We start from the raw sequence: 42,475 nt of genomic DNA, 5'->3' as shown, positions 1-42,475 counted from the left end.
TCGTCATCGCCCTCAACGGCTTCGACGGCAGCCAGCCCTACACCCCGGACGAGGTCCGCGAGGCGCTCCAGATCGGACCGGACACCCCGATCATCACCACCGACGCCCGGCACCGGGGCGACGCCAAGAGCGCGCTGATCACCCTCGTCGAGCACGCGCTGATGGCGCGGCTGCGGTAGCGGTCCGTCCCGCCGGGCCGGCGGAACCACGAAGGAAGGGCCCCCGCTCCTCATGGAGCGGGGGCCCTTCCTTCGTGTCGCGGGTGTCGCGGGGGCGTCAGCGCCAGCTGTGCGGGGCGCGGAAGCCGCCCTCGCGCTCCAGGCGGCGCCAGCCGGCGGCGGTGCGGCCGTGGTGGGCGGCGGCGGGCTCGGGCTGGGCGGCGGCGCGGGCGAGCAGGACCGCGGTGATGGCGGCCAGCTCCTCGGGGTCGGCGTGGCCCTTCTCGACGCGGAGAAGGTTGGCTGTGGCAGGCGTGGTCACTTCGGTGGACTCCTTGTGCCGGGTGTTACTGAGGCGGGTTGCCGTGCTTGCGGGACGGCAGGTCGGCGTGCTTGGTGCGGAGCATGGCCAGGGAGCGGACGAGGATCCGGCGGGTGTCGGCGGGGTCGATGACGTCGTCGACGAGGCCGCGCTCGGCCGCGTAGTACGGGTGCATGAGCTCGGCCTTGTACTCCTTGACCATGCGGGCGCGCATGGCCTCGGAGTCCTCGGCCTCGGCGATCTGCTTGCGGAAGATCACGTTGGCGGCGCCCTCGGCGCCCATGACCGCGATTTCGTTGGTGGGCCAGGCGTACGTCAGGTCGGCACCGATGGACTGGGAGTCCATGACGATGTAGGCGCCGCCGTACGCCTTGCGCAGGATCAGCGAGATCCGGGGCACGGTCGCGTTGCAGTACGCGTAGAGCAGCTTCGCGCCGTGGCGGATGATTCCACCGTGCTCCTGGTCGACGCCGGGCAGGAAGCCGGGTACGTCCAGAAGAGTGATGATCGGAATGTTGAAGGCGTCGCACATCTGGACGAAGCGTGCGGCCTTCTCGGAGGCCTCGATGTCGAGGACGCCGGCGAGGGACTGGGGCTGGTTGGCAACGATGCCGACGACCTGGCCGTCGAGGCGGGCCATCGCGCAGATGATGTTGCGCGCCCAGCGCTCGTGGATCTCCAGGAAGTCGCCGTCGTCGACGAGCTCCTCGATGACCTTGTGCATGTCGTACGGGCGGTTGCCGTCGGCGGGCACCAGGTCGAGCAGGACGTCGGAGCGGCGGTCGGCCGGGTCCTCGGAGGCGACGGTCGGCGGGTTCTCGCGGTTGTTCTGCGGGAGCATCGACAGGAGGTAGCGGACCTCGGCGATGCAGGTCTCCTCGTCGTCGTACGCGAAGTGCGCGACGCCCGAGGTCTCGGCGTGCACGTCGGCGCCGCCGAGGCCGTTCTGGGTGATCTCCTCGCCGGTGACCGCCTTGACGACGTCCGGGCCGGTGATGAACATCTGCGAGGTCTCGCGGACCATGAAGACGAAGTCGGTGAGGGCGGGGCTGTAGGCGGCGCCGCCGGCGCACGGGCCGAGCATCACGCTGATCTGCGGGATGACGCCGGACGCCTTGGTGTTGCGCTGGAAGATGCCGCCGTATCCGGCGAGGGCGGAGACGCCCTCCTGGATGCGGGCGCCGGCGCCGTCGTTGAGGGAGACCAGCGGGGCGCCGGCCGCGATGGCCATGTCCATGATCTTGTGGATCTTGGTGGCGTGGGCCTCGCCGAGCGCGCCGCCGAAGATGCGGAAGTCGTGCGCGTAGACGAAGACGGTGCGGTCCTCGACCGTGCCCCAGCCGGTGATGACGCCGTCGGTGTAGGGCTTCTTCGCCTCCAGGCCGAAGCCCTGGGCACGGTGCCGGCGGAGCTGCTCGACCTCGTTGAAGGAACCCGGGTCGAGAAGCAGCTCGATGCGCTCGCGCGCGGTCAGCTTGCCCTTCGCGTGCTGGGCCTCGGTCGCGCGCTCGCTGGGGCCGGCCAGTGCCTGCTCGCGCAGGACGTGGAGCTCGGCGACGCGGCCGCGCGCGTCGGTGGGCTCGCTCGGGATCTCGTCGACAAGGGTCATGTACCGACCCTACGAACTCGACCAAGGAAACTCCTCCGTCGACTCCGTACAGTCTCGCGTGTCGATTCCTGGCGGGGGCGGACAGAAGCGCACGGAGACCAGAGTGACTCCACAGCGGGAGACCCCCTTGCTTTATGGGGTTCCCACAAAAGGCGGGCAGCCGTTCGTGCGAGCCCGGAGCCGCTCCGGGAAACCCCTCCGCATCAGATGTTGAAAGTTGAACGGAATGGGTCTATCGTCGTCCTTGCTGAAAGTTCAACGTTCAACGAAAAGGCTTCCGCGCCCCGTCCCCAAGGAGCACGTCATGGGTATCTTCAGCCGCAGGACCACCGAGCCCGCCACCACCGTCGCCACCCTCCCGGTCGACCCGGCCCTGGCCGCCCTCACCGGCGAGTACACCATCGACGCCGCCCACAGCAGCATCGGCTTCACGGTCCGCCACGCCATGGTGACCAACGTGCGCGGCTCCTTCGGCGAGCACGAGGGCACCCTGAAGCTGAACGGCTCCGACCCGGCCGCCTCCTCCGCGGACATCGAGGTCAAGATCGCCTCCGTCGACACCGGCATCAACGACCGCGACAACCACCTGCGCAGCGGCGACTTCTTCGACGCCGAGCAGTTCCCGCTCATGACCTTCCGCTCCACCGAGGCGGCCCAGCTGGGCGGCGACAAGTACCGCGTCACCGGCGACCTCACCATCAAGGACGTCACCAAGCCGCTCTCCATCGACCTGGAGTTCAACGGCGTGGCCACCGACGTGTACGGCAACGAGCGGGTCGGCTTCGAGGGCTCCGCCGAGATCCTGCGCTCCGAGTGGGGCCTGACCTGGAACGCGGCCCTGGAGACCGGCGGCGTGATGGTCAGCGACAAGGTCAAGCTGAACTTCGACATCTCCGCCATCAAGAACGCCGCCTGACCCCTCCCCCGCGCCTCCCGCGCGGCCCGGACACCCGAGCGCGCCCGCCCTCCGCACCCCGCGGACGGCGGGCGCTCGGCGTTCCCCGGGGCCCCGCCGGGCCGGGACCCCGGCGGCCCCGGCCGGGACGTCAGCCCCGCGCGCGGACGGCCGCGACGACCGCCTCGATCAGCGGGACGTTCTCCGGCGCGCCAGGACCGCCCATGAAGGCGAAGCGGCGGCGGGCGTAGCTGTACGCGAGGCCCGTGGCCGGATCGGCGAAGGACTGGGTGCCGGGGGCGCCGCTGTGCCCGATCACCCGCGGACTCAGCGAGGGGTAGCCGGTGGAGAGCAGGGAGAGGCCGAGACCGAAGGCGTTCTCCCCGCCGGTCACCAGGTCGGTGCCCTTGGAGTGGACGCGGGAGAACTCCGCCAGCGTCTCGTCGGTGAGCAGCGGGGGCCGGCCCTCGAAGGGACCGGCGACCGCCGCGTACAGCCGGGAGAGGCCGCGCGCGGTCCCGACGCCGCCGGCGGAGAGCGGCGCCTTGACGTGGGCGGCGCGGGCGTTGCCGTACGCGACGAGGTCGAGGGGCGGGTCGGACTCCAGCCCGAAGGCGACGGACATCCGGCTGCCGGGGACGACCGGCTCCGCGTCCAGGGCCTCCTGCTGCTCCGGGGTGGGCACCAGCGGCAGGGCGGGCGCGAAGCGGGCTTCCAGCTCCTCGGGCAGGCCGAGGTGGTAGTCGAGGCCGTACGGGACCCGCAGCCGCTCCTCGTAGTGCTCCTGGACCGTGCGGCCGGTGGCCCGCAGGACCACCTCGCCGACCAGGGCGCCAAAGGTGAGGCCGTGGTAGCCGTGGCCGGAATCCGGCTCCCAGTACGGGCGGTGGGCGGCGAGCCGGGCGGCGACCACCCGGTCGTCGATGATCTCGTCGAAGGTGAAGCCGCCCTCGACGCCGATCGAGCCGGAGCGGTGGGCGAGCAGCCCGCGCAGGGTCAGCGCCCCCTTGCCCTCGGCCGCGTACTCCGGCCACCAGGAGGCCACCGTGCGGTCGAGGTCGAGCGCCCCGTCCTGCACCAGGAGGGCGGTGACCAGGGCGGTCACGCCCTTCGCCGAGGAGTAGAGGGCGAGCAGGGAGTCCCCGTCGACGCCGTCGCCGCCCCACAGGTCCACCACCGGGCGGCCCCGGTGGTGGACGACGAGCTGGGCGCCGCCGTCCCGCGCCTCGTCCGCGGCGATCCCCTCGAACACCTCCCGTACCGACTCGAAGCCCGGCTCCACCGTGCCCTGGACGTCGCTCATCGCACTCCCCCTGTGTCGTGTCCGTGATCTCTTGCCGTGCACGGGACCAGAACGGTCGGGGGCGGGGGTTCTCTTCCGGCTCGCGGGGGCGATTTTCCGCCATCTCGCGGTCAGAAGCCACCGCCCCCGCCGCAAGCACCCTGCTCCTCATGGTTCAAAACCACCCGAACCATAAGGAGCCGGACATCCAGGGCGCGTACGGGCTACTCGGCGGGGTCCACCCCGGCGCGCAGCAGGCCGTAGGTGAAGGCGTCCTCGACGGCCTGCCAGGAGGCGGCGATCACGTTCTCGCCGACGCCGACGGTGGACCACTCGCCGTTGCCGTCGCTGGTGGTGACGAGGACGCGGGTGGTGGACTCGGTGCCGTGCCGGCCTTCGAGGATGCGGACCTTGTAGTCGACCAGCTCGAACTTGGCGAGCTGCGGGTAGATCCGCTCCAGGGCGGTGCGCAGTGCCCGGTCCAGGGCGTTGACCGGGCCGTTGCCCTCGGCGGTGGCGAGGATCCGCTCGCCCTTGGCCCACAGCTTGACCGTGGCCTCGTTGGCGTGAGTGCCGTCGGGGCGGTTCTCGGTGATCGCCCGCCAGGACTCGGTGCGGAAGTAGCGGCGGGCCCGGCCCTCGGCCTCGGCGCGCAGCAGCAGCTCGAAGGAGGCGTCGGCGGCCTCGTACGTGTAGCCCTGGAGCTCGCGCTCCTTGACCCGCTCGACGACCCGGGCGACCAGGGCGCGGTCCCCGCCGAGGTCGACGCCCAACTCCTTGCCCTTGAGCTCGATGGAGGCGCGGCCCGCCATGTCGGAGACGAGCATCCGCATGGTGTTGCCGACCCGCTCGGGGTCGATGTGCTGGTAGAGGTCGGGGTCGACCTTGATGGCGGAGGCGTGCAGGCCGGCCTTGTGCGCGAAGGCGGAGACGCCGACGTACGGCTGGTGGGTGGAGGGGGTGAGGTTGACGACCTCGGCGATGGCGTGCGAGATCCGGGTCATCTCGGCGAGGGCGCCGTCGGGCAGCACCTTCTTGCCGTACTTGAGCTCCAGGGCGGCGACGACGGGGAACAGGTTGGCGTTGCCGACCCGCTCGCCGTAGCCGTTGGCGGTGCACTGGACGTGGGTGGCGCCCGCGTCGACGGCGGCGAGGGTGTTGGCGACGGCGCAGCCGGTGTCGTCCTGGGCGTGGACGCCGAGGCGGGCGCCGGTGTCGGCGAGGACGGTGGCGACGACGGCCTGGACCTGGGCGGGGAGCATGCCGCCGTTGGTGTCGCAGAGGACGACGACGTCGGCGCCGGCCTCGTGCGCGGCGCGGACCACGGCCTTGGCGTAGTCGGGGTTGGCCTTGTAGCCGTCGAAGAAGTGCTCGCAGTCGACGAAGACGCGGCGGCCCTGGGCGCGGAGGTGGGCCACGGTGTCGCGGACCATCTCCAGGTTCTCGTCGAGGGTGGTGCGCAGGGCGAGTTCGACGTGCCGGTCGTGGGACTTGGCGACGAGGGTGACGACCGGGGCGCCGGAGTCGAGGAGCGCCTTGACCTGCGGGTCCTCGGCGGCGCTGCCGCCGGCCCGGCGGGTCGCGCCGAAGGCGACGAGCTGGGCGTTCTGGAAGTCGATCTCCTGGCGGGCGCGGGCGAAGAACTCGGTGTCCCGCGGGTTGGCGCCGGGCCAGCCGCCCTCGATGAAGCCGACACCGAACTCGTCGAGGTACCGGGCGATGGTCAGCTTGTCCGCGACGGTGAGGTTGATGCCCTCGCGCTGGGCGCCGTCGCGCAGCGTCGTGTCGAAGACGTGGAAGCTGTCGTCGGCCGGGCCGGCGACCGGACGGGGGCTGGCGCCGTTCTCGCTGGTCATGACTGTGTTGGCTCCTGTCGGATGTGGCTCCGGAAGGTAGGGATCCACTTGCCCCCATTCTCACGCGCCGTCCGTTTCCGGCACGGGTGGGGCCGGAAAAAGAAAAAACCCCTCGCGGGTGCGAGAGGTCTGCGCGCGGGTCTGGGGCACGGTGTCCACCGTCGCGGGGGTCGTGCCGCGGTTCAGTGGTCACTGCGGACCGGCGCGCCGCTGCCGATAATCATCGTGGTAGCAGGCACGCTCGCAGTCTGCCACAGGCCCGGCCGGGCCCGGACCCGGATCTCACGATGCGGAATCCGGGATGAGCGCCTCGTCGAGGAACTCCCGCACCCGCGCGAGGACGTCGGCCCGGTCGGTGCCGGGCAGGCCGACCGCGACGTGCACGCTGAAGCCGTCCAGGAGGGCGCGGGTGCGGGTGGCGAAGCGGTCCGGGTCGACGGGCCGGAACTCGCCGCGCGAGACGCCCTCGGCGAGGAGCGCGGCCAGGTCCCGGTGCCAGGCCATCTCGATGGCGGCCTGGCGGGCGCGGGCGTCCTCGGCGGCGCTCTGCGAACGGTTCCAGACCTCCAGCCAGAGCGTCCAGTGCGGGTCGCGCGGGCCCTCGGGGACGTACACCTCGATGTAGCCGTCGAGCCGCTCGCGGGCGGTGCCGGGCCGGGACAGCAGCGCCCCGCGCGCCGCGCCGAGCCGTCCCTCGCTCCACTCCAGGGTCTGGAGCAGCAGTTCGTCCTTGGTGCCGAAGTAGTAGAGCAGGTGGCCGCTGCTCATCCCGACCTGCCGGCCGAGCCCCGCCATGGTGAGCCCGTCGAGCCCCCGCTCGGCGACGGTGTCCATGGCCGCGGCGAAGACCTCCTCGCGGGGCGGGGCGGCCTGGTTGCGGCGGCGGGGGGCGGGGTTGCTGCGCTGACTCACTCGTACGTTCTACACCGCTGGCTGCTGCTGGGTGATGCAGTGGATGCCGCCGCCGGCGGCGAAGATCGTCCGGGCGTCGACGAGGACGACCTCGCGGTCCGGGAAGAGGCGGCGGAAGAGCGCGGCGGCGGTCTCGTCGCGGGGGTCGTCGAAGGCGCAGAGGATGACGGCGCCGTTGCAGAGGTAGTGGTTGATGTAGGAGTAGTCGACCCAGTCGCCCTCCTCGTCCGTGAGGACGGTGGGGGCGGGCACCTCGACGACCTCCAGGGGGCGGCCCTGGGCGTCGGTGGCGGCGCGCAGCAGTTCGGCGTACTGGCGGGAGCGGGCGTGGTCGGGGTGGCGGGGGTCCTGCTGGCTGTGGACGAGGACGGTGCCGGGGCGGGCGAAGGCGGCGACGATGTCGACGTGCCCCTGGGTGCCGTACAGGCCGTAGTCGCCGGCGAGGCCGTGCGGGAGCCAGATCGCCTTGGTGGTGCCGAGCTTGGCGTGGATCTCGGCCTCGACCTGCTCGCGGGTCCACTCGGGGTTGCGGCCGGAGCCGAGCTGGACGGTGTCGGTGAGCAGGACGGTGCCCTCGCCGTCGACGTGGAGGCCGCCGCCCTCGTTGACCAGGGGGCTGGCGAGGACGGGGACGCCGGCGGTGTCGGCGACGTGCCGGGCGATCTTGGAGTCGTGCTCCCAGCGGGCCCAGTCCTGGGCGCCCCAGCCGTTGAAGACCCAGTCGACGGCGGCGAGCGCGGTGCCGTCGGTGACGAAGGTGGGGCCGATGTCCCTCATCCAGGCGTCGTCGAGTTCGCGCTCGACCAGGTCGACGTCCGGGCCGAGGAGGGCGCGGGCGCCCTCGGCGTCGCCGGGGGCGACGACCACGGTGACGGGCTCGAAGCGGCGGACGGCACGGGCGACCGCGGCCCAGGCGGCGCGGGCGGCGGCGAGTTCGGCCTCGTCGGTGAAGGTGGGATTGGGGCTGGGCCAGGCCATCCAGGTCCGCTCGTGCGGGGTCCATTCGGCGGGCATGCGGTACGTGCTCATGGGGGCGGGTCCTAGAGGAAGTAGAGGCGGTTCAGGGAGACGGAGTCGGCCGCCTCGGAGCGGATCGGGGAGCCGTCGAGGGAGACGAGGCCGGTGCGGTCGTCGACCTGGACGGAGCCGGTCCGGGAGTTGAGGAGGAGGTCGGCGGGGCCGATGCCGCGGGTGCCGCGGACGGCGACGCGGCGGCGCCGGGTGGGCATCCGGTCGGAGCCGAGGTCGACGGCGGCGCGGGCGACGAAGGCGACGGAGAGTTCGGCGGCGGCGGCGCCGTGGGCGCCGAAGAGGGGGCCGAGGACGAGGGGTTCGCAGGTGTCGGTGGCGGCGTTGGGGTCGCCGGTGACGCCCCAGGCGGGGAAGCCGGACTTGAGGACGAGCTGCGGCTTGGCGCCGAAGAACTCGGGGCGCCACAGCACGATGTCGGCCATCTTGCCGACCTCGACGGAGCCGATCTCGTGGGCGAGGCCGTGGGCGACGGCCGGGTTGATGGTGAGCTTGGCGAGGTAGCGCAGCACGCGCGCGTTGTCGTCGTGCTCGCCGTCGCCTTCGAGGGGGCCGCGCTCGGCCTTCATCTTGCCGGCCATGGCGAAGGTGCGGCGCACGGTCTCGCCGGCCCGTCCCATGCCCTGGGCGTCGGAGGAGGTGATGCCGATCGCGCCGAGGTCGTGCAGGACGTCCTCGGCGCCCATGGTGCCGGCCCGGATGCGGTCGCGGGCCATGGCGGCGTCGCCGGGGAGGTCGGTCTTGAGGTCGTGGACCGAGACGATCATCCCGTAGTGCTCGGCGACGGCGTCGCGGCCGAAGGGGAGGGTGGGGTTGGTGGAGGATCCGATGACGTTCGGCACGCCCGCCATCTTCAGGACGTTGGGGACGTGTCCGCCGCCGCAGCCCTCGATGTGGAAGGCGTGGATCGTACGGCCCTCCAGGACGGCGAGGGTGTCCTCGACGGAGAGGCACTCGTTGAGGCCGTCGCTGTGCAGGGCGACCTGCACGTCGTGCTCCTCGGCGACCCGCAGCGCGGTGTCGAGGGCGCGGGTGTGGGCGCCCATGTCCTCGTGGACCTTGAAGCCGGAGGCGCCGCCCTCGGCGAGGGCCTCGACCAGCGGGGCGGGGTCGGAGGAGGAGCCGCGGGCGAGGAAGCCGATGTTGACGGGCCAGGCGTCGAAGGACTCGAAGGCGTGCTTGAGCGCCCAGGGCGAGTTGACGCCGACGCCCCAGACCGGGCCGAACTCCTGGCCGATGACCGTGGTGACGCCGCTGGCCAGCGAGGCTTCCATGATCCGGGGGGAGAGCAGGTGGACGTGGGTGTCGACGGCGCCGGCGGTGGCGATGAGCCCCTCGCCGGAGACGATGGTGGTGCCGGTGCCGGTGACGACGTCGACGCCGTCGAGGGTGTCGGGGTTGCCGGCCCGGCCGATGGCGTGGATCCGGCCCTCGCGGATGCCGACGGAGACCTTGCGGATGCCCTGGACGGCGTCGATGAGCAGCACGTTGCTGATGACGACGTCGCAGGTCTCGCGGACGGCGGCGGCCTTGAGGTGGAGGCCGTCGCGGGCGGTCTTGCCGAAGCCGGCGAGGAACTCCTCGCCGGGCGCCTGGGAGTCGGACTCGACGCGGACGACGAGGCCGGAGTCGCCGAGGACCACCCGGTCGCCGGCCCGGGGGCCGTGCACGGAGGCGTACTCGTAGGGGTCCATCAGTGGTCCTCCTCGGGGGACGCGGCGCCGAGGTAGCCGCAGGCGGCGGCGCGCCGGAGGGCCTCCTCCTTCGCGCCGGGGGCGTCGAGCGGTCCGTCGACGAGGCCGGCGAAGCCGATGGCGACGCGGGCGCCGCCGAGGGGGACGAGGCCGACCTCGGCGGCGCCGCCGGGGTCGAAGCGGAAGGAGGCGCCGGCCGGGATCGCCAGGCGCATGCCGTAGGCGGCGGCGCGGTCGAAGTCGAGGCGGGGGTTGGCCTCGAAGAAGTGGAAGTGGGAGGTGACGCTGACCGGGACGGTCGCGGTGTTCCGTACGGGGAGGGTGAGCGCGGGTTCCCGCTCGGGGTGGCCGGGGCCGGGGCGCAGGGCGCCGGGGGCGCCGGGGCCGAGGCCGCCGCCGCCGATGGGGTCGGTGACGACGGCGAGCCGGGAGCCGTCGTCGAAGACGGCCTCGACGTGCACCTCGGTGACGATGTCGGCGACGCCGGGCAGGACGTCGTCGGGGCCGAGGACGGAGCGGGCCGCCTCGATCGCCTCGGCGAGCCGCCGGCCGTCGCGGGCCGCCTCGCAGACGGTGTCCGCGACGAGGGCGGTGGCCTCGGGGACGTTGAGCCGCAGGCCGCGGGCCCGGCGGGCCCGGGCGAGTTCGGCGGCGCCGAAGAGCAGCAGCCGGTCGCGCTCCGTGGGGGTCAGTCGCACGTCGATGCACCTCCTGTTTGAGCGTCACTCTAAATGCTTTCCCGCCTCCCTCCAAAGAGATCTTTACCCGTGCGGAGAAGGTCACATTGAGCGTCACTCAAACGGCGGCACGACAAAGCGCCCGGGACGGGGTCCGTCCCGGGCGCTCGCAAGGCTTCCTAGCGGGTCACTCGCCGCCGAGCTCGTGCATCCAGCCGTGGGTGTCCTCGGCCCGCCCGGTCTGGATCGCGAGGAGCGCCTCGCGCAGCCGCATGGTGGCCTCGCCGGGCTCGCCGCCCGACTGCTGCCACTCGCCGCGGGCCGACTTGACCGTGCCGACGGGGGTGATGACGGCGGCGGTGCCGCAGGCGAAGACCTCGGTGAGGGTGCCGTTCGCGCTGTCCTCCTGCCACTGGTCGATGGAGACGCGGCCCTCCTCCGCCTCGTAGCCGAGGTCGCGGGCGACCTGGAGCAGCGAGTCGCGGGTGATGCCGGCGAGCAGCGAGCCGGTGAGGGTGGGGGTGACGATCCGGTTCCCGTACACGAAGTACAGGTTCATGCCGCCGAGCTCCTCGACCCACTTGTGCTCGACCGCGTCGAGGTAGGCGACCTGGATGCAGCCCTTCTCGGCGGCCTCGGCCTGGGCGAGCAGGGAGGCGGCGTAGTTGCCGCCGGTCTTGGCGTCGCCGACGCCGCCGGGGACGGCGCGGACGCGGTCCTCGGAGGCCCAGATGGCGACCGGCTTGACGCCCGCCGGGAAGTAGGCGCCGGCCGGGGAGGCGATGACGACGAAGAGGTACTCGTTGGCCGGGCGGACGCCCAGGCCGACCTCGGTCGCGATCATGAACGGGCGCAGGTAGAGGGACTCCTCGCCGCCGTGCGGCGGGACCCACGCCTCGTCCTGGCGGACCAGGGCGTCGCACGCCTCGACGAAGGTCTCGACCGGGAGCTCCGGCATGCCGATGCGGTGCGCCGAGTACTGGAAGCGGCGGGCGTTGGCGTCGGGGCGGAAGGTGGCGACGGTGCCGTCGGGGCGGCGGTACGCCTTCAGGCCCTCGAAGATCTCCTGGGCGTAGTGCAGGACGCTGCTGGCCGGGTCGAGGGAGAGCGGGCCGTACGGCACGAGCTGGCCGTCGTGCCAGCCGCGCCCCTCGGTCCAGCGGATGGTGACCATGTGGTCGGTGAAGTGGCGGCCGAATCCCGGGTTGACCAGGATCGCCTCGCGCTCCGCGGCGGACAGCGGGCTGGAGGAGGGCTTGAGCTCGATCGTGGGCTTCGTCATGAGTGCGTGTCCTTCACCGGTTGTCTGGGTCGGACCGCGCCCACGGCGTGCCCGCATGCCGCGGCCCCACGTTCGATTATCGCCCGGGAGGACCGGTGGACGAAACGGGTGTACGCGACACGGGCCGGGGGCGGTCCGCTGATACGGAGGGTAGGGGGTCCGGCGCCCCGCGGTCGCGTACGACGAAGCGGCCGCCGGGCGTCTGGACGACCCGGCGGCTGCTGTGTGCTGTCAGAGGCGCGCGGGTCAGCTCGCTACTCGCGCGGCGAGCGCGTCGCCGATCTCGTCCGTGGTGCGGACGGAGTCGCCGCGCTCGGTGAGGTCGGCCGCGACGGCCGTCTCGACCCGGGCGGCCTCGGTCTCGTAGCCGAGGTGGCGCAGCAGGAGGGCGACGGAGAGGACGGTGGCCGTGGGGTCGGCCTTGCCCTGGCCCGCGATGTCCGGCGCGGAGCCGTGGACCGGCTCGAACATGGACGGGAACTCCCGGCTCGGGTCGATGTTGCCCGAGGCGGCCACGCCGATGCCGCCGGAGACGGCGGCGGCGAGGTCGGTGAGGATGTCGCCGAAGAGGTTGTCGGTGACAATGACGTCGAAGCGGCCGGGGTCGGTGACGAGGAAGATCGTCGCGGCGTCGACGTGCAGGTAGTCGGTGGTGACCTCGGGGAACTCGGCCGCGACCTTGTGGAAGGTGTCGGTCCAGAGGTGGCCGGCGAAGGTCAGCACGTTGTTCTTGTGGACCAGCGTCAGCTTCTTGCGCGGGCGGGCCTGGGCGCGGGCGAAGGCGTCCCGGACCACGCGCTCGACGCCGAAGGCGGTGTTGACCGAGACCTCGGTCGCGACCTCGTGCACGGTGCCCTTGCGGATGGTGCCGCCGTTGCCCGTGTACGGGCCCTCGGTGCCCTCGCGGACGACGACGAAGTCGATCGCGGGCTGGCCGGCGAGCGGGGTGGCGACGCCGGGGAGCAGCTTCGAGGGCCGCAGGTTGACGTGGTGGTCGAAGGCGAAGCGGAGCTTCAGGAGGAAGCCGCGCTCCAGGACGCCGGACGGGACCGACGGGTCGCCGATGGCGCCCAGCAGGATGGCGTCGTGCTTCTTGAGCGAGTCGAGGTCGGCGTCGGTGAGGGTCTCACCGGTGGCGTGGTAGCGCCGGGCGCCGAAGTCGTACTCCTCGGTCTCCAGCTTCACGTCCTGCGGAAGCACGGCGGCGAGGACCTTGAGGCCCTGGGCCACGACCTCCTGGCCGATGCCGTCGCCGGGGATGACTGCGAGATCGATGCTGTGAGACATGGCGGCACCCTACTTCTTCGTCCCATCGTCTGACACGATCCGTCCACCATGTGGACGAACGGACAGGCGTACGGGCAGGTCAGTGGCCGGTCGATCCGCCGTTGTCACGGCGGTCGAGGGCGCGCTGGAGGGCGGCGGCGGCGTTCTGGCGGGCCTCGTCGCCGGGGCGGGCGGCGGAGCGGCGGACGCGGCGGGCGGGCTGAGCGGCCATGGGGGATCGACTCCTTGGGATCAGTGGTGATCACGAGACGTGCGGAGATCAGTGGTGATCGAAGGTGCCGGAAGGGGCGGGGAGCGCCGCCGCAGGGGTTGCCTGCGCAGGGGCGTCGCGCTCTCGGCCGCCATTCGCTGATGAAGCGAGACGTTCGGCTCCTACAAAGCTAGGGCAGCTCCCCGCATCTGTCTCCACAATTACTCGGACTTCCTACTATCTGAGACGGCCCGCTCCGCAGGGTCGGCGTCCCGCTACGCCTATCTAGGTTGCGTTCCTATCTAGCTGGTGCTGCAATGCACCCATGGCCGCAGACCGCAGATCCAGCTGGCTCAAGGGAGTCCTCGACCTGCTCGTCCTCTCCCGCCTGACCGACGGGGAGAGCTACGGGTACGAGATCGCCAGGGCGCTCGCCGACGCGGGCGTGGGCGAGATCAAGGGCGGGACGCTCTATCCCGTGCTGAACCGGCTGGAGGAGGCCGGCCTGGTGGAGGCCGAGTTCCGCGCCGCCGAGCGCGGGCCGGGCCGCCGCTACTACCGGCTCACCCCCGGGGGACGGACCCGTCTCGCCGAGGAGAGCCGGGCGTGGCGGGAGTTCCACCGCGTCGTCGAGACCGCTTTGTATCCGGGGGGACCCACCACATGAGCACCGACCGCTCCGCCGATCGCTCCACCGACCGCTCCACCGCCTATTTCGCCGAACTGGCCGCCGCCCTCGCCGCCGCCGGAGTCCCGGCGGCCGAGGCGGGGGCCACCGTCGAGGACCTCCGCGCCCACCTCGCCGAGACCGGCGGCACGCCGGAGGAGGAGTTCGGCCCGGCGGCCGGATTCGCCGCCCGGCTCGGCGGCCTCGCCCCCGAGGCGGCCGGCCCCGAGGAGGAGGTCGAGCACTGGACCTGGACGGCGGACCTCTTCAACGACCGGCGGATGCTGGCCGTCCACGGCGACCAGGGCTGGGAGGTGGAGTCCCTCGACCCGCTCGGCCGCTTCGTCTGCCGCCGCACCCCCGGCTCGGCGCTCCGCTGGGAGTACCGCCGCGAGGTGCTCACCGGCGGCCACCGGGAGCGGGTCCTCGCCGCGCTGGAGCCGGAGGGCTGGGAGCTCTGCGGGGAGTGGCTGGTGTACGGCTACCTCAAGCGCCCGTACGCCGCCACGGCCGGGCCGGGAGGCACCGTGACCGCCCCGCCGGCCGCCCCGGACCGGTGGCTGTACCTGAGCCGCCCCGGCAAGGCGGTGCTGGCGGGATGGGCCGTGCTCGTGACCGTCCTGCTGGCCGTCTTCCTCGCCGACGGCATCGGCGCCTCCGGCCTCGCCGTCACCATCGCGATCGCCTCCGCCCTCTCGGCGGTCTGGACCGCCCAGCTGGAGACCACGACCGGCCGCGCGCACCGGGGGCCGGACCCGGAGGCGTAGCCCGGCACACATGGGTACCGCCCCCGACCCCGGCCTGGGGGGACCGGGGAGGGGGGCGGTGTTCGGGGGCCGCCGGAGGGCGGCGGGGGGCGTCAGCCCATGTGCGGGTAGCCGTACTCGGTCGGCGGGACCAGCGTCTCCTTGATGGCGCGGGTCAGCGTCCAGCGCGTCAGGTTCTGCGGGGCGCCGGCCTTGTCGTTGGTGCCGGAGGCACGGCCGCCGCCGAAGGGCTGCTGGCCGACGACGGCGCCGGTCGACTTGTCGTTGATGTAGAAGTTGCCCGCGGCGTAGCGGAGCTTCTCCATCGTGTACGCGGCGGCGGCACGGTCGTTGGAGATGACCGCGCCGGTCAGCGCGTAGTCGGACACCGACTCCATCTGGGTCAGCATCTCGTCGTACTTCTCGTCCTCGTAGACGTACACGGCGAGGATCGGGCCGAAGTACTCGGTCGTGAAGACCTCGTTCTCCGGGTCGGTGCACTCGATGACGGTCGGGCGGACGAAGTAGCCCACCGAGTCGTCGTAGGTGCCGCCGGCGATGATCGTGCAGCTCGGGTCGGAGGAGGCACGGTCGATCGCCGCCTTGTTCTTGGCGAACGAGCGGTCGTCGATGACGGCGCCGATGAAGTTCGACAGGTCGGTGACGTCACCCATGGTGATGCCGTCGACCTCGGCCGCGAACTCCTCCTTGAAGCCGTCGTTCCAGAGGGAGGCCGGGATGTACGCCCGCGAGGACGCGGAGCACTTCTGGCCCTGGAACTCGAAGGAACCGCGGGTCAGGGCCGTCTTGAGGACGGCGCGGTCGGCGCTGGGGTGGGCGACGACGAAGTCCTTGCCGCCGGTCTCGCCGACGATCCGCGGGTAGGAGCGGTACTTCTCGATGTTGGTGCCGACCGTCTTCCACAGGTGCTGGAAGGTCTTGGTCGAGCCGGTGAAGTGGATGCCGGCCAGGTCGGGGTGGTTCAGGGCCACCTCGGAGACGGCGATGCCGTCGCCGGTCACCAGGTTGATGACGCCCTTCGGCAGACCGGCCTCCTCCAGGAGCTCCATGAGGAGCACGGCGGAGTGGGTCTGGGTCGGGGACGGCTTCCAGACCACCACGTTGCCCATGAGGGCGGGGGCGGTGGGCAGGTTGCCCGCGATGGCCGTGAAGTTGAACGGCGTGATCGCGTAGACGAAGCCCTCCAGCGGGCGGTGGTCCAGGCGGTTCCACACGCCGGGCGAGTTCGCCGGCGGCTGCTCGGCGAGGATCTCGCGGGCGTAGGCCACGTTGAAGCGCCAGAAGTCGACGAGCTCGCAGGGGGTGTCGATCTCGGCCTGCTGGGCGGTCTTCGACTGGCCGAGCATGGTGGAGGCGGCCAGCGTCTCGCGCCACGGGCCGGCGAGCAGCTCGGCGGCGCGCAGGATGATCGCCGCGCGGTCGTCGAAGGCCATCGCGCGCCACGCCGGGGCGGCGGCCAGGGCGGCGTCGATCGCGTCCTGGGCGTCGGCCTGGGTGGCACCGCGGAAGGTGCCGATGACGGCCTGGTGGTTGTGGGGCTGGACGACCTTGAACTCGTCGCCGCCGCCCAGGCGCTTGACGCCGCCGATGGTCATCGGCAGCTCGCGCGGGTTGTCGGCGAGCTCCTTGAGCCTGGCCTCCAGCCGGGCGCGCTCGGGCGAACCGGGGGCGTAGCCGTGCACCGGCTCGTTGACGGGAGCGGGGACCTGGGTGACAGCGTCCATGAGTCGCTTAACTCCTTCTTGAGGGGTGTGGGGCTCAGCCCTTGGTGAGGATCGAGCGGACGAAGAAGAGGAGGTTGGCGGGCTTCTCCGCGAGGCGGCGCATGAAGTAGCCGTACCAGTCGGTGCCGTACGCGGTGTAGACGCGCATCCGGTGGCCCTCGGCCGCGAGCCGGTTCTGCTCCTCGCTGCGGATGCCGTACAGCATCTGGAACTCGTACGCGTCCAGCTTGCGGCCGGCGCGGCGGGCGAGCTCCTGGGCGATGGAGATCAGGCGCGGGTCGTGGGACCCGATCATCGGGTAGCCCTCGCCCTCCATCAGGATCTTCATGATCCGGACGTACGCCTTGTCGATCTCGGGCTTGTCCTGGATGGCGACCTCGGCGGGCTCCTTGTAGGCGCCCTTCACGATCCGGACGCGGGAGCCGTTCGCGGCGAGGCGGCGGGCGTCGTCCTCGGTGCGGAAGAGGTACGCCTGGATGACGCAGCCGGTCTGCGGGAAGTCCTTCCGCAGCTCCTCGTGGATGGCGAACATCGAGTCGAGGGTGGTGTGGTCCTCGGCGTCCAGGGTGACCGTGGTGCCGATCTCCGCGGCGGCGGCGACGACCGGGCGCACGTTGGAGAGGGCCAGCTCGTGGCCGCCCTCCCGTCGCCCGCCACCACCCTCAACCGAGAGCCCTCCGGGCTCGCCCCCCTCGATCTTCAGCGACTGGCCGAACATCGACAGCTTGACGGACATCTCGGCGCGCTCGCCGAGGCCCAGCTCCTTGAGGCGGCCGATCAGCTCCAGGTAGGCGTCGCGGGCGGCGTACGACTGCTCGACGGTGGTGATGTCCTCACCGACGACGTCGAGCGTGACCTCCAGGCCGCGGTTGCTCAGGTCCTGGACGATCGGGACGACGTCGTCCACGATCTCACCGGCGATGAAGCGCGCCACGACCTGCTTGGTCCCGGGCGCGGCCGACACGAGACGGCGCATCTTGTCGCTGCGCGACGCGGCGAGGATCACGGGACCCAGCACGGGGCACCTCCAGAGGGCGAGGGTAGAACGGGGCCGTAACCGGACCGAAGCGAACGAACCGGGAACAGCACGGAGAACCACCGTGAAACCTAAGGATCGCTCCGATCGTCCGCCATCTACAGCTGTCACGCATCCGTGACCCCGCCCTCAGACAACTGTCTGAAGGGCCGGCCGGGGGGTGCGAGAATGGGGCCCGTGAAGGGCGATTACCAGGAGCTGGTGGACGAGATCTCGGCGCTGCTGGGCGCCCCCGCGACACTGGAGAACCGCGACTTCGGGCTGATCGCCTTCGGGGCCCACGACAGCGACGACGACGCGGCGATGGACCCGGTCAGGACCCGGTCGATCCTCACCCGGAAGTCCACCCCGGCGGTCCGCGCCTGGTTCGAGGGGTTCGGGATCGCGCGGGCCACCGGCCCGGTCCGCATCCCCGCCGCCCCGGACGCGGGCGTCTTCCGCGACCGGATCTGCCTCCCGGTACGCCATCGGGGTGTCGTCCTCGGCTACGTCTGGCTCCTGGACGCCGAGCCCGGCCCCTCCCACGAGCGGCTGGCCGCCGCCATGGAGGTCGCCGCCCGGATCGGCGACCTGCTCGCCGACGAGGAGCGGGCCGGCACCGACCTCTCCCGCGAACTGCGGACCGTCCTGACGGCCGAACGGGGCTGGCGGTACGACATGGCCGTCGCCGCCCTGCGCACCGCCCTGGGCCCGGACGCGGAGGGCCTGCACACCCTGGTCTGCGTCGCCCCCTGGCCCGACGAGGACGCCCCCTCCCCGCGCGGGGTGCCCGGCGCGGCCGCCCTGTGCGCCCTCCCCTGGCACGCCCCGACCGGCGCCCGCCCTCCCGCCCGGCCCGCCGCCGGGGCCCCGGCGGGACGGCCGGACGGCCCGGCGGGCGATCCCCCGGACGGCCCGGCGGACGCGGGCCGGCGGGCGCTCGCCGTACTGGTGCGGCTGCGGTCCGGCGACAACCTCTCCCCCGCCCTCGCCGCCGCCGAGCGGCTGCGCGGCCCGGCCGCCACCGCCGGCCTCGCCGAGCCCCGGCGGGGCCTGGCCGACCTGGACCTGTCCTGGCGGGAGGCGACCGCCGCCGCCCGCGCCGCCCACGCCCAGCCCCGGCTCGGCCCGCTGGCCCGCTGGGCCGCCCTCGGCCCGTACCGGCTGCTCACCGCCCTGCCCCCGGCCGGACCCGACCCGGCGGTACGGACGCTCCTCGGCCCGGCCCACACGGAACTGGCCCGCACGGCCGAGGCGTTCCTCGACCACGCGGGCCAGGCGGGCCGCACGGCGGCGGCCCTCGGCATCCACCGGCAGACCCTCTACTACCGCCTCTCCCGGGTCGAACAGCTCACCGGCCTCGACCTGGACACGGGCGAGGACCGCCTCCTGCTCCACATGGCCCTGAAGGCGGCCCGGCTCTGACCGTCCCCCGTCACGCGGCCCGCGCGGCGGCCCGCGTGACGGTCAGACGCGGACGGGGAGGTACGCGGCTCCGCGCAGACTCACGAGGCCGTTCCAGCGGACCTCCCCCGCCTGTTTCAGACCGGGGAAGCGGCGGACCAGCCCGGTGATCGCGATCCGCGCCTGAAGACGGGCGAGCATCCCGCCGACGCAGTAGTGGACGCCTCCACCGAAGGAGAGGTGGCGGCGCGCGTCCTCGCGGTCCAGCCGCAGCCGGCCGGCGTCCGGACCCCAGAACCCCTCGTCGCGGTTGGCCCCGGCCAGGCTCGCCAGGACGACCGAACCGGCCGGGATCTCGTGCTCGCCCGCCCGGTGGGGGCGCAGGGTGATGCGCCGGGTGAGGTGCACCGGGGGCTCGTACCGGAGCAGTTCCTCGATCGCGTTCCGGTCGAGGTCGGGCCTGGCCCGCAGGAGGGAGAGCTGGTCGGGATCGCGCAGCAGTGCCAGGACCCCGCCCGAGAGCAGGTTGACGGTCGTCTCGTACCCGGCGACGTAGACCATGGCGACCTGGGCGACCAGTTCGTCGTGGCTGAGCCGGTCGCCGTCGTCCTCGGCGTCGATGAGGGCGGTGAGCAGGTCGTCGCCGCGCTCCCGGTGCTTGCGGGTGATCGCGTCGGAGACGAGCCCGGTCATCTCCGCGTCGGCGGCCGCGCGGTCCTCCTTCGCGCGCGAGCCGCTCCCCGGCTCGCCCAGGCGGACCAGCAGCCCGGTCAGCTCGCGCAGGCGCGCGGTGTCGATCTCCGGCATCCCCAGGATCCGGGTGATCACGGCGAACGGCAGGGGGAAGGCGAGCGTCTCGACCAGGTCGCCGCCTCCGGCGCGCTCCAGGTCGTCCAGCGCCCCGCCGACCAGGTCGCGCACCACCGGTTCGACGCCGCTCATCGCCCGGGGGGTGAACGCCTGGGAGAGGAGCCCGCGTAATCGGGTGTGGTGCGGGGGGTCCTGGTCGATCAGTGCCAGCCCTTTGCGGCGCGGTGCGGGGGCGGGGGCTCCGGAGCTGCGGGCGTTGCCCTTGTCGACGGAGTGCTCCGCGCGCAGCAGTGCCTCCACGTCCTCGTGCCGGGAGAGCATCCAGAAGCCGCCCGGGTGCTCGTGCACCGGCGCGTGGCGCCGCACCTCGGCGTAGTGGGGGTGCGGGTCCTCCATGAACCCGTCGGAGAGCGGATCGAACACGACCGGGCTCCGATGTGTCGCGCTGCTCATGCGAGGTGTCCTCTCGGTGTGCGAAGGGCGGGGGTGGGGTGCGACGGCCGGAACCGTCTGAGGCCGTAGGCCGCCGCGGCGAGCGAGGCGGCGGTCAGGACCGCGCCGACGGCGACGCGCCCGCGCGGGCGCGTGCCGCCGGGCGGGGGCGGGGGCGCGGGGGCCGGGGGCGCGGTGATCGTCCGGGGGTACGGCCGCACGGCCGCCTCGTACCGGCGGCGGCACACCTCCGCGACCCGCGCGCGCCGCTCGGCCGGCAGGGCGGAGAGGCGCTCCAGGAACATCGACTCGTACCGGTCGACCTCGCGGCGCAGCTCGGCGGCGGCCGTGTCGCCGTAGAGCCGCACGAAGGCGGCGTAGACGTTCAGGGTGCCCAGGGCGACGTCCTGTTCGTAGTGCCGGAGGTCGTTCGCGATGTCCGCGAGCACTTCCACCGGCCAGAGCAGGTCCCGGGTCTCGGGGGGCATCGGGCGGCCCCGCAGTGCGAAGGTCATGGCCCGCAGCAGGCGTACGTCGGTGGGCCGCAGCTCGACCAGGGCGAGGAAGTCCCCGCGGGTGAGGGTGCCGCGCGACGTGGTGGCGTTCTCCAGGCGGATGAACCGCTCCGCCTCGTCGACCAGGAAGGCCACGTCCTCGTTCCACGCCCCGACGCGTCGCAGGACCTTCTCGAAGGCCCTCTTGTACGTGTGGAACGCCTCGTAGTCGCTGGTGCGTTCGGCGTCGAGGTCCACCTCCGTGTTGCGTTCCGCCAGCGAGTCGACCCGGTAGACCAGGTACTCGACGGCGAGCAGGACGGGGGTCAGGCGTAAGCGCTGTCCGCGCGGCACCTCGTCCACGACGTAGTACAGCCGCGACACGTAGTCCCGGGTGATGCCCACCGCCTTCCCCAGCGGGGTCGCCGCCAGGCGGGCCAAGCCGTTCATCGAGTTTCCTTTCCTGAGGGTTTCGGGGAGGGGAGGCCGACGCGCCGGGCGACCACAAGGCCGACCGCGAGTCCCAGGAGGACGCCTCCCGCGACATCGGTGGCGTGGTGGGCGTCCGCCGGCACGCGGGAGACGCCGACGGCCGCCACGAGGGCCGAGCCCAGACCGAGGCACGACCACCACGTCCGCGTGCCGGTGCGCGGCACGGCCAGGAGGATCAGGAGGATCAGCGTCGCGGAGGCCGCGTGCCCGGACGGGAAGCCGTGGCCGGGGCCGGGGGCGGAGCCGTCGGCCGGCAACGGCAGGGGCCGTGCCACCAGCGTTCCGAGCGCCGTCTCCACCGCGAACTGCACGCTCAGGCCGCCGAGCGCCCACAGCACGGCGGCGGGCCTGCGGCGGTGCAGCAGCACGCCGAGCGCCGCGATCAGACCCGCCCCCAGCAGGGCCGAGCCGACCGCGTCGGCCGTCCCGCCGGGGCCGTACCAGGAGCCGGCCGACGCCCCGAGGACGCGGCCGGCCTCCGCCCGGAACCAGGCGTCGAACGCTCCGACGGCGTCGTTCCCGGACGCCACCAGCGCGGTCAGCACGGCGAGCGCCCCCGCCGCGACCGCGGCCCCGGCGGGGAGCGGGGCGCTCAGAGCCGGCGCCAGGGCGACATGCCGGCGGCTTTGAGGGAGCGGTGGAGCAGGACGCAGTAGGCGACGTCGAGCAGGAACGTCCAGGCGTACATGACGTTGATGAGCGGCGTCAGCGGGTACGAGCGGTGCCCCAGCGACTTCTTCACGAACTCGGACCAGCTGGTGGGCCAGGTCCGCTGCGGCGAGGTGGTGACGGTGAGGGCCGTGGCGACCCAGGCGCACAGCGTGCCCAGCCATTTGCCGAGGGCGATGTACATCGACTGGCCCGCGGGCGATCCGCGGTCCTCCAGCATCTTGAGGTAGAGGATGGACATCATCAGGTTGATGCCGAAGCCGGTGTACTCCCCGTCGGGGTCCGCCAGGTCGATGAACGCGTGGTAGTTGACCGACAGGGCGGCGGCCACGCACACCCCGAAGAACGGCCGGAAGTAGCGGCCGATGGTGCTGTCGGGGAACTGCGCCGCGCCGTACTTCCACACCTGCCAGGCGATCACCACGTCGACCAGGAAGCCGGCGATGCTCGCGGTGTGGAAGTAGTCGCCCAGCGGGTCCAGGAGGAAGCCGTAGGCGAACTCCCAGGTCAGGTTGGCGAAGAAGGCCGCGAGCGGCACGCCGTAGGTCTGGTCGGCGAATCCCCGGTAGACGATGGCGATATAAGCCACCAGCCATCCCAGGGCGCACAGCAGGCCGAAGAGGACGACGGCGCTGGAGACGCCTTCGGCGGCGTTGGCCTCCTCGTGCCGGTCGGCGGCCGGGGCCGGTAAGGCGTCCCGGAGCGGGGCGCAGCTGAGCGCGAAGGCGTGTTCGAGCCGCTCCCGGTCCGCCGCGCCGACCGCCCGCAGTCCCCGCTCGAACAGCGCCTCGAAGTGGGCGACCTCGTCGCGCAGCCGCTCCTCGGCGGCGTCGCCGTAGGTGTCGACGAAGGCGGCGTAGATGTTGGTGCGTCTGATCGGTCCGGTGGCGGAGGCGTACTGCTCCAGGTCCCACGCGACGTAGGCCAGGCTCTCGGCGGGACGCAGCGCCTCGCGGAGCTCCGCGTCGCCGTCGCGGTCCCAGGGCCGGCCGAGGTCGCGGACGATGCGCAGTTCGCCGGGGGCCAGTTCCACGAGGCGCCGCAGGTGCTCCGGCTTCGCTTCGCCCGCGCGGATCGCGAACTCCAGGTCGGCGAGTTCCGTGACCTCCCGCCGGGCCCGCCCGCCCTCGGGGATGTGCGCGCAGAGTCGGTTCAGGAGCTTCTCGATGCCCGCGTCCCGAAGTTCTGCCAGATATCCGGAAAGATTGCCCCCGACGGGTTCGGGGGCGAGCGCCGCGAGGCGGGCGCGCTTCACCGCGAAGACGAGATACCGCGCCGTCAGCCGGACCGGGGTCGCGCGGAGTTCCCGCTTCAGGGAGGGCCTGAGGACGGGTCCGTACAGGTGCTCGCCGACGGCGGTCTCGGTGCCGCGCCGAATGGGCGGAGCCACTTGGGTGACGGTCGAAGTCAGCAATCGCCTGACGTGCCGGGAAGCGGCCAGTCTCAGATTTCGCATCGTACTCAATCCAGCCTCCTAGAGCCGGTCCCCCGTACAGCGCGTCCGATCCGGAAACACTCAACTGGGTTGCCGGTGTGGTCTGTTCAGGAAGACTTCACCTGAACGGGTGATGAACATGGTGTACCATCGGGAATCCGCACCGTCCAGGCTCGCTCGGAAGACTTGACATACGGCTTCACGTCCAACCGACCATGGGGGACTTGCAGTGGACGTCGATTCGGAACGCGTTCCGTCTTTTTTAGGCCACACGCTGTCGGCGGAAGAGGCCGATGGCTTATGCACCGCGGCCCGGAAAGCCCTGGCCGCGCAGGGGTCTCCCGCGAGACCCGCCTTCTATGAAGGCCTGAAAGAACACATCGACCGAATACCGGAATCGGTTCGTTCGATACTGAATGAGTTCAAGAACTCCCCCTCCCTGTGCGCGCTGCGCCTCTCGGGAGTGCGCGTCGACCCCGACGCGTGCGGGCCCACGCCGCTCTCCTGGCAGGAACCCCTCGACTCCGGGCGCCAGGCGCTGGAGGAGGCGCAACTGGCGCTGCTGGCCGCCGCCCTGGGCGAGGTCTTCGCCTGGCCGACCATCCAGCGCGGCCGGATGGTGCAGAACCTCCTGCCGGTCGAGAGCGACCGGGAGGAGCAGAGCGGCCACGGCTCCGTCGCCCTGGAGTGGCACACCGAGGACGGCTTCCACCCGGACAGGTGCCGCTATCTGGCCCTCCTGGGCATCAGAAACCCCGACCGGGTGCCGACCACGCTGGGCACGGTCGCCGAGGTGCGGCTGACCGATCACCACCGGTCCGTGCTCCACCAGCGCCGCTTCCTCATCCGCCCCGACCTGGAGCACCTGCGCCAACTGGCCCGGATCGCCCCGGACAGCGACATGCTCCGGCGGGCGCGCGCGATGCACGAGGCCCCGGAGCCGGCCGCGCTCCTCTTCGGCGCTCCCGAGTCCCCCTGTCTGCGGATCGACGCGCCGTACACGACCGCGGTGGCCGGCGACGACGAGGCCGCCGAGGCGCTGGCCGCGATCGTCGGCGAGCTCACCCGCGTGCAGCGGGACGTGGTGGTCGGCCAGGGCGACGCGCTGCTCGTGGACAACTACCGCGCCGTGCACGGCCGCCGGGCGTTCCTGCCGCGGTTCGACGGCACGGACCGCTGGCTGAAGCGCGTGAGCGTGGCCGCCGGCCCGCTGCCCACGGCGCCCGGCGCCGGCGCGCGCGTCCTGGCGATCTGAGGAGAACCACCGCCACGCCGCGGTCTTTGCGATTCCCGCACGAAGGACCCGACGGGCCGAACGCGACACATCCGGGTGCCGGATGAAAGCGAAGGCCCCGAAGTCCGCCGTCCGTCTCTGTTTCATCGCCGCGAAGCGGCGCCATCACCGTCCTCAGATCATTCGATGGCCCGTCGGCGCATTCATGGGGAGAGTGAGCATTCGTGTCTTTCACGATGGGCAACACCCAGGAAGAAACCGATTTCCCAGTACCGATGGAAGAGTTTCGTCAAAAGGTCAACGAAAAGCTTCGCTCATCCGTCGACTCGGTGGAGCCGCCCCGGCTCCGCGAGGCCATGGCCTACTCGTTACTGGCCGATGGAAAACGCATAAGGCCGACACTCTGCCTGCTGGCCTACCAGATATTCGACACCGACATATCGGTCGCGCTTCCCACCGCCTGCGGTCTGGAAATGCTGCATACGGCTTCGCTCATCCACGACGACCTGCCGGCCATGGACGACGACGACTTCCGCCGCGGCAGCCCCTCCAACCACCGGGTGTTCGGCGAGGGCATGGCGCTCCTGGCGGGCGACGCCCTGCTCGCCTACGCGCTGGAGTTCATACTCCGGAACTCCGGCTCACTGCGTCCGGAAAGGCTGCTGAGCGTCATGGCCAAGCTGATCGAGGTGGTCGGACCGTCCGGTCTCTCCGGCGGACAGGCGATCGACATCCACTCCCAGGGCCGTGACGACGTCGACCCGCTGACCGTGGAGGAGATGCACCTCAAGAAGACCGGCGCGCTCATCGAGGCGTCGGTGGTCACCGGGGCGATCCTGGGAGGGGCGACGGACGCCGAGACGGAGCGCCTCGCCACGTACGCGAGGAACCTCGGACTCGCCTATCAGATCGTCGACGACATCCTCGACGAGACGTCGAGCTTCGAGGAGTTCGGCAAGGAGGTCGGCCAGGACCGGGCCGCGGGCAAGTGGACGTACCCCCGGCTGGTGGGGGTGGAGCAGGCCCGCGAACGGGTGCGCGGACTGATCGCGCAGGCGGTGACGGAGCTCGACGGCTTCGGTGAACGCGCCGCGATGCTCCGCTGGGCCGCGCACGTCGTCGACGGCCGGGCGGCGGCGTGACCGACCCGGAGGGCTCCCCGGCGGAGCCGCGCACCGCCCCCTCCCCCGCCGCTCCGCCGAATCCCGCCGGGGCGAACATCGCCGCGTCCTGGTACGTCGCGGTCAAGAGCTCCCGCCTGGGCGGAAAGCCGTACCGGATGCGGCTGTTCGGGCGGCAGGTCGTGCTGTGGCGGGACCGGAAGGGGGTGGCCCGGTGCATGAGCGCCCACTGCCCGCACCAGGGAGCCGACCTGGGCCTCGGGGACGTCGTCGGGGGCGAACTGCGCTGCCCCTTCCACCACTGGCGGTTCGGCGGGGACGGGGTCTGCTCCGCGATCCCCGGCCTCTCGCGCGTCCCGACGACGGCCCGGACCCGGTCCTACCCCACCCGCGAGGCGTACGGCTACGTCTGGGTCTGGTATGGCACCGCCGAGCCCCTCTTCGACCTGCCGGAGTTCCCGGCGCTGACCGACAGGCCCCGCCGCTACCTCGGCTTCCGCTACGACGACCCGACCACGGGGACGATCCGCCAGCTCCTGGAGAACGCGGTCGACCACCAGCATTTCAGCGCCCTGCACGGACTGGCGCTGGACGCGGTGGAGTTCCGCGTGCTGACCGGGCAGTCCGAGGCCGCGGACAACGGCCCGCCGCTGACCCGGGACGACGCCTGGTTCGGGGTCCGGTTCTCCGGCCGTCCGTGGCGGCCGCCGCTGCGCCGCTCGCCCCTGGGCTGGCTGACCGGCGTCGTCTCCACCTTCGCGATGGGCCGCCACATGCAGTTGCTGGTCGACGGATGGCCGGGCGGCCAGCGGTTCACGGCGTACGTGGACGGCACCGAGGTCTACAAGGTGATCATGGGCATCGTCCCCGAGGGCGACCGGGTCACGCGCCAGGTCGGCTGGGCGGGGGTGCGCCGCACCGGCCGCTGGTACCGCACCCTCTTCAACTACCTCCTGTTCTGGGTGCAGAACCGCGCCGGAACCTTCCAGGACGTCCCTATCTACGACTCCACCCGCACCGCCCAGCCCACCGTGTACGTGCGCTACGACAACGGGCTGCTCAGGTTCCGCCGCTACTACCAGTCATGGGTCGACCGCGCCGCGGAAGACGGGAGGGCCGGCCGATGAGTCCCGCACCGGTACGGGGGCAGCCGCCCCGCACTCTCGAACCGCCCCGCGGGCTGGCGCGCGGCTGGTACGTGGCCGGGCGTTCCCGCCGGGTCGGGCGGCGTCCCGAGGCCGCCGTGGTGGCCGGGCGGGAGGTGGTGCTCTGGCGCGCGGGAGACGGCACGGCCGTGGTGATGGACCGCTTCTGTCCCCATCAGGGGGCCGCCCTGGAGCTCGGCCGGGTGGTGGACGGCGAGCTGCGGTGCGCGTTCCACCACTGGCGGTTCGACGGCAGGGGGAGCTGCGTGGCCGCCCCCGCCACCCGCCGGGTGCCGCAGGGGGCCTCGGCCCGGGTCCACCCCTCCTGGGAGGGACTCGGCTACGTCTGGACGTGGGTGGGGTCGGCGGAACCCGAGTACCCGCCCCCGCACTTCCCCCACCTGGACGAAGGCGCACCGGCCCACCGGCGCTACCGGTTCGCCTTCGACACCCCGGCGCCGGCGCGCCGGGTGCTGGAGAACGGATTCGACGTCCCCCACTTCCCGGTGGTGCACGGGCTCTCCGACGGTCTGCGGCTCACCTGGGACGCCGGACGGGAACCGCACACCCTCGCGGCGCGCATCACGACGGACTCGATCACCCTGCCGGCTCCGCTGAACCGGCGGCCGGGCGGTCTGGGCCGGCTCTGTCTGCACCTGCGGTCGACCCCCTCCTACCAGGTGCTGACCTTCGAGCTGAACGACCGCCCGGTGGCCCATGAACTGCTCGCCGTGACGCCGGTGTCGCAGGGGCGGACCACCATGCACGGCTGGACCGTCGTGCCGCGGACCGGCGGTCCGCTCGGCTCCTCCCCGGTCTTCTGGGGATACCGGCTCCAGCACTGGTGGGGGACCCGGGCGGACCTGCGGATCTACCGGGACGCCGAGGAGACGGACGGTTCGGTCAACACCGCCGACGACGAGGGAGTACTGCGCTTCCGCCAGTTCCACCGCCGGTGGACGGGACGGGGCGACACATGAACGGCCCCCGTGGAACGGCGCACCGGCTCCGGCGGAGCGGGCGGAAGGAGGCGCGATGAGACGCAGGACATCCGATCGGCTCGCGGCGGTGGCGAGGCCGGTCACCCACCTCGCCGCGGGCTGGTACGTCGCCCTGCCCTCCGAGGAGCTGGGCCGGCGACCCCGGCGGATCACCCTCTTCGGCGGGTCCTACGTGGGCTGGCGCGGCGCCGACGGCCGCGCCCACGTGCACGGCGCGGTCTGCCCGCACGCGGGGGCCGCCCTGCACGGCGGCAAGGTGGTCGACGGCACGCTCGAATGCCCCTTCCACCGCTGGCGGTTCGACGAGTCCGGGGCCTGCGTCTTTGTACCCGGACGGCGGCCTCCGACACGGGCCGCCGTCACCGCGCTGCCCACCCGCGAATGCTCGGGGTACGTGTGGGCGTGGTACGGCGGCGGGACGCCCCGCCACGAACCGCCGGACCTCCCGGACCTCACCTCGCGCCGGATTCCCGGCGTCCGGAGGTTCCGGCTGGCCGACCCGACCCGGGCCACCACCCGGAGGATCCTGGAGAACACCTACGATCCCGACCACCTGGTGGCCCTGCACGGGCTGACGGTGGCCGGGGAGGCCCGGGTCGTGTTCCGGGAACCGGACGGGGGAACGGCCGGCGACGGGGCGGGGGACGGCACACCGGAACCCCGCTGCGACGCGACCCTGACCTGGCCCGCGTACCGGGGCGTGCTCGGCACCGTGTCGAACGCGTTCGGGCTCAACGCGCGCGAGTTCACCCTGCGGACGCGCGGCTGGGCGAGCTGCCAGGAGATCGAGTACTCCGCGGACGGCCGGCGCCTGTACCGCATGGTCCTGGCCGTCACCCCGATCGGGGAGCACCACAGCGTCCAGCACATCAACGCCGTCGTCGATCCCGACGGGGCGGGAGCCGTGGGGTGGCTGCGCGCGCTCGTCCACCGGGCGGAGGTGCGGGTGGCCGCCCGCCAGGACCTGCCGGTCTTCGACACCTTGCTGCCGGGCGACCGGCACGGCATCTACGTGCCCGGTGACGAGGCCGTACGGCGATTCCGACGTTTCTATCAGCAGTGGGTGGAGGCCGCAGAGCATGGCTGAGGATGTCGTGAGCCTGGCCGAGGCCGCGGAACTGCCCGTCGAACGGGTCGGGGGCAAGGCCAGGGGACTGGGCCGACTGGTGGCGGCGGGATTTCCCGTACCGCCGGGGTTCTGCCTTCCGGTGGACGCCTTCACCGCGACGGCGGGCCTGGCGGAAGACGGGGAAGACGGGAAGACCGGGAAAGGCGGGGAGGACGCCGGCGGGTCGGGGCTGCGCCGTGACGCGGTCGCCCGGGTGAAGGCGTACTGGGAAGCCCTGCCCTCCCCGCACGGCGTCGCCGTGCGGTCGTCGGCCACCGACGAGGACGGTGCGGCGGGCAGCGCCGCCGGCCAGTACGAGAGCGTGCTCGGCGTCCGCACCTTCGACGAGCTGCTGGCCGCCGTCGGCCGCTGCCAGCGGTCCCGGCACTCCGCCGCCTCCGCGGTCTACCGGAACCGGATCGGCCTCACCGGGCAGGCGCCCGCGATGGCCGTCGTGGTCCAGGCGATGGTGGCCCCCACCTGGGCCGGGGTGCTGTTCACCGCGGAGGCGCCCGTCGCGGACGACGACCACCTGGTGCTCGTGGAGGCGGTCGAGGGGCTCGGCGATCAGCTCGTGGACGGGACCGTGGAGCCGGACCGGGCGGCGTTCTCCCGGAGGGAACCGCACGCACCCGTGTTCAGCACCGTGTTCGGGGAGCGGATGGGCGGGACGGACGACGACGAGGGGCCCCTCCGTTCCCTGGTGCGCACGGCGCTGGCCGTGGAGCGGGCGCTGGGCGGCCCGCAGGACATCGAATGGGCGCTGGACGCCACCGGGCTGCACCTGCTGCAGGCCCGCCCGATCACCGCGGCCGTCCCGCCGCCGACGCGGTTCGGCGACTGGGCGAGCGAGGTCCCCGGGGCCCGATGGGCCCGGATGAGCATCTGCGACTCGTGGCTGTCCGATCCGCTCTCCCCCCTCTTCGCCACCACGCTCTTCCCCGCGCTCATCGACCGGTGGGCGACGAACTGGGGAGGTCCGCGCGGGCTGCGCGCGCGCAGCCCGCTCATACCCGAGCCCATGCACGGGACCGTGAACGGATTCGCCTATCTGCGCTTCGACTTCCCCCTCTCCCGGTATCCGCTGCGCACCCTGCGCCTCACCGCACGGTGGCTGGCCTTCCACCTCTCGCCGGTGGAGCGGCTCTGGCGGAACGACGTGCTGCCGGCGCTCCGGGCGGGCCTGGAGCACGCGCGGGACGCACCGCTCGACGAGCTCACGTCCGCCGAGGTGCTCCGCCGGGTCCGGGCGGTCGAGGACCTGAGTGCCCGCTACTGGGCGGTGATCGGCGGCCTCGCCTGGCACTGGAACACCACCGAGTGGCTGCTGGGGGCGGTCCTGGCGCGCGGCGGCCGGCGCACGGCCGGACTCACGCCCGGCTCCCTCCTGGTGGGCGAGGACCGGCTCGCCCACCAGGCCGACCGTGCTCTGGAGCGGATCGCCTCGGCCCCCGAGGAGGACGAGGAGCGGCTGCTGCGGGAGTACCTGCACCGCTTCGGCCACCTGGTGTACAGCCTCGATCCGGCCGAACCCACCGCGGCCGACGATCCCTCGATGCTCCGCTCGGTGATCGCCGGCCGCCGCGCCGACGGCGCGCCCGGCTCCCCGGCACCGGGCCCCGGCGGCGCCCCGGCGCCCCGGCTCGGGGGCGGCCCCCTGGGCCCGCTGCGGCGCGGGGTGCACCGGTGGGCGAACCACTGGAGCGGCGTACGGGACGAGGCCCTGCACCACTTCACGCTCGGCTGGCCGTTCATGCGGGCCGGTTACCTCGAACTCGGCCGCCGGCTGGTCCTCGCCGGCCTGCTCGACGCCGACGAGGACGTGTTCTATCTGACCGGGAGGGAGCTGAGCGACTGGGTGAGCGCCGGCGCGGGCGACGCGCGGTGGCGGGAGCTGGTGCGCGAGCGCCGGCTGCGGCGCCGGTGGCAGCGGCGGCTCGATCCGCCCGACGTGGTCCCCGCCGACGCGCGGATCACGCTCTTCGGATCCGACATCACCTCGCTGGCGCTGTTCGGAACCGAGCGGGGGAACGGCGAGGGCGACGGGCTGAGCGGGTCGGCGGTGAGCCCGGGGAGCTACACGGGCCGCGCCCGGGTGATCCACGAGGTCGCGGACGCGGACGCGCTGGAGCCGGGCGAGGTCCTCGTCGTCCGCCAGGTGACCCCGGCGTGGGCGCCGCTGCTGACCCGGGCCGGGGCCGTGGTGGCCGACGTCGGGGGTGCGCTGTCCCACGGCTCGGTGGTGGCGCGCGAGTACGGCATCCCGGCGGTGATGGGCGTGCGGACCGGGACCTCGCGGATCGGGACCGGGGACACGGTGACCGTGGACGGCGACACGGGCACCGTGCGGTCGCGGAGCCGGCCGTGACCTCGACCGGGTCCCCGCCGAAGGACCACCGCACGCGGGACCGGGTGATCCGTGCGCTGTTGTTCGTGGCGGTCGGCGTCAGCCTGACGGTCACCCTGTGGGGCATGGACCTGAGCCGTCTGGGGGCGGCGCTGAAGGCCGCCGACTGGCGCTGGCTGCTCCTGGCGGCGCTGGCCAACACGGCCTCCCAGACGACCCGTGCCATGGGCTGGAACGCGATGCTCACCGCGCCCCGGATCCGGTTCCCCCTCCTGGTGCGGATCGAGTTCGCCGCCCAGGCGGCGGCTGCTGTCAGCCCGGAGGGAATGGGCGAGTTCGTCCGGATCGGCTATCTGCTGCGCGAAGGCGTCACCCGGACGGTGACCGTCACGCTCATGCTGGTCCGCAAGTACTTCTCCAGTCTGGGCCTGGTGCCCTTCCTGGTGTTCGTCTGGCGGCCGGGGAGCGGCGTGCCGGGCTGGGCGGTGACCGTCGCCTGGCTGTACGCGGCCGTGCTGGCGGTGGAGACAGTCCTGGTCGTGCGGGTCTCGCGCGCCCCTGCCGCGCCCGCCCGGGAGGGCCGGCTGCGCAAGGTCGTGTTCGACGCGCGCACGGCGCTCGGGCCGGTGCGGCGTCCGCGCGTCTTCGCGGAGGTGGGGGCTGCCGCTGTCGCCACCCGGGCGCTGGACTTCATCGCGGCGGCGGCCGTCGCCAGGTCCCTGGGCCTCCCCCTGTCGGTGGCGGTCCTGGTGGTGGTCCTGCTGTCCGTCGAGGTCTCCAACGTCCTGCCGACCCTGCCGGGCCAGTTGGGCACCTTCGAGGCGGCCGTGCTGGGCGCCACGGCGGGCACCCTCGGGCAGGCCGAAGGTCTAGCATTTGCCTTGGTCCTCCATGCTCAGCAGGTCCTCCCCCAGATCCCCCTGGGAATGATCGCCATGGCGGATACCTCGATCTTGCGAAACCGATCGAAACGGAACTCATCATGATCGAAATGTGGAACGCCGACACGCCCAAGACGGTGACGCTGCCCTCGGGCCGGACGTTTCGGGGACGCGGCCTCAGAAACGGCCTTCCTGAGGGGCAGACTCCCACGTTATCCGTGTACCTGACGGACCACGAGCCGCCCGCGTCGCCGTGGGAGTCCCTGTGGGTCCCCTGGCGCGACTTCTGGCTCCCCGCCGACCCGGTGGAGGCGATGCGCACGCTCCGCATCGCCTACGACCGGGCCGCGGACGAGCGCGTGGAGATCTGCTGCGGGGGCGGCATCGGCCGGACCGGCACGGGGCTCTCGGCGCTCTGCGTCTTCGAGGGCATGGATCCCAGGGAAGCGGTCACCTGGGTGCGGCGGAACTACCACCCCCGCGCGGTGGAGGTGCCGTGGCAGCGGCGCTTCGTCCGCCAGGTCCACGCCGCCGGCGCGCCCGGTCCCGAGCGGCCTTAGGCCCTGTCCGGCGGATCTCCGCGGGACAGGGCCTAGCCGCCGGCACGCACGGACGGGAACGGGCAAAACGCCCGGCCGGAAGGATCCGGCCGGGCGTTCTTCCTGAGCGGGCTCCCGCCCGTGGCCCCGTACCGCCGGGCGGGTCAGACCAGGTTGACCGAGCGGGCCGAGGCGGCGCCGATCTCCGCGGAGATCTCCGCCAGGACGGCCGCCGGGACGGTGTCGTCGACGGTGAGGACGACGAGGGCCTCGCCGCCCTCCTCGGTGCGGGAGACCTGCATGCCCGCGATGTTCAGACCGGCCTCGCCGAGCAGCTTGCCGACGGTGCCCACGACGCCGGGACGGTCCTCGTAGCGCAGCACGACCATGTGGTCGGCGAGCGCGAGGTCCACGTCGTAGTCGCCGACGGCGACGATCTTCTGGAGGTGCTTGGGACCGGCCAGGGTGCCGGAGACCGACACCTCCTCGCCGCCCGCGAGGGTGCCGCGCACGGTGACCACGTTGCGGTGGTCGGGCGACTCGGAGCTGGTGGTGAGGCGGACCTCGACACCGCGCTCCTGCGCGAACAGCGGGGCGTTCACGTACGACACGGTCTCGTCGACCACGTCCTCGAAGACGCCCTTGAGCGCGGAGAGTTCGAGCACCTTGACGTCGTGCTGGGTGATCTCGCCGTACACCTCGACGTCGAGGCGGGCCGCGACCTCGCCCGCGAGGGCGGTGAAGATCCGGCCGAGCTTCTCGGCGAGCGGCAGACCCGGCTTCACGTCCTCGGCGATGACGCCGCCCTGGACGTTGACCGCGTCCGGCACCAGCTCGCCGGCGAGCGCGAGGCGCACCGACCTGGCGACGGCGATGCCGGCCTTCTCCTGGGCCTCGTCGGTGGAGGCGCCGAGGTGCGGGGTGCAGACGACCTGGTCCAGCTCGAACAGCGGGGAGTCCGTGCAGGGCTCCTTCGCGTACACGTCGAGGCCGGCGCCGGCGACCCGGCCCTCCTTGATGGCGGAGAACAGCGCGGCCTCGTCGACGATCCCGCCGCGGGCGGCGTTGACGATGCGGACGCTCGGCTTGACCTTGCGCAGCGCCTCGTCGCCGATGAGGCCGAGGGTCTCCGGGGTCTTCGGCAGGTGGACGGTGATGAAGTCGGCGACCTCCAGGAGCTCGTCCAGGGCCAGCAGCTTCACCCCCATCTGGGCGGCGCGGGCCGGCTGCACGTAGGGGTCGTACGCGACGATCTTCATGCCGAAGGCGGACATGCGCTGGGCGACGAGGACGCCGATGCGCCCGAGGCCGACGACGCCGAGGGTCTTCTCGCTCAGCTCGACGCCGGTGTACTTCGAGCGCTTCCACTCGCCGTTCTTCAGCGCGGTGTTGGCCTGCGGGATGTTGCGCGCGGTGGCGACCAGCAGACCGCACGCGAGCTCGGCGGCCGTGACGATGTTGGAGGTCGGGGCGTTCACGACCATCACGCCGGCCTTGGTGGCGGCGGAGACGTCCACGTTGTCCAGGCCGACACCGGCGCGGGCGACGACCCGCAGCTTCTTCGCGGCGGCGATGGCCTCCGCGTCGACCTTGGTGGCGGACCGGATGAGGATGGCGTCGACGTCGGCGATCGCGGGGAGCAGTTCGGCGCGGTCGGCGCCGTTGCAGTGCCGGATCTCGAAGTCCGGGCCCAGGGCGTCGACGGTGGCGGGCGACAGCTCTTCAGCGATGAGTACGACAGGTTTCGAGCTCACGTGAGTCCTCACAGTGGCAGTGCGGACGGCCGTCCCGACGGCCGCAGGCGGTGGAGGGGGCTTGCCGCGTGGAAGCGCACGACGCTGTGGGCCAGACGCGATGTTGTTGAGCAGTGTAGTGCCGCGTCGGCGCGTGCCGTACGCCTCGGTGGAAGGATCACCCGTCCGTGGTTGGACGGGGTGTCCAAGGAGGGGACGCGGGGCCGGACGGTGCGTCCGGCCCCGCGCCGGAAGGCTTACGCCTCCTCGTCGTTGACCCAGCTCATGAGCTTGCGCAGCTCCTTGCCGGTGGTCTCCAGGAGGTGCTTCTCGTCCTGGGACTTGTACTCGTTGTACTTCTTCAGACCGCCGTGGTACTCGTCCATCCAGTTCTTGGCGAAGGTGCCGTCCTGGATCTCCGTGAGGACCTTCTTCATCTCCGCCTTGGTGTCGGCGGTGATGACGCGCGGGCCGGTGATGTAGTCGCCCCACTCGGCGGTCTCGGAGACGGACCAGCGCATCTTCTCCAGGCCGCCCTCGTACATGAGGTCGACGATGAGCTTCAGCTCGTGGAGGCACTCGAAGTACGCGATCTCCGGCTGGTAACCGGCCTCGACCAGGGTCTCGAAGCCGGCCTTGACCAGGGCGGAGGCGCCACCGCAGAGGACGGCCTGCTCGCCGAAGAGGTCGGTCTCGGTCTCCTCGGTGAAGGTCGTCTTGATGACGCCGGCGCGGGTGCCGCCGATCGCCTTGGCGTAGGACAGGGCGAGCGCGAAGGCGTTGCCCGTGGCGTCCTGCTCGACCGCGGCGATCGCGGGGACGCCGCGGCCCTCCTCGTACTGGCGGCGGACCAGGTGGCCCGGGCCCTTCGGGGCGACCAGGGCGACGTCGACGCCGGCCGGCGGCTGGATGAAGCCGAAGCGGACGTTGAAGCCGTGGGCGAAGAACAGCGCGTCGCCGTCCTTCAGGTGCGGGGCGATGGACTCCTCGTAGACCTTGGCCTGGATCGGGTCCGGGATCAGGATCATGATGAGGTCGGCCTCGGCGGCGGCCTCGGCGGGGGTGACCACGCGCAGGCCCTGCTCCTCGGCCTTGGCCTTGGACTTGGAACCCTCGTGCAGACCGACGCGGACGTCGACACCCGAGTCGCGCAGCGACAGCGCGTGGGCGTGGCCCTGGCTGCCGTAACCGATCACCGCGACCTTGCGGCCCTGGATGATCGAGAGGTCGGCGTCGTCGTCGTAGAACAGCTCGGCCACTGGGTATCTCCTTGAGGTGCTGGTGTTGCGTCCCACCGTACGGCGGGGTGCGGGAGGAAGGACGGGGGGTCTCGCCAGGCGGACCGCCGGATGGAACCAGCGGTCACCGCCCGGCGCGGCCCGGGGGCGTCACGCGCTGCGGTCGAGTGCCCGCAGGGACCGGTCCGTGATGGACCGGGCGCCACGCCCTATGGCGATGGTGCCCGACTGGACGAGCTCCTTGATGCCGAACTGCTCCAGCATCTTGAGCATGGCGTCCAGCTTGTCGCCCGAACCGGTGGCCTCGATCGTGACCGCCTCGGGCGAGACGTCGACGGTCTTGGCGCGGAAGAGCTTGACGATCTCGACGATCTGGGAGCGGGTCTCGTTGTCGGCGCGGACCTTCACCAGGACGAGCTCGCGCTGGATCGCGGCGCCGGGCTCGAGTTCGACGATCTTCAGGACGTTGACCAGCTTGTTGAGCTGCTTGGTGACCTGCTCCAGGGGCAGGTCCTCGACGCCGACCACGATGGTGATGCGGCTGATGTCGGGGTGCTCGGTGACGCCGACGGCGAGGGAGTCGATGTTGAAGCCGCGGCGGGAGAACAGGGCGGCGATCCGGGCGAGGATGCCGGGCGTGTTCTCGACGAGGACGGAGAGCGTGTGCTTGGTGGACATGTCTGGTCTCTTCCCTTGGTCTCGCTGCGCGCTCAGTCGTCTTCGCCGTCGCCGAAGTCGGGGCGGACGCCCCGCGCGGCCATGACCTCGTCGTTGGAGGTGCCGGCGGCGACCATCGGCCACACCTGGGCGTCCTCGTGGACGATGAAGTCGACGACGACCGGCCGGTCGTTGATGGCGTTGGCCTCGGCGATGACCTTGTCCAGGTCGGCGGGGTCCTCGCAGCGCAGGGCGACGCAGCCCATGGCCTCGGAGAGCTTCACGAAGTCCGGGACGCGGGTGCCCCTGGCCTGCGGGTTGACGTCGTCCGGGCCGGAGTGCAGGACGGTGTTGGAGTAGCGCTGGTTGTAGAACAGCGCCTGCCACTGGCGGACCATGCCGAGGGCGCCGTTGTTGATGATGGCGACCTTGATCGGGATGTTGTTCAGGGCGCAGGTGACCAGTTCCTGGTTGGTCATCTGGAAGCAGCCGTCGCCGTCGATCGCCCAGACCGGGCGGTCCGGCATGCCGGCCTTGGCGCCCATGGCGGCCGGGACGGCGTAGCCCATGGTGCCGGCGCCGCCGGAGTTCAGCCAGGTGGCGGGCTTCTCGTAGTCGATGAAGTGGGCGGCCCACATCTGGTGCTGGCCGACGCCCGCGGTGAAGATCGTGCCCTCGGGGGCGAGCTGCCCGATGCGCTGGATGACCTGCTGCGGCGAGAGGCTGCCGTCCTCCGGCAGGTCGTAGCCGAGCGGGTAGGTCTCGCGCCAGCGGTTCAGGTCGGACCACCAGGCGCTGTAGTCGCCCCGGTGGCCCTCGGTGTGCTCGGCCTGGACGGCCTGGACCAGGTCGGCGATGACCTCGCGGGCGTCGCCGACGATCGGGACGTCGGCGGCGCGGTTCTTGCCGATCTCGGCCGGGTCGATGTCCGCGTGGACGATCTTGGCGTACGGGGCGAAGCTGTCCAGCTTGCCGGTGACGCGGTCGTCGAAGCGGGCGCCGAGGGCGACGATCAGGTCGGCCTTCTGGAGCGCGGTGACGGCCGTGACGGCGCCGTGCATGCCGGGCATGCCGACGTGCTGCGGGTGGCTGTCGGGGAAGGCGCCCAGGGCCATCAGGGTGGTCGTGACGGGGGCGCCGGTCAGCTCGGCGAGGACCTTCAGCTCAGCGGTGGCGCCGGCCTTGATGACGCCGCCGCCGACGTACAGCACCGGGCGCCTGGCGGCGGTGATGAGCTTGGCGGCCTCGCGGATCTGCTTGGCGTGCGGCTTGGTCACCGGGCGGTAGCCGGGCAGGTCGGCCTGCGGCGGCCAGGAGAAGGTGGTCTTCGCCTGGAGGGCGTCCTTGGCGATGTCGACCAGGACCGGGCCGGGGCGGCCGGTGGAGGCGATGTGGAAGGCCTCGGCGATGGTCCGCGCGATGTCCTCGGCCCTGGTGACCAGGAAGTTGTGCTTGGTGATCGGCATGGTGATGCCGACGATGTCCGCCTCCTGGAAGGCGTCGGTGCCGATCGCCTTGGAGGCGACCTGGCCGGTGATCGCGACCAGCGGGACGGAGTCCATGTGGGCGTCGGCGATCGGGGTGACGAGGTTGGTCGCGCCGGGACCCGAGGTCGCCATGCAGACGCCGACCTTGCCGGTGGCCTGCGCGTACCCGGTGGCGGCGTGGCCGGCCCCCTGCTCGTGGCGGACCAGGATGTGGCGGACCTTCTCGCTGTCCATCATCGGGTCGTACGCGGGGAGGATGCAGCCGCCCGGAATGCCGAAGACGGTGTCCGCGCCCACCTCTTCGAGAGAGCGGATGAGGGACTGCGCGCCCGTGACGTGCTCGACGGTGGGGGCGGGCGTCGCGCCGCTGCGGGGCCGCGGCTGCGGATGGTGCCCGGTGGCCTGCTCGGTCATCAGCATCTCTTCTCGAAGCAGAGGGTTTTTGCGAGGTGTTTAAGGGGGTTTTGCGTCGATTTTCGAGAGAACCCGTGCAACAAAAAACCCCTCGTGCCGTGAGGCAAGCGAGGGGAGCGCGTCGGGTGGTTCTCAGCCGGCCTTCATTGGCCCGGCTTCAGCCGACGCGCTGTCCAAGTACGAGAATTCGGGTGCGCATGGCACTGACCCTCTCCTCCCGCCCTCCGCACTGTCAAGTGGGTGGGACGGCCGTCTCATCATGTGAGCGGATCGGGTGACGGTCCCCTGGTCCTTCCGGCCCCTCCGGCGGCGGGCACGGAGACCGTCCCGGGCAGCGGGTACGCGTCCCGGACGAGGGCCCGGCGGAGCCGGTACTCGTCGAGCGGGCCGGTGAAGGCGAGGCCCTGGGCGTGCCCGCAGCCCAGGGCGCGCAGGGCGAGCGCCTGTTCGGGGACGTCGACGCCCTCGGCGACGGTCCGGAGGCCCAGTTCGCCCGCGATGCGGAGCACCCCGCCGGTGATCTTGCGGAGGCGGGCGGACTCGACCACGCCCTCGACGAGGCCCCGGTCCAGTTTCAGCATGTCGACGGGGAGCCGCCGCAGGGCGTGCACCGCCACGTGTCCGCTGCCGAAGCCGTCGAGGGCGATCCGGACGCCGAGGCGGCGGAGCGCCACCAGGCGCTGCTCCAGCTCGTCGAGCGGGATGCGGTGGTCGCTGTCGGCCAGTTCGAGGACGAGCGAGCCGGACGGCAGCCGGTGCCGGGCGAGGAGGGCCTCGACGGAGCCGGGGGGCAGCGAGCGGTCGATCAGGAGGCGGGCCGGGAGCCGGACGGAGACCGGTGCGCGGTGGCCGGTGCCGGCCCGCTCGGCGGCCTGCTCGACGGCTTCCTCCAGGAGCCAGCGGTGCAGGTCGGCGGTGCGCTCGCCGTCGTCGGCGGCCCGCAGGTACTCGGCGGGGGTGAAGAGGATGCCCTGGGCGGAGCGCCAGCGGGCCTGCGCGCTGACGGCGGAGATCCGGCCGGTGGCGAGGTCCACGACGGGCTGGTGCAGGAGGGCGAACTCGCCGTCGTGGAGGGCGCTGCGGAGCCGGGCGGCGAGTTCGGTGCGGCGGGCAATCTCGGCCTGCATCTGGGGGGCGTACAGCTCGACCCGGTTCTTGCCGCCGGCCTTGGCCCGGTACATGGCGAGGTCGGCGTTGCGCAGCAGTTCCCCGGCGCCGGTGCCGGGGTCGGCGAAGGCGACGCCGATGGAGGCGGCGACCCGCACCTCGGTGCCGCCGTCGACGCGGTAGGGGCGGGAGAGGGTGAGCCGGAGCCGGTCGGCGATCTCCCGCACCTGGGTCTCGCGGGCGGCCCGGTCGCGCAGGCCGTCGCCGAGGATGAGGGCGGCGAACTCGTCGCCGCCGAGCCGGGCCGCGGTGTCCCCGGTCCGTACGGCCTCCTGGAGGCGGCGGGCGGCCTGCACGAGGAGGTCGTCGCCGGCCTGGTGGCCCAGCCGGTCGTTGACGGCCTTGAAGCCGTCGAGGTCGATGAAGAGGACGGCGGTGCCGGCGTCGGAGGAGCGGCGGCCGCCGAGGGCCTGGCCGACGCGGCGGGTGAACAGCGCGCGGTTGGGCAGTTCGGTGAGCGGGTCGTGCTCGGCGTTGTGCTGGAGCTGGGCCTGGAGGCGGACCCGTTCGGTCACGTCGCGGCTGTTGAGGATGAGGCCGCCGTGGTGCCGGTTGACGGTGGACTCGACGTTGAGCCAGTCGCCGCCGCCCGAGCGGAAGCGGCACTCGAAGCGGGTGGTGGGCTCCTCGGCGGGCGAGGCGGCGAGGAAGCGGCGGACCTCGTGGACGACGGCGCCGAGGTCCTCGGGGTGGATGAGCGCGGCCAGTTCGGTGCCGGTCAGCTCCTCGGCGTCCCGCCCGTACACCCCGCTGGCGGCGGGGCTCACGTACCGCAGCACGCCGTTCGGCGCGGCGATCATGATGACGTCGCTGGAGCTCTGCACGAGGGACCGGAAGTGGCTCTCCTTCTGGGCCAGTTCGTGGGTGAGGGCGATGTTGTCGATGAGCATGATGCCCTGGCGCACGACGAGGGCGAGGACGACGGCGCAGCAGGTGAGGACGACGACGCGGTCGACCCGGCGGCCCTCGACCACGTTGTACAGGATGCCGAGGGTGCAGACGGCGGCGGCGAGGTACGGGGTGAGGGCGGCGAGCGAGCCGGCGACGGGCCGGCTGTGCGGGGGGTGGGCCCGCGCCGGGGCGGTCTCCGGGAGCCGGCGGACGCCCCAGGGGGCGTAGGCGAGCAGCAGGGAGCCGGCGAACCAGCCGGCGTCGAGCAGCTGGCCGGAGACGTAGTTGGCGCGCAGCAGCGGCGAGGTGAACAGGGCGTCGCACAGCACGGTCAGGGCGAGCGCGGCGATGGCGGTGTTGACGGCCGAGCGGTTGGCCGGGGAGCGCCGGAAGTGCAGCGCGAGCACCATGCTGACGAGCACGATGTCGAGCAGCGGGTACGCCAGCGACAGCGCGGCCTGGGCCACGGACTCGCCCTGGAAGTGGGCGGTGTGGGCGAGGGCGAGGCTCCAGGAGAGCGTGAGCAGCGAGCCGGCGATCAGCCAGGCGTCGAGCCCGAGGCAGACCCAGCCGGCCCGGGTGACGGGCTTCTTGGCGAGGACGAGCAGGCCGACGATGGCGGGCGGGGCGAAGAGTAAGAAGAACAGGTCGGCGGCGGAGGACTCGGGGACCTTGCGGTCGAGCACGACCTCGTACCAGCCCCAGACGCCGTTCCCGGCGGCGGCCATCAGCGAGGAGAAGGCGAAGAGGAGCCAGGCGGGGCGGGTGCCGCGCTCGGTCCTGGCGTAGAGGAAGCAGGAGACGGCGGCGGCGAGCGCGGCGGCGCTCAGTCCGAAGTCGCCCATGAAGAAGGCGAGCCTCGGGGAGCCCCAGCCAAGGGAGGCGCCGGTGGTGTAGCCGGCGCAGACGAGGCCGAGGGCGACCTGCGCGACGAGCGAGGAGGCCCAGCCGCCGCCGGGCCGTTCCGGGGCGGGCGCGGGCCGCTCGGGGCCGGGCGGGCCGGGCTGCCGGGGCGCGCGGGACAGGACGGCGGTCGCGCCGGTCGCGCTCATGCCGGGGCCCCGCCCCTCGCCGTGCCCGAAGCCGCCCGCCTCCCCGTCCGGGCCGCCGAAGGCGTGCGCCAGGGAGGAGCGGGGCGGGGCGGGCAGGGGGGCGTCCCGGCCCTCGACGGAGGTCGGCGTTCCGTCGAGGGCGCGGGGGCCGGGGGCCGGGGGCTCGGGGGCCGGGTCGGGCGGCTGTGGTGGCGGGGCGCAGGTGGGGCAGGGGGCCTGGGCGCGGGGCGGCCCCTCGGCACCGGCGTGCGGCGCCCCGTCCAGGCATTCCGCGCGGTGCGGTGCGGCCTGGTCCGGCACCGAACGCGCGAGTCCGGCAGCGAGGCGCGGGCGTGCCGGCCGCTGGTCCGTCGGTCGTGCTCCACCCGTCACCCCCCTCGGAATCTGATGTCCCGTCACTTCGCTCCCCAGCGTCAGCCCGTACACGACGCAGTCCCCCGATCCCGGACGATACACCAGGACCGTCACTCAGGGACAGGGGCAGACCACTCTGCGTGACTGTCGGGGGTGTGCGCCGGGGTGCGCCGGCGGCCGGGGATCAGGTGACGCGCAGGACGTTGACCAGGTCCTCCCCCGCCGCGAAGCGCGCGACCTGCGCCGCGATCAGCCGCTTCGCCCGCGGCATGAAGGCGGAGGTGGAGCCGCCCACGTGCGGGGTGACGAGGACGCCGGGAGCATGCCACAACGGGTGCCCGGCCGGCAGCGGTTCGGGGTCGGTGACGTCGAGCGCCGCCGTGATCCGTCCGCTCTCCACCTCCTTGAGCAGCGCCTCGGTGTCCACCACCGGGCCCCGGGCGACGTTGACGAGCAGGGCGCCGTCCTTCATCCGGGCGAGGAAGCCCGCGTCGGCCAGGTGCCGGGTCTCGGGGGTGAGCGGGGTGGAGAGGACCACCACGTCCGCCTCGGGCAGGAGGGCGGGCAGGTCGGCGAGCGCGTGCACGGGGCCGCGGGCGGTGGTGCGCGCGGAGCGTGCGACGCGTGCCACCCGCGCGCACTCGAAGGGTGCGAGCCGGTCCTCGATGGCCGCGCCGATCGATCCGTACCCGACGATGAGGACGGACTTGTCGGCGAGCGCCGGATAGAAGCCGTCCCGCCACTCCTCGGCGTCCTGGCCGCGCACGAAGCGCGGGATGCCCCGCAGCGAGGCCAGGATCAGGGCGAGCGTGAGTTCGGCGGTGCTGGCCTCGTGGACGCCCTTGGCGTTGCAGACCGAGACGCCGGGGGCGAGCGCGCCGAGGCCGGGGACGACGTGGTCGATGCCGGCGGAGAGGGTCTGGACGACGCGCAGCGAGGTCATCGCGGCGAGCGGCCGGACCGCGACCGCGGAGCCCTTCATGTACGGGACGACGTAGAAGGCG

The 42,475-nt window shown here is 72.7% G+C and carries 35 protein-coding genes and 1 pseudogene (1 of these 36 cut by a window edge); 13 read left to right on the top strand and 23 right to left on the bottom strand.

What is annotated here, in order from left to right; all coding sequences use genetic code 11:
* Positions 1 to 179, top strand: a pseudogene (locus IE219_RS08605) (ATP-binding protein); the annotation flags it as partial.
* A 97-nt stretch (positions 180 to 276) separates the two neighbouring features.
* On the opposite strand, the gene IE219_RS08600 reads toward IE219_RS08605, so the two are convergent.
* Both IE219_RS08600 and IE219_RS08595 read right to left on the bottom strand, forming a co-directional pair.
* Entirely contained in the window at positions 277 to 480 is a 204-nt protein-coding gene (locus IE219_RS08600) for an acyl-CoA carboxylase subunit epsilon (protein WP_043232729.1), read from the bottom strand.
* A 25-nt stretch (positions 481 to 505) separates the two neighbouring features.
* On the bottom strand, positions 506 to 2,089 hold the full coding sequence (locus IE219_RS08595; RefSeq protein ID WP_189975956.1) for an acyl-CoA carboxylase subunit beta: 1,584 nt from the start codon (positions 2,087 to 2,089) through the stop codon (positions 506 to 508).
* Between the two features lie 304 nt (positions 2,090 to 2,393).
* Between IE219_RS08595 and IE219_RS08590 the strand changes: the two genes are divergently transcribed.
* A complete protein-coding gene (locus IE219_RS08590; RefSeq protein ID WP_189975955.1) occupies positions 2,394 to 3,005 on the top strand; it encodes a YceI family protein in 612 nt (203 codons plus the stop codon).
* Positions 3,006 to 3,135: 130 nt separating this feature from the next.
* On the opposite strand, the gene IE219_RS08585 is transcribed toward IE219_RS08590, so the two are convergent.
* The 9 genes from IE219_RS08585 to IE219_RS32230 all read right to left on the bottom strand — a co-directional run bounded on the left by IE219_RS08585 (position 3,136) and on the right by IE219_RS32230 (position 13,214).
* Complete coding sequence (locus tag IE219_RS08585) at positions 3,136 to 4,287, bottom strand: serine hydrolase domain-containing protein (RefSeq protein WP_189975954.1); 1,152 nt, start codon at positions 4,285 to 4,287, stop codon at positions 3,136 to 3,138.
* 203 nt (positions 4,288 to 4,490) lie between these two features.
* Positions 4,491 to 6,122, bottom strand: a complete 1,632-nt coding sequence (gene cimA / locus IE219_RS08580; RefSeq protein ID WP_189975953.1) for a citramalate synthase — start codon at positions 6,120 to 6,122, stop codon at positions 4,491 to 4,493.
* Between the two features lie 282 nt (positions 6,123 to 6,404).
* The gene (locus IE219_RS08575) at positions 6,405 to 6,956 is read right to left on the bottom strand and encodes a TetR/AcrR family transcriptional regulator (protein ID WP_189975994.1); all 552 of its coding nucleotides are present in this window, start codon (positions 6,954 to 6,956) and stop codon (positions 6,405 to 6,407) included.
* 87 nt (positions 6,957 to 7,043) lie between these two features.
* The gene (locus tag IE219_RS08570) at positions 7,044 to 8,063 is read right to left on the bottom strand and encodes an agmatine deiminase family protein (protein WP_189975952.1); all 1,020 of its coding nucleotides are present in this window, start codon (positions 8,061 to 8,063) and stop codon (positions 7,044 to 7,046) included.
* 11 nt (positions 8,064 to 8,074) lie between these two features.
* Complete coding sequence (locus IE219_RS08565; protein ID WP_189975951.1) at positions 8,075 to 9,757, bottom strand: urease subunit alpha; 1,683 nt, start codon at positions 9,755 to 9,757, stop codon at positions 8,075 to 8,077.
* Positions 9,757 to 10,455, bottom strand: coding sequence for an urease subunit gamma (ureA, locus tag IE219_RS08560; protein ID WP_189975950.1), 699 nt, complete (start codon positions 10,453 to 10,455; stop codon positions 9,757 to 9,759). The genes IE219_RS08565 and ureA overlap by 1 nt, the downstream gene beginning before the upstream one ends.
* 166 nt (positions 10,456 to 10,621) lie before the next feature.
* Positions 10,622 to 11,716 (bottom strand): branched-chain amino acid aminotransferase, encoded by a 1,095-nt coding sequence (locus tag IE219_RS08555; RefSeq protein ID WP_189975949.1) that lies wholly within the window; start codon positions 11,714 to 11,716, stop codon positions 10,622 to 10,624.
* Between the two features lie 246 nt (positions 11,717 to 11,962).
* Positions 11,963 to 13,003 (bottom strand): 3-isopropylmalate dehydrogenase, encoded by a 1,041-nt coding sequence (locus IE219_RS08550; protein ID WP_189975948.1) that lies wholly within the window; start codon positions 13,001 to 13,003, stop codon positions 11,963 to 11,965.
* A gap of 79 nt (positions 13,004 to 13,082) precedes the next feature.
* Positions 13,083 to 13,214: a hypothetical protein gene (locus tag IE219_RS32230; protein ID WP_268256832.1), complete on the bottom strand. Its 132-nt coding sequence runs from the start codon at positions 13,212 to 13,214 to the stop codon at positions 13,083 to 13,085.
* A 304-nt stretch (positions 13,215 to 13,518) separates the two neighbouring features.
* Here IE219_RS32230 and IE219_RS08545 point away from each other — a divergent pair, with 304 nt between their 5' ends.
* Positions 13,519 to 13,860 (top strand): PadR family transcriptional regulator, encoded by a 342-nt coding sequence (locus IE219_RS08545; protein ID WP_189975947.1) that lies wholly within the window; start codon positions 13,519 to 13,521, stop codon positions 13,858 to 13,860.
* Complete coding sequence (locus IE219_RS08540) at positions 13,857 to 14,627, top strand: hypothetical protein (RefSeq protein WP_189975946.1); 771 nt, start codon at positions 13,857 to 13,859, stop codon at positions 14,625 to 14,627. Before IE219_RS08545 ends, IE219_RS08540 begins: the two co-directional genes overlap by 4 nt.
* Positions 14,628 to 14,719: 92 nt before the next feature.
* On the opposite strand, the gene pruA is transcribed toward IE219_RS08540, so the two are convergent.
* Together pruA and IE219_RS08530 are read right to left on the bottom strand one after the other, a co-directional pair.
* On the bottom strand, positions 14,720 to 16,351 hold the full coding sequence (pruA, locus tag IE219_RS08535) for an L-glutamate gamma-semialdehyde dehydrogenase (RefSeq protein WP_189975945.1): 1,632 nt from the start codon (positions 16,349 to 16,351) through the stop codon (positions 14,720 to 14,722).
* Between the two features lie 34 nt (positions 16,352 to 16,385).
* Positions 16,386 to 17,369, bottom strand: a complete 984-nt coding sequence (locus tag IE219_RS08530; RefSeq protein ID WP_189975944.1) for a proline dehydrogenase family protein — start codon at positions 17,367 to 17,369, stop codon at positions 16,386 to 16,388.
* 195 nt (positions 17,370 to 17,564) lie between these two features.
* On the opposite strand from IE219_RS08530, the gene IE219_RS08525 reads away from it, so the two are divergent.
* Positions 17,565 to 18,791 (top strand): PucR family transcriptional regulator, encoded by a 1,227-nt coding sequence (locus IE219_RS08525; protein ID WP_189975943.1) that lies wholly within the window; start codon positions 17,565 to 17,567, stop codon positions 18,789 to 18,791.
* Positions 18,792 to 18,833: 42 nt separating this feature from the next.
* Here the strand turns inward: IE219_RS08525 and IE219_RS08520 are convergent, their stop codons facing one another.
* The 4 genes from IE219_RS08520 to IE219_RS31635 are packed head-to-tail and all read right to left on the bottom strand — an operon-like array spanning position 18,834 to position 23,057.
* Positions 18,834 to 20,033 carry a cytochrome P450 gene (locus tag IE219_RS08520; protein WP_189975942.1) on the bottom strand — a complete coding sequence of 400 codons (1,200 nt, stop codon included), beginning with the start codon at positions 20,031 to 20,033 and terminating at the stop codon, positions 18,834 to 18,836.
* Positions 20,030 to 20,956, bottom strand: a complete 927-nt coding sequence (locus IE219_RS08515; protein WP_189975941.1) for a hypothetical protein — start codon at positions 20,954 to 20,956, stop codon at positions 20,030 to 20,032. The genes IE219_RS08520 and IE219_RS08515 overlap by 4 nt, the downstream gene beginning before the upstream one ends.
* Complete coding sequence (locus IE219_RS08510) at positions 20,953 to 21,543, bottom strand: phosphatase PAP2 family protein (protein WP_189975940.1); 591 nt, start codon at positions 21,541 to 21,543, stop codon at positions 20,953 to 20,955. Before IE219_RS08510 ends, IE219_RS08515 begins: the two co-directional genes overlap by 4 nt.
* A 47-nt stretch (positions 21,544 to 21,590) precedes the next feature.
* Positions 21,591 to 23,057, bottom strand: coding sequence for a transmembrane-type terpene cyclase (locus IE219_RS31635; RefSeq protein ID WP_229849652.1), 1,467 nt, complete (start codon positions 23,055 to 23,057; stop codon positions 21,591 to 21,593).
* 508 nt (positions 23,058 to 23,565) lie between these two features.
* Here IE219_RS31635 and IE219_RS08500 point away from each other — a divergent pair.
* The 8 genes from IE219_RS08500 (at position 23,566) to IE219_RS08465 (ending at position 32,499) form a co-directional block, all read left to right on the top strand.
* A complete protein-coding gene (locus IE219_RS08500; protein ID WP_229849651.1) occupies positions 23,566 to 24,357 on the top strand; it encodes a TauD/TfdA family dioxygenase in 792 nt (263 codons plus the stop codon).
* 215 nt (positions 24,358 to 24,572) lie between these two features.
* Positions 24,573 to 25,478: a polyprenyl synthetase family protein gene (locus IE219_RS08495; RefSeq protein WP_308434015.1), complete on the top strand. Its 906-nt coding sequence runs from the start codon at positions 24,573 to 24,575 to the stop codon at positions 25,476 to 25,478.
* Entirely contained in the window at positions 25,475 to 26,584 is a 1,110-nt protein-coding gene (locus IE219_RS08490; protein ID WP_189975939.1) for a Rieske 2Fe-2S domain-containing protein, read from the top strand. Before IE219_RS08495 ends, IE219_RS08490 begins: the two co-directional genes overlap by 4 nt.
* Complete coding sequence (locus tag IE219_RS08485; RefSeq protein WP_189975938.1) at positions 26,581 to 27,582, top strand: Rieske 2Fe-2S domain-containing protein; 1,002 nt, start codon at positions 26,581 to 26,583, stop codon at positions 27,580 to 27,582. Before IE219_RS08490 ends, IE219_RS08485 begins: the two co-directional genes overlap by 4 nt.
* A gap of 55 nt (positions 27,583 to 27,637) precedes the next feature.
* Positions 27,638 to 28,690: a Rieske 2Fe-2S domain-containing protein gene (locus IE219_RS08480; protein WP_189975937.1), complete on the top strand. Its 1,053-nt coding sequence runs from the start codon at positions 27,638 to 27,640 to the stop codon at positions 28,688 to 28,690.
* Positions 28,683 to 31,079: a PEP/pyruvate-binding domain-containing protein gene (locus tag IE219_RS08475; RefSeq protein WP_189975936.1), complete on the top strand. Its 2,397-nt coding sequence runs from the start codon at positions 28,683 to 28,685 to the stop codon at positions 31,077 to 31,079. The genes IE219_RS08480 and IE219_RS08475 overlap by 8 nt, the downstream gene beginning before the upstream one ends.
* Positions 31,076 to 32,044 (top strand): lysylphosphatidylglycerol synthase transmembrane domain-containing protein, encoded by a 969-nt coding sequence (locus tag IE219_RS08470; protein ID WP_189975935.1) that lies wholly within the window; start codon positions 31,076 to 31,078, stop codon positions 32,042 to 32,044. The genes IE219_RS08475 and IE219_RS08470 overlap by 4 nt, the downstream gene beginning before the upstream one ends.
* Positions 32,041 to 32,499, top strand: a complete 459-nt coding sequence (locus IE219_RS08465; RefSeq protein ID WP_189975934.1) for a protein-tyrosine phosphatase family protein — start codon at positions 32,041 to 32,043, stop codon at positions 32,497 to 32,499. The genes IE219_RS08470 and IE219_RS08465 overlap by 4 nt, the downstream gene beginning before the upstream one ends.
* A gap of 143 nt (positions 32,500 to 32,642) precedes the next feature.
* On the opposite strand, the gene serA is transcribed toward IE219_RS08465, so the two are convergent.
* From serA to IE219_RS08435, 6 genes are all read right to left on the bottom strand, one after another.
* Positions 32,643 to 34,232 carry a phosphoglycerate dehydrogenase gene (gene serA, locus IE219_RS08460; protein ID WP_189975933.1) on the bottom strand — a complete coding sequence of 530 codons (1,590 nt, stop codon included), beginning with the start codon at positions 34,230 to 34,232 and terminating at the stop codon, positions 32,643 to 32,645.
* Positions 34,233 to 34,468: 236 nt separating this feature from the next.
* Positions 34,469 to 35,470, bottom strand: a complete 1,002-nt coding sequence (gene ilvC, locus IE219_RS08455; RefSeq protein WP_189975932.1) for a ketol-acid reductoisomerase — start codon at positions 35,468 to 35,470, stop codon at positions 34,469 to 34,471.
* Between the two features lie 129 nt (positions 35,471 to 35,599).
* Complete coding sequence (gene ilvN, locus IE219_RS08450; protein ID WP_189975931.1) at positions 35,600 to 36,127, bottom strand: acetolactate synthase small subunit; 528 nt, start codon at positions 36,125 to 36,127, stop codon at positions 35,600 to 35,602.
* A 32-nt stretch (positions 36,128 to 36,159) separates the two neighbouring features.
* Positions 36,160 to 38,007: an acetolactate synthase large subunit gene (locus IE219_RS08445; protein ID WP_189975930.1), complete on the bottom strand. Its 1,848-nt coding sequence runs from the start codon at positions 38,005 to 38,007 to the stop codon at positions 36,160 to 36,162.
* 257 nt (positions 38,008 to 38,264) lie between these two features.
* A complete protein-coding gene (locus IE219_RS08440) occupies positions 38,265 to 41,117 on the bottom strand; it encodes a putative bifunctional diguanylate cyclase/phosphodiesterase (protein WP_189975990.1) in 2,853 nt (950 codons plus the stop codon).
* Between the two features lie 538 nt (positions 41,118 to 41,655).
* A protein-coding gene (locus tag IE219_RS08435) for a 2-hydroxyacid dehydrogenase (RefSeq protein WP_189975929.1) crosses the window boundary here: on the bottom strand, positions 41,656 to 42,475 show its 3' portion. 143 nt of this gene lie beyond the right edge of the window; 820 of the gene's 963 nt are visible here — the last part of the coding sequence; its start codon lies off the right edge, out of view — the gene reads right to left on this strand; it ends in the stop codon at positions 41,656 to 41,658.

Origin of the sequence: Streptomyces termitum (genome assembly GCF_014650175.1) — a bacterium.
Taxonomy (GTDB): Bacteria; Actinomycetota; Actinomycetes; order Streptomycetales; family Streptomycetaceae; genus Streptomyces; species Streptomyces termitum.
The sequence above is the reverse complement of the archived record's forward strand: the minus strand, read 5'-3'. Positions and strand labels throughout refer to the sequence as shown.

Bases quoted from the DNA above. Each gene is read 5' to 3' on its own strand.
- IE219_RS08550 (WP_189975948.1), bottom strand. From the start codon at position 13,003: ATGTCTCACAGCATCGATCTCGCAGTCATCCCCGGCGACGGCATCGGC.
- IE219_RS08515 (WP_189975941.1), bottom strand. From the start codon at position 20,956: ATGAACGGCTTGGCCCGCCTGGCGGCGACCCCGCTGGGGAAGGCGGTG.
- IE219_RS08465 (WP_189975934.1), top strand. From the start codon at position 32,041: ATGATCGAAATGTGGAACGCCGACACGCCCAAGACGGTGACGCTGCCC.
- IE219_RS08480 (WP_189975937.1), top strand. From the start codon at position 27,638: ATGAGACGCAGGACATCCGATCGGCTCGCGGCGGTGGCGAGGCCGGTC.
- IE219_RS08445 (WP_189975930.1), bottom strand. From the start codon at position 38,007: ATGACCGAGCAGGCCACCGGGCACCATCCGCAGCCGCGGCCCCGCAGC.
- IE219_RS08570 (WP_189975952.1), bottom strand. From the start codon at position 8,063: ATGAGCACGTACCGCATGCCCGCCGAATGGACCCCGCACGAGCGGACC.
- IE219_RS08545 (WP_189975947.1), top strand. From the start codon at position 13,519: ATGGCCGCAGACCGCAGATCCAGCTGGCTCAAGGGAGTCCTCGACCTG.
- IE219_RS32230 (WP_268256832.1), bottom strand. From the start codon at position 13,214: ATGGCCGCTCAGCCCGCCCGCCGCGTCCGCCGCTCCGCCGCCCGCCCC.
- IE219_RS08595 (WP_189975956.1), bottom strand. From the start codon at position 2,089: ATGACCCTTGTCGACGAGATCCCGAGCGAGCCCACCGACGCGCGCGGC.
- IE219_RS08540 (WP_189975946.1), top strand. From the start codon at position 13,857: ATGAGCACCGACCGCTCCGCCGATCGCTCCACCGACCGCTCCACCGCC.
- IE219_RS08565 (WP_189975951.1), bottom strand. From the start codon at position 9,757: ATGGACCCCTACGAGTACGCCTCCGTGCACGGCCCCCGGGCCGGCGAC.
- IE219_RS08485 (WP_189975938.1), top strand. From the start codon at position 26,581: ATGAGTCCCGCACCGGTACGGGGGCAGCCGCCCCGCACTCTCGAACCG.
- cimA (WP_189975953.1), bottom strand. From the start codon at position 6,122: ATGACCAGCGAGAACGGCGCCAGCCCCCGTCCGGTCGCCGGCCCGGCC.
- ilvN (WP_189975931.1), bottom strand. From the start codon at position 36,127: ATGTCCACCAAGCACACGCTCTCCGTCCTCGTCGAGAACACGCCCGGC.
- IE219_RS08575 (WP_189975994.1), bottom strand. From the start codon at position 6,956: ATGGACACCGTCGCCGAGCGGGGGCTCGACGGGCTCACCATGGCGGGG.
- IE219_RS08495 (WP_308434015.1), top strand. From the start codon at position 24,573: ATGGGCAACACCCAGGAAGAAACCGATTTCCCAGTACCGATGGAAGAG.
- IE219_RS08440 (WP_189975990.1), bottom strand. From the start codon at position 41,117: ATGAGCGCGACCGGCGCGACCGCCGTCCTGTCCCGCGCGCCCCGGCAG.
- IE219_RS08555 (WP_189975949.1), bottom strand. From the start codon at position 11,716: ATGACGAAGCCCACGATCGAGCTCAAGCCCTCCTCCAGCCCGCTGTCC.
- IE219_RS08520 (WP_189975942.1), bottom strand. From the start codon at position 20,033: ATGAGCAGCGCGACACATCGGAGCCCGGTCGTGTTCGATCCGCTCTCC.
- IE219_RS08590 (WP_189975955.1), top strand. From the start codon at position 2,394: ATGGGTATCTTCAGCCGCAGGACCACCGAGCCCGCCACCACCGTCGCC.
- IE219_RS08585 (WP_189975954.1), bottom strand. From the start codon at position 4,287: ATGAGCGACGTCCAGGGCACGGTGGAGCCGGGCTTCGAGTCGGTACGG.
- pruA (WP_189975945.1), bottom strand. From the start codon at position 16,351: ATGGACGCTGTCACCCAGGTCCCCGCTCCCGTCAACGAGCCGGTGCAC.
- IE219_RS08475 (WP_189975936.1), top strand. From the start codon at position 28,683: ATGGCTGAGGATGTCGTGAGCCTGGCCGAGGCCGCGGAACTGCCCGTC.